Source organism: Mucilaginibacter sp. GW821-FHT07G05 (assembly GCF_059418565.1).
This window is the reverse complement of sequence record NZ_JBWKQC010000010.1, coordinates 115,344-173,014: the sequence shown is the minus strand read 5'-3', so window position 1 is coordinate 173,014 and position 57,671 is coordinate 115,344. Positions and strand designations below refer to the sequence as shown.

The window sequence follows — 57,671 nt, the reverse complement described above, 5'->3', positions numbered from 1 at the left end:
TACGCGGCTTACGCGGCGAAACCAAAACCACCGAAGAAATGCTTGGCCGTGTGGAGGCCGACGTGTGGTACCTGGAGAACTGGTCGTTCCTGCTGGATTTGAAGATCATCTTCTTAACCTTTTGGAATGCCGTTAAAGGTGAAGAAAACGCATTTTAACTATGCCCTTGTTTTACGATCAGCTTAACCGCCCCGTAAACTTGCAGGCCATACCCAAACGCATTATATCAGCAGTTCCGTCGCAAACGGAGCTGCTTTTTTATTTGGGGCTCGATGAAGCCATAGCAGGTGTAACCAAATTTTGTATTCATCCTTCCGATAAGGTAAAGCCGATAGCCAAAATAGGCGGCACCAAGCAATTAAATATCCAACTGATAAAGGAACTCTCGCCCGACCTTATCATCGCTAACAAGGAAGAAAACGACCAAATACAGATAGAAGAGCTATCCGAACACTTCCCGGTTTGGATAAGCGATGTGAATGACCTGCCCGGGGCGTTAGATATGATCAGTTCCGTTGGCACCATAACCGGCAAACAAGAACCGGCAGAAGTGCTTACCCGACAAATCAGCGATAGTTTCACTAACCTGCAAATTGCTCACACTGGCAAACGCGCCCTGTACCTTATTTGGCGTAAACCCTACATGGCGGCAGGCAAACATACTTTTATCGATAGCCTGCTCCCCTATTGCGGTTCAATGAATGCTGTTGATGAGAGCAGGTATCCTGAAATTACCACCGAAGAACTCAAAACATCAACCCTGATGTAATACTGTTATCGTCCGAACCCTATCCTTTCCGTGAAAAACACATAGCGGAGCTGCAAACCATCCTACCGCTGGCTAATATCATTTTAGTGGATGGCGAAGTATTTTCGTGGTATGGCAGCAGGTTATTATACACCCCGGCCTACTTTAAACAGCTAAACGAAGCCTTACTTAAATTTTAATTTGAAGACAATTAACCACTTAGGTGAATTTGTTAAAATAGATTTTAATATTTATTAATTAACGCTATCTTTGCCAACTCAAAATCCTAACGATGCGGAAGTGGCGTAATTGGTAGCCGCACCAGACTTAGGATCTGGCGCTTCACGGCGTGGGGGTTCGAGTCCCTTCTTCCGCACATCGATCTAAATCCGTTAACTGAAAGGTTAACGGATTTTTATTAAACTAAAATATTGTGTAGCAAATCAAATAAGCGACATCTTATTTAATCAATATGCCATATAACTCATTAGATATCGTCCAGTATTCAAGATATTTTATACACAAACGTCTAAGTAAGATTTATAATATACAAAGTAGTACACCATCTTGTATCTGCTAATTATCAGATTGATCAGGAAGCCTTTGCCGTTTTCTACGTGGAATATAAGCATGGCTAATAGGAGTTCCTTTTAAATACACCGCTTGAACTCCTCTGGTTTGGTCAATAGAGAGCGAGACAAACCCCTCAACTAAGTTATCGTCCAAGATATCTTTTTTTTCTCCTTTGAAGAATGACTCAAGTTCGAGCACTTTAAATTCATTAAGAACAGTCAAAGTGAAAATCTTATTTTTATGTTCCGGACTACGCTTCTTGGAATAAAATATTCTAACTATAACAGTAATTAATAACTTTTCGCTATCACCATCTGCCTCAACTTTAATATCGTTTTCACCTGAGATTAAATCATCCTCGGAAATAGTTATAAAGCCATCAGGAATATTTATAGAATAATTTAAAGGATTAATACTGACTATTTTATATTTCATTTGGCTCAATTACAGGCAAAATCAAATACAGAGTCTTCTACTATATCCGAATAAGACTCCTTTGTATTTAGTTTTATAGGTTTAGCTTTTACTGGGCTAATGATTAAGTCTCGTGCTGGTATGATACTAACTTGATCATTTTTATTATTCTGACCCATTTTCACAGCCTCTTGAATTATCTCGTTATATAAATCGAAATAGAATTTATTATTCTTATTATACAAATAAATAACATGGGCTTCATTAATCGTAACTTTACGAATAAGTTGCAATTTACTCGTTCTTATTTGCCTAAAAACTATATATGCAGTAGCAATAAACAATAAAAACGAGACAATTGATATATAAATAATTACATTCATCATTTTCTTATCTATTTTTATAATATATTATGGATTTCATAGTAAAAGATACAATTATTGACATTGAAGTCAAAATCACTTGAGCTACTTTATAATTAGATAAATCATAATTTGTAAAATGCATTTTAGCACTAAATGCTGCCGCATAAACTATCATAGCCATGATGCCAATAATAACGCACAAAAATAACAAAAAGTTTTTCGCGAACTTGTTTATCTGAAAGTCATTTTCAAAGCAAAACTCATAGAAAATAGATGCAACTAAAGAAATCGAAAAAAATAGAAAAAAACCATCCAAAATAAAATTGTTAAGGCCAAAATTGTTAATTACACCCATCCAAACAAAAACATAGGCTATTGCAATTTGAATGATGCCTACAAAACAACAATAAAACGTCCAGATTAATGAGGTTATTAAAGCTTTCAATATATTCGTTTAGGAATTTTAGCCTAATATAATAACTTATTTAAGTTATTATATTTTTTTTAACATTAATTCCTCCTCCCCCTATTTCGTTACAAAGTAAGTAGCCGTCATAGCCAGCCTTCCGGGTACCGAAGTAAGATCTGACGCCGGTATGTGGCCATCCAGGAAACGGTTCGGGCTGTTCATGTCTCTCGGGCTGCATATTACCCGCACATTTTTTTGCGTCACTTTTATTAAACCGCGCGAGTAGTATTTCCGCAGCAATACACTTCCATCTGTAAGTGATTCTACCATTACCGTTATATAAATATTGCCCCGAACCGGGCCCGGCGTAATATACTCGCCTACATTATTTTGTATACCGAACAGTGGATGCTGCCAAACACCGTCAAACTGAAAATTATAAGTACCGGCATCATTGGGGCCTATGGTAACTATTTCAAATTGTGAAACTTCCTCACCCGTTAACGCTATAACCTGGTGTATGGGTGTTATCACGAACTTTTCGAGTGTTGGTCTGCGTGGGTAACCGTCAAATTGCTTCGCTATCTCTGAAGTTTTAGCACCGCTGTTATAAGCTACAAAAGCACCGGTCCAAAAGGAGGCAAACTTTTTAAGCTCCGGGTTTCCGGTAGTAGTGCCTGTCATAAAACCTTCGGATGTAAACGAGGCGGCAATAATGGCTTTTAAACTCTTGGTTATAGATATCGCATTCGCTATTATGTGAGTTTCGCTGTAGCCTGGTGTCTCGGTATTAATTGGCTTACTACCGCCTAAACCATACAGCGTGTAAGCGTCGCCATCCTTCCTGATCTTTATATTATTAATCAAACTGATGTGCCCCGAGGTCCAGTTAAGATAGTTCAGGTGTACAAGCAAATGATCGGGCATGTAATCGATAGTGACGTAGTTGTAATCGTTAACAGCCCTTACAATTCCTTTTATGGTGAAATATAAAATCTTAGGCCTTTGCTGTGCATCATAAATAACATTTAATATAGTATCGCTTGCAGTGGTTTTTGTGATAGACGCGGCGGCAAGCCTTACAATTTCGCCCTCGTTGTTCCTTTTACCATAAAAATAAAACTCAAGTCCACTTTTATCATGTTTATATATCGATAGCAGGGTATCTACATCGCTTACATTGGTTTTAACGGTAATAAGCGAATCTTTTACCTCCACAGGCTCTTCGCCGGGCGGCGGATCTTCATTGGGTGGGTTATTATCTTTTTTGCAGGACGACACTATTACCGACGATACAGCCAGCAGCAGTATGATAAAGGATTTCAGGTACGGATTCATTTGGTAAATGATTGACATACAAATATTATTAAATAATATCGGATATATCAATAGCCTGAATAACCATTGTTATTCAATTACAATAACCTGATTTTTCTTATTTTAGCTGCAAATATACTTACCCTTTGATTTTTCGTTTTTTTAATAACATAACTCTTATTGATGAAGAAGATCTTTTAACCATATCTTCCTCACAAAGTTTCAAGGGTTTTCGAGCCACAATGCAGCTTCTTCCTAAACAGATAGTTTATAACCGTGGGAAAAAATCAACAACAATCACCATTGATAACAACAGTGTGATTTTAATTTCAGTAGGTATTCATGGTAGCCGTAATGGGAACAACAGCTCGGAACTATATATTAAAAATGGTGATGAATTATCGCTTGTTGATTTTTTCACAGTTAGCGAGCCTGTTACTGATCTGAGAAAAACAAAAGCTTATGCTTTAATTGAATATATTGCAAATCGTCTAAAAGAAAAATACGGCATTACCTGGGAATATAAATTATCTATAGACACGAAAGAAACAAGAAACAATACTACCAAAGCGTTGCTAATTATGATCCTGATATGGATTATCATATTTTCATACATAATATTTACTTACAAATCTTAACTGAGCTTTCTTAAAAAGATTTTTTTAAAATGTAGTATACGGTTTATATCCTATCAATGGGAAATTCTTTATTTTGTATACTACATCCCGGCCTCTCGTATCTCCCAAAAAACCAATTCCACTTATCCATATCTCAACAGTTTAGCGATATGTCGATTATTTATAATCGACATAGACACAGTCAAATAACTGACTACCAATACAATAACCAATTGGCCTTGGTTTTGAATATAGGCAAGCAACGCTTATATCACAAACCATGAACACAACCAAACAACACTCAACTACAAAAACAGGTTTAATACTGCTGCTGGCATTGGTGGCCAACGGCACTGCCAGCGCGCAGGTTGATTACGCTACCGATCCGCATTTATCACCTGCCGTGAAAGAATTTTTAAAGCCGCTTAATGGCGGTGGCCCGGGCCTGGAAACCTTGCCCGTAAAAGATGCCCGCCAGGTACTGGTTAACGCGCAAAATGCCGCCAAGGTTAACCTTTCGGGGATTGAAGAAACCGAAAAAACCATTACTGCCGACGGTTATAAGATCACCTTAAACATTGTGCGCCCGGCAGGGGCCAAAGGCAAGCTGCCGGTATTTATGTTTACCCATGGCGGCGGCTGGGTACTGGGCGACTACCCCACCCACAAACGCATGGTGCGCGACCTAAGCGTACTTACCGGTTATGCCGGGGTGTTTGTAAACTACAGCCTTTCGCCCGAGGCTAAATATCCGCAGGCTGTGAACGAGGTATATGCCGTAGCCAAATGGCTCACTGCTCATGGCGCCGAAATTAATGTAGACGGCAACAACATGGCCATTGTGGGCAACAGCGCCGGCGGTAACCTGGCCACAGCTACCGCACTGATGGCGAAAGAAAAAGGCGGCGCTAAGTTCAAACTCGAAGTGCTTTTTTGGCCGGTAACCGATGCCGATTTCAACAACGAATCGTACAAACAATTCGGCGCGCAGCGTTTTCTTACTTCGCCGCTAATGCAATGGATGTGGGACCAGTATATCCCGGTTGAAAAGCGGAAGGAAATTTATGCTTCGCCACTGCAAGCCACCGTTGAGCAATTAAAGGGCATGCCGCCAACACTGATACAGGTTGCCGAGAACGATATTTTACGTGATGAAGGTGAAGCGTACGGCCGCAAACTGAGCGATGCAGGTGTGGATGTAACTACGGTGCGCTATAATGATGTGATACACGATTTCGGCTTGTTAAACGGCCTGGCTAACATACCGCAAACAAAAGCCTTGTTTTTGCAAGCAGCAGCCGAACTGAAAAAGCATCTTAAATAAAACCAGGCAAATTCAACCTCACAATATCACAATTCCAAATTAAGACCGATCGCTCCTGATACAATGCGCGACCGGTCTTATTTAAACCACATCATCATCATGAAAACCCCTAACACCAAAACCATTCTTTTTGTTACCGGCGCGTTTGTAAGCAGTAATTGCTGGAACGATTGGCGAACCTACTTTGAAAGCAAAGGCTACACCACGCACGCGCCTGCATGGCCACACAAGGACGCGCCCACGGCGGCCGACCTGCGGGAAAGGCAGCCCAATGATATTGAACTGGCCAGGCTTACGCTAACTCAACTGATAGACCATTACGCCAACTTTGCCAAGGCACTGCCCGAAAAGCCCATTATTATAGGGCATTCGCTGGGTGGTATGATCACGCAGATACTGACCAACCGCGATCTGGCAACCGCTGCCGTGGCCATACATTCGGTGCCGCCACAGGGGGTGCTGCCTTATGAGTTTTCGTTTTTAAAATCGGCATGGAAATCATTAGGCCTGTTTACCTCGCTCGATAAAACTTATATGATGTCGTTCAAAGATTTTCAGTACGCCTTTGTAAATGGCTTACCACTTTACGAGCAGCGCCTGGCCTATGAAACCCTTGCCGCGCCCGAATCAAAACGTGTAGCCCGCGGCGGACTTACCAGCGCGGCCGCTGTTGATTATAACAAACCGCATGTGCCATTGCTGCTTACTTCGGGCGATGAAGACCATATTACCCCGGCACACCTTAACGTGCGCAACTTTAAAAAGTATAAGCGCAACGGTTCGGTAATAGAATACAAGGAATTTAAAGGCCGTAACCACAACGTGCTTGGCCTTAAAACCTGGAAAAAGGATGCCGACTATATTTTAAACTGGATAAGCAAGTACTAAGCAAAAGCCAATCACTCCGAAACAGTTAAAACCAACAACCATGAAAACCATAATACTTACAGGCAGCAACAGCGGGTTCGGTTTGCTTACCGTGCAAACACTGGCCAAACAAGGGCATAAGGTATACGCCACCATGCGTAATGTAACCACTAAAAACGCGGAAGCCGCCAAAGATTTAAACCAATGGGCTGCCGATAACAACGTGCAGATAAAGATTATTGAACTTGACGTAAACGACGATGCAGCGGTAGAAAAGGCGATGGCCGAAATAGCGGCCGACGCGGGCGGTAAGATAGATGTGCTGATCAATAACGCGGGTACGGGCTTCATCGGCCTTAATGAAAGCCTTAGTCCGGCGCAAACCAACCAGATCTTCCAGATCAATGTACTGGCGGCAGACCGCATGATAAAGGGAGCCTTACCCTACATGCATCAACAAAAAACTGGACTGATACTCACCATATCAAGCGTTGGTGCAAGGCAGCCCATGCCGGTAATGGGTGTATATGCAGCCACCAAAGCCGCCATTGATACCTTATCGGCCAGTTATTATTATGAGTTGCGTTCAGCGGGAATTGATGTGGCCATTGTACAGCCCGGCATATACCCCGCTACCGATATTGTGGCTAAACAGCTGATACCGGCCACGCCCGATGTTGAACAATATTATGGCGAGGATATACTCAATTTTCAGAAAGGGGTATTCAAAGCTTTTATACCGAACGAGAATAGTCCGTCACCACAAGAAGTGGCCGATTTGATAGCGGGTATCATCAATACGCCAAAAGGCAGCCGGAAGCTGTGGAATATAGTAGGCGGCGGTCCGCTGGCTGCTCATATTGATAATATTAACCAGGCAACAGGCCAATTGGTCGAAACTATCCTGGGTGCCACAGCCGCACACGCGCATTAGACATTGGTAGCCCCTATCAACTAAACTAATCCTTTTATGCAGATCAGGATCACCCATATCGATACTGCCTGTATTCTTCTCGAAATAGGAGAATACAGGATACTTACCGACCCTACTTTAGATAAAGCGGGCAAGCTTTATTACCATGGTTATGGCTCGGTATCGCGTAAAACTGATGATCCGGCGCTGGATGCGAACGAGTTGCTGCATATCGACCTCGTGCTATTGAGCCACCATCAGCATAAAGATAATTTCGACGATAAGGGCAAAGCCTTTACCCGCACCGTGGCCAATGTGATTTCCACCAAAGCAGCGGCACGGGCCATGTCCGGAATTATAGATCTGGATGACTGGCAAACCTACCGGGTGCCAACCGAAAAAGTACGCAACTTAAGGGTAACCGCCGCCCCCGCGCAGCACCATCCCTGGTGGATCCCCGAATTTGTGTCGGGCAAGGTAATAGGCTTTGTCATTGAGTACGATGATCAGCAGGATGGCGTGATCTACATTTCGGGCGATACGGTTTATTTTAAAGGGATAGATGAAGTGGCTAAACGATACAAGATCGATACCGGGATATTCCATGTGGGTTCGGTGCAGTTCCGGTACCTTACCGGCTTAGGTAAATACACCATGGATAGCACAGACCTGTTACGTTCCGTAGCGGTATTAAAACCCAACAAAATCATCCCGATACACTATCGCGGATGGACGCATTTTAAAGAGAAGGAAGATATTTTAAGACAGCAACTGGCAACTAACGCGCTCACCAAAAACCGCACAATCATACTACAACCCGGTGTGCCTACTGTAATTTAAAAAGTTGAGCTAATTTTAACGGCATAACAGCTATGAGCACCTGCTTTATAAATTATTAATAATTATTTTTATGCTGAATACTTACTATCCGCAAATGCCGATAGCGATACATAACAAACTATAGCGCCGGTTTTAACATGGCAAAACATCTTAAACTTATCATTATATTATTGCTGTTCAGTATCCCTGTTTCGGCGCAGTATTTTTCGGGCTTCCCGGATATTACACCCGAAGAGCTGCCAAGTGTTTTAACCTCTCTTAAAAACAGCAAAGCCGATGTTAAGCGCATACAAACACTATTAAGAACGGGCACCTACTACCTCACTAAACCCGGCGAAGAAAGCCACGACTTAGATACCGCCATGCTGCTGGCCCAGCAGGCAAAAACATTAAGCGCTGCGCTTCATAAAAAGAATGGTGTAAATGAGTCGCTCTTTTTAATAGCCCGTATTTACCAGGAAAAACGTGAGTGGCTTAAAGCCAAAGATCTTATTAACAAAGTAAGCGATACCACGCGCATCAAACTGCTTTTAAACCTAACGCTCAATTATTATTACCGTTACAAGCTTTACGAAACCAACGATGCCATATTAGATACCGCTATTACGTTTTCGCAGCAGGCATTTAAGCAAAGCATGGCCGGTAAAAACAAGTATCAATTAGATTATACGGTTGGTTATATGCTAATGATACCCACCCTGCTGATGCAATACGGCAAGTTTGTTATTGCCGAAAAAAAAGCCAAACAGATACTCGCCATCTGCAAAAAGAGTGGGTACCCCAAGCTGCACTACATATATGCCAGGATAGGCGATATTAACACTTACCTCGGCCTTTACGACCAGGCCCTGCTCAACTTTTATGAAGCCGAAAAGTGGATGCAAAAAACAAACGACACCGCTTTTTATGGACATATCTATCTCGGGTTGGGAGATATTTATAAAAACATAGGGCAGTTTCAAAAAACTATTGATTGCTATAAAAAGGTAATATCCCATTTAGATGTATCAAACGTTACGAATCGGTTCGCGTTGCTTGAGGGGATAAACCGGGTGATGCGCAAGCTGCACCGTAATCAGGAAGCGCTCAACTTTGTTTTAAGCGAAATGAAAGGTTATCCCCTTAAAACAGATGAAGACAAGCTTTACGCTTACAGCGCCCTCGCAGAAGCATACAAAGGAACACAACAAATAAAAAAGGCTGAAAAGTACTTTTTAGCCTATTACGATCTATGCAAAAAACTCAATAAAGACCTTAATGTAGCTTATCGTAATGTAGGGCAATTTTATGTAGAATCTGGTCAGTTCGCAAAGGCAGAGCCTTATCTCTATGCCGTTGAAAAAACTTCGGTGAGCGAAACAATGGCATTCAAAGCGCACCTGCAATTTTTGCTGTTCAAATCAGACTCCGCCGCGGGCAAATACCTGTCGGCCATGAGGCATTTAATGATCAATAAACGGCTTGATGATTCAGTTGTACAGCTTGGCCGCGCTAAACAAATAGAGGAGCTACAGGTAAAATATGATATTACCAACACAGAGAATAAATTGATAGTGAAGAATAAGGATATCCGCATTCTCAATCAAAGAAATAAATTACAGGAAGCAAATTTAAAGCAAGCCAACTTAATACGTAATGTCACTATAGTAATGTCGGCATTGTTAATAATTATATTGAGTTTGGTTTACAGGCAGTACAAGCAAAAACAGGCATCAAATAACATTATTACACAAAAGAACACCATGTTGCAGCAACTGTTATCTGAAAAGGAATGGCTGTTAAGAGAAGTACATCACCGGGTAAAAAACAACTTGCAAACAGTGGTAAGTCTGCTGGAATCGCAAGCCGCCTACTTGCGCGACGATGCCCTTAAAGCCATGGAAAGCACGCAGCATCGTATATACGCCATGTCGCTTATTCATCAAAAGCTTTACCAAACCGATGATGTGCGGATAATTAACATGGCATTATATATCCCGGAATTCATGAACTACCTGATGGATAGCTTCGACACCGGGCAGCAGATCTGTTTTGAACAAGACATTGAGCCGCTGGAAATGGGGGTATCGCAGGCTGTGCCCTTGGCATTAATTATTAACGAGGCGGTAACCAATGCCATTAAATATGCCTTCCCCAACGGTAATAAGGGCGTTATCAGCATTACCCTGAACAGCAACAACCAACGTATTCATCTCGTTATAGCCGATAATGGCATAGGCTTACCGGCAGACTACCAAACAGCAAATACCAAAACACTTGGACTAAAATTAATGCGCGGTTTAAGTGAAGATATCAACGCGGATATCCGTTTTGAGAACGATAATGGCACTAAGATTACCATTACTTTTAAGAATGAACACATTAGTTAGAATCAAGAGTTAAGATTCAAGAGACAGGACAGGACACGCAGAAAAGCTCTTACATCTTAACTCTTGTCTCTTGAATCTTAACTCTTGATTCTCAACTCTTGTCTCCTGACTCTCAATTCTTGACTCTCTCCCTCAGTCCCTATGCGATAACTCTATCACGGTTCTTGGGTCGAAGAGTACTTTCAGCGCGCTGATCTTGCCGTTTTTGAGGGTATACCATCCGCAGCCGAATATGATGAGTCCGGAAATTTTCAGGTCATACAACAAGCAAATATCGTCGCCGTCTTCAAAGGCTTTCTTTACATCGTATTCCAGTTGCATACGTTCCATATCGGCAAAATAAGCTTCGGCTCCATCGCGCGATCCTAAAACGCCGATAAACTGCATATCATCATTAGCAAAGGTACGGGCCAGTTCAAAATCTTTATTATTAATGGCATCTATACAGGCCAGCACTACATCTTTAGCGGTATTATTGGTGGGGTTATCTGAATGGCTCATTATATATTGGTTTTAGTAATTGTTACCGGATAAGCATTAAATACTGTGCCATTGTTATCCCTCTGGTTAATTATTTTACCCTTTGATAAATGCCATAACCATTTACTTTAAACTAAATTGAGCTTTTCAACAAAGCAAAATGAGCGTTTTAACAAAGCTGCCGCTGCCATTTCTATCGACCTTTGAATAAATTAAATAATACAAATAAAAATGGCAACTCAACAAAAAGTATGGTTTATAACAGGCAGCTCACGTGGCCTTGGTCGTAATTTAACTGAAGCAGTATTGGCAAACGGCGATAATGTAGCTGCTGCTGCCCGTAATCCCGAACAATTAAAAGACCTTCTGGATAAATTCCCCGGTCAGCTGTTCCCGGTTAGGCTGGATGTAAACAATCATGATGAAGTATACCAATCAGTAGCTGATACCATTGCGCATTTCGGCCGCATTGATGTATTGGTGAACAATGCCGGGTTCGGCATTACAGGTGCGGCCGAGGCATTTACCGACGAACAGGTACGCAGTCAGCTGGAAACCAACCTGTATGCGCCTATCGAAATTACCCGTGCCATATTACCCTACATGCGCGAACAGCGTTCGGGTCATATCCTGCAAATTAGTTCTACAGGCGGCCGGGTAGGTAATGCGGGGTTAACCATGTACAGCGCCGCCAAATTCGGATTAGTTGGTTTCAGCGAAGCTTTATCAAAAGAAGTGACCTCGTTAGGCATAAAAGTAACTGTAGTTGAACCTGGTGGTTTCCGTACCGATTGGGGAGGCGCGTCTATGACCTATGCCCGCCGTGTGGAAGGCTATGAAACAACGGTGGATTGGATGCAGGATTTCTTCCGCAAAAACTACGTACCCATGGGCGACCCTGATAAAGCTGCCAAAGTAATGATAGATGTAGTGAACAACCCTGAGCCGCCCCTGCACCTTATATTAGGCAGCGAAGCGGTAGGCATAGTAAAAATGGCCAACAGCCTGCGCGACGAAGAATTTGAAAAGTGGATCCCCGTAAGCACCTCCACCGACCAAGACGATGCCGTGAACTTTTTAGAAACCGAGATGGGAAAAGCTTTCCTGAAGTTGAAAAGCAATAAATAACAACGATTGATCTTTACGTACAGCATTGCTTATTATTTGTATGGCAATGCTGTTTAGTTTTATAAATTTGAAGTATATGCTTAAGCAAGAACACGAAAAAGTAGCCAACCCAATTGTATACTCCTGCTATTATACCCGGAGCCGCGAGGGTGAGCAATTTGTGCAGGAGCATGTTTTTAGTTATCAAATTTCGGGCACACTGATATTGAATGATGGCAGCAGGGAATATGCGATAAATCCCGGCGATTTCAGGTTTTGCAGGCGCAACAGATTGCTGAAGTTTAATAAGCTGCCGCCTGCGGGTGGTGAGTTTAATTCGATCTCCATCTATCTCGATCAAAAAACACTGCGCGATTTTTGCGCGGAATACGGTTATAGCGCAGCCAATCACCATGCCGGTAACGCGGTACTCCAGCTAAAACCCAGCGCTATGTTCAAGGGTTTTGTTGATTCGCTGATGCCCTACGAGCAGCAGATAAAGCAGTATGGCAGCAACGCGGGTTTGCTATCGCTCAAAATAAAGGAAGCGATAATGATATTACTGCAAAGCGATCCGGGATTAAAGGATGTACTGTTCGATTTTTCGGAACCGGGGAAGATAGACCTGGAAGCTTTTATGAATAAGAACTTCCATTTTAATGTACAGCTAAAGCGTTTCGCCTATTTAACCGGCAGAAGCCTGGCCACTTTTAAGCGCGATTTCGAGAAGATATTTAATAACACACCCAGCCGGTGGTTGTTACAACGCCGTTTGCAGGAGGCCTGGTATCAAATAAAAGAAAAAGGCAAGGCGCCGTCAGACGTTTACCTTGATCTGGGCTTTGAAGACCTTTCACATTTTTCGTTCGCATTTAAAAAAACGTTCGGTGTAGCACCCTCAAAAATTTAACGTCAAACACAATGGCAAAAAAAGCACCCGAAACAGTAGATGAGCTTATTCAAAAACTTGATCATCCGCTTAATGATGTGGTGAACATTTTACGGCAAATTATATTAGTTGCCAATGCCGAAATAGCCGAACAGGTAAAATGGAACTCGCCAAGCTTTTATTACACCTGCGACATGCCGTCCTTCGACCCAAAGGAATACAAACGGGATCTCCTCGTTCTAAACCTGCATAAAAAAGAATATGTGCTGTTGGTGTTCCCCACAGGTGCTAAGGTCAATGATACCACCGGACTGCTGGAAGGCAAGTTCCCCGACGGACGCAAGGTGGCGAAAATTAGCAGTATTGAAGATGCCGAAGCAAAAAGGGAAGCTTTGCAGCAGGTGATTAACCGGTGGATTGAACTGGTTGATAAATAGCCACCCATATATACTACATAAACACAAAGAAGCCTGCCCCTCTTTACGAAAGGCAGGCTTTTATAATTGTCCCGGTGTAATGTATTAAAATGTAAAACCTATGCGGGCAAAAAAGCGGCGACCGTTACCGCCCATTTGCACCGCGTCGAACGGGCCCGACGGTTCGTTGTTAAACGCGTAACCTTTGGCACCTTTTACGTAAGCCAGGTCGGGGTGAACGTTAAATACGTTATCAAGCCCTAATGAAAAACGGATGGACTTGCTCGCCTTGTACGAAGCATAAATATCGCTCACATATTTGCCGCTGTATATGTATTGATCAGGCATTGTAGTCGTACCATCGTCAGTAGGTACAACCGGGGTAATGTTTGATCCGTCGCCGTAACCTAACAGGTCAATTTTACCAAAGTAAGTTACACGTGCGCCAAGGGTAAGGTCTTTATGGCCAAACTCAGGGTTTAAAGCGAATTTTGCAGGCGGAGCCGATGCCAGGATAAATTTACGTTCGCGCGAGCTCAGGAAAGTTTCTCTCAAAGCTTCGGTACTGCCTAATATCGGCGGGTAGTTCACTTTATCAATCTTCATGTTTTGAAAGTTGCCGGTAAACAACAAACGATAGCGGTTTTGGCCAACCGTACGGCTGTAATCAATTACGATATCCAAACCTTTATTGGTAGTGTTAACCGCGTTGGCGAAGAACTGTGCCGAACCTACATTCAATGCTTTTAAGGCATCAGTAAATGAAGGATCGAGCGTATCGTCATCGGCACTAAACTGGCCCGATAATACCACGCGATCAGTCACCTTGATTAAATAACCATCGGCAGTAATGCTTAACTCAGGGATTGGTTTAAAGGTAAAACCTAAACCGGCATTCTTTGATTTTTCCTGCGTTAAGTTCTGTATGCCGGCAGCGCGCGTAATAGGGCTGTAGTTCGGCGCTATCTTTACTTCAGATATTACCGTGCCCTGTACATTGGTAAAGGTCGAGCTGTAATTGATTTGCTGCAGCGATGGTGCACGGAAGCCCGTACCCAGCGAACCACGGATGTTGAAGTTGTCGGTAATTTTGTAGCGGGTAGCGAATTTGCTGTTAAAGTTGTAGCCAAAATCGCTGTAATGCTCTAAACGGTTGGCAAAATCAACCAGCCATTTTTTGGTTACATCCAGCTCGAAATCAACAAAACCGCCAAATACCGAACGGTTGGCGTTCACCTCGTCTGCCGGTTGAAAACCAGGGAAGCCCTGCGAACCTGCCGCTTGCGTACCTGTTGGGTCGTAGTTTTTGTACGAGGCTTCTTCACCCGCGAAGATCTTATATTTCTCATACCTGTATTCGGCACCAAAACCAAGGTTAAAGCCTGCCAAGGCGTCAAAGTGTTTGCTTACGTTCAGGTTAGCCGTGTTTTGCAAAAATGAAGAGCCGCCATCATCAAAATGGGTTTTATCTGCACCTAAAGAAGCATTAAAGGTTTTTTCGCCAAAGAAATGGAATTTGTTGCGACCAAGGTTATCACTCAAATCCCAATCCCAGTCTTTACCGAAAGTGCCTTTTAAGCCCAATGCCAAAGCGATATCGCTGTTGTGGGTTTGAATAAGCGGGTTGTAGTATGATTCACCATCGGGCGTATTGAAAATAATGCCCTCTACCGGTATCAGGTTGCCATTGTTGGTAGGGAAACGCTCCGGCCTGCCCGAAAAGTTACGGGTAAAGGCATAGGCATCAGATGCCTTGTAGCTATAACCTCCAAAACTGTAAAAGGTAGTGACAGTATTCAGCGGGATTTCGTTATTGAAAAATATGGTCCCGGTTTCTGCCGATCCTTCGCCGTTAGCCCTTCTGTATGGGTTTAAAGGCAGGGCTTTCGGGTTAGCAAAAGCGGTATCATGTGTTTGGCGGAAGGTTTTTCCGTTTTTAGAGTAATCGCCCGTAAAGTTGATAAAACCATCCTTGCCGATAGGTAAACCGTAGTTGGCATCAATGGTAATACCGTTACCGTCAATAGTGCCGCCATGCGGATATTGGTTGGCCGCTACGCTTTTGCCGCTGTTAAAGGCAGGGTCGTAATAACCGGAATAGCCTACATTGGCTGTAAAGGTGCTCACGGTTTTCTTTAGCACGAGGTTGATAACCCCGGCAATCGCGTCCGAACCATATTGCGCCGATGCACCGTCGCGCAATATCTCCACCCTGTCGATCGCAGCTGTGGGGATAGAGCTCAGATCGACACCAGAGTTACCACGACCACGTGTACCGAATACCGATACAAAGGCTGTGGAGTGGCGGCGTTTTCCGTTTACCAGCACCAGCGTTTGGTCGGGACCTAAACCTCTCAGGGTACCCAGTTCAACATGGTCGGCACCGTCAGATCCTGATTGCTTATTATAATTGAATGATGGAGCCGCATAGTTCAATATATCGGTAAGATCCATACGGCCGGTTGTGGTGGCCGCTTTGCTTACGTTAACTACATCCACTGGCACAGCCGTTTCCAGTTTTACCCGGCCGGCAGATCGTGTACCTATCAGTACCACTTCGTTAAGCTGCGCGATGCTGCTCTCCAAAGCGATATTGAATTTGGTAGCAGTACCTACCTTAACAGAGTAAGGTTTGTAACCTGTGTACGTAAACTCCAGTTCATCAGAGGGGGCGGCTTGTATGGTAAATTGCCCGCTTGCGTTGGTGCTGGTGCCCTGTGTAGTACCTTTAATAAGCACGGTTACGCCTGCTAATGTTTCTTTAGTGGCAGGGTCGGTAACGGTACCTGTTACAGCTTTCTTTTGTGCCAGTAATGTTTGTGTGCTAAATAGTAGTAATGTTAAGAATAAGAGTAAATTTTTCTTCATAAATGTGGTGGTTAAGTGAAAAAATGTGAGAAATATCATAAATATAATTCAATAATTTATACTATTTCAGTATTTATGATCGTGTATATGTAAATATTGAAAATTATTCTATCATTTTTAAATTATTGACAAAATATAATTTCATAAATAAGCCTTTCTATATTCATGAAAACACATTATTGGTAATTTGTATAGAATATTTACTCCAAAGTGGCTTAACATTTATACAAACAAGTATTTTTGATAGAATTTTATTCAAAAACCAACGATTTACTAAATCTTATTTATAGAATTTAACTTTAGCACATGCGATAAAAGCACCCGGCTGATTATGATAATAAGGAAGGTAACAAGGGCTCTTTTTCTGTGATGAAAATATTACAAAATAATTATCGGGCTCAATTAAACCTTTTAGCATTTATGCAGTCGTATTGGTATATTGAGCCCGAATTAATATAAACCGTAAACCAATTTTAGTTCTAATAAACCTTACTGCATACCTATGCTAAAAAACAAACTCTCCACCACATTTTTTTGTGCCGTGCTGTTTATAAGTGCGCTAACCGCATTTGTGAAAAGCAACGACGATCCGCTTGATAAGATCTCCGCATCTTTAAGCACCTGGACAAGCAACCTGCCCCAGGAAAAAGTATACCTGCATACCGATAAACCTTACTATGCCCTTGGCGATACTATATGGTTTAAGGCTTACGTAACTGTAGGCAGCAGGCACCAGTTATCGGCATTAAGCGGCGCCGTGTATGCCGACCTGATCAACGAGCGGGATTCGGTAGAAAAAACACTGAAACTACCCATCAGCGCCGGTGTGGCCAAAGGTAATTTCATTTTGGCCGATACCATTGCCGAAGGTAATTACCGCATACGTGCCTATACCCAATGGATGCGCAACGCGGGCGAGGATTACTTTTTTGATAAAACCTTTATTGTAGGCAATGCCATTGATAAGATAACAGCCAAGGCCGATTTTAAGTACAAAACCGAAGGTGGTAAATCAATAGTAAGTACTATTATTACCTACACCGATAGCGACGGCAAACCCGTTGTTGGGCAGGATGTAGAATGCCGGGTAGAGAATAGCGTAAAAGTACTGGAACGAAAGAAGGGTAAAACCGACCAAAACGGATCGGTGATACTGGACATGGAGAACAACGGCAAAAACAACTTGCAGGGCACTCACGTAACATCGGTTATTACTACAACAAGCGACGGTGAAAAGAAAAGCAGTTCTACTACCTTTACTATAAAAGCCAGCCTCGCGCAAACTGATGTGCAGTTCTTCCCCGAAAGCGGTGATTTGGTAGCAGGCATCAACTCTCGTGTAGCTTTTAAGGCAATAGCTATTGATGGTAGCAGCGTAGCGGTTAAAGGCTCAATTGTTGACGAAGGCGGAACCGAAGTAACCACTTTTGAAGCACTGCACGCGGGCATGGGTAATTTTACCATGAGGCCCGAAGCAGGTAAAACCTATTCGGCCAAAATTACTTATCCGGATGGCTCGCAAACAAAAGTGAACCTCCCCAAAGTAAAAGACAGCGGCTATGTGCTGGCCGTATATAATAACCCTAATACCGATACCATACTGGTACGTATAAATGCGTCTGCAAATTTATTGCAGGCGCCGCAAGGTGTAAATATTGTGGCGCAATCGGGTGGTGAAATGCTGTACGCTTCGCAGGTGAAGATAGCGAGGGCAGTTACATCGGTATGGATCCCTAAAAAGAATTTCCCTACCGGGATAAGCCAGTTTACGCTATTTAACGCTGCCGGCGAACCCACCAACGAAAGACTGGCCTTTATCAAAACTGCCGACCAAATGCAGCTGAAATTAAACAGCAGCAAACCAAGCTATAAAAATCGCGAAAAGGTAGAGTTAACCCTTGATGCAAAAGATAAAACTGGCGCTCCTGCGATAGGCAGTTTTTCTATCTCGGTGATTGACGAAACCAAGGTGCCTGTTGATGAAAGTACAGAGACAACGATACTATCAAGCCTGTTGCTTTCATCAGACCTGAAAGGGTATATAGAAAAACCAAACTATTATTTTACCCAGCAAGAAGATGCCGACAAAGCGCTGGATAACCTTATGCTTACCCAAGGCTATCGCAGGTTTGTATGGAAAGATCTTTTAGGTGGTACTTCGCCGAAACCTTTATACAAAGCCGAGAAATTAGCTGTTGATATATCGGGTAGATTGATGTCACTTAGTAAAAAGCCGTCGCCGGGTGGTAAAATAACCTTATTCTCTGCAAAAACTAATATCCTGAAGGATACGCTTACTGATGCTAATGGCTATTTCAGCTTTGATAATGTGATTATTCCGGATAGCGTAAAATTTACGGTGCAAGGTCGTAATGCCAGAAATGGTTCGCTGGTACAGGTGCTTATGAACAAGACACCCATACAGCCCTTCTCCCTGAACCCCAATTTGGCCGATATAAATAATGATATTGCAGGTAGCAACAAAGCGTACCTGGCAAGTAACAGGAAACAAATTGAAGAGCTTGAAAAAACAGGAAAGCTTAGCAGGATACAGCAACTGAATGAAATAAAGATCCGTGGAAAAAAAGGCCCGAGGTTAACCCCGGGAATGATGGGTATACCTGAAAGCGCCGCCGACCAGGTTTTAACGTTTAATGGCACACAGGCATGCGTTAACCTTACCATGTGTTTGCAAAGCCGCATTCAGGGTGTGAGTTTTGTTCCGCGCGACCAGGTAACTAATTACCCTACAACCCGTGGCCGCCCAATGCAGGTAATTGTTGACGGCTATAAGCTTAGCTTGCCCGAAGAAATTAGCGAGGTATTTGATAACAATTCTATTGATCCGGCTGATGTAGCAAAAATTGTTGTGGTACGTACAAGTACCGTACAAATATCAATGTTGGGCGGCGAAAGCTTAATTATTATTACTAAACGTGGTAACCACAGCCGTGGCCGTTATAACCCGGACATCGCTAATATTGCACCTCGTGGCTTTAATGAGGCTAAGGAGTTTTATTCACCTAAATACGATCATCCAAAAACAGCTTCTGAACTGCCCGATCTGCGTTCTACTGTATACTGGAACCCTAATTTGAAAACATCTGCCGATGGCAAAATTAAATTCGATTTCTTTACAGCCGATGATAAAGGCAAATACAAAGTAATTGTAGAAGGCATTAATGGCCTTGGCGACATAGGCCGCCAGGTATACCACTTTAATGTGGAATAAACAGGCTATGTAACCTTAACAAGATATAAACCTAAACCAGATTATACGATGGGGAGTATTGTTTAAAAGCAATGCTCCCTCTTTTATTTTTATACTTTTGTAATGTTTATTTACCGGATGTGTATTAAGATTTAGCTAAAAGGAATAAAGTAATCTAAAAAGTAGTTTAATCCATCAATTGATACTAAAAGCTTCATTTCTATTGCATATATCCTCTTTTTAAATTACATTCGTTAGTTAAATATCACAATTTGGGTGGGTTTATTTAAATGTTGAAACATTTTTTATAAGCACATCCTCTACCTGTAAAAGCAACAGCCAACCTCCTCGTCATGAAGAAAAAAATTCTGATTGTTGAAGACGAATTTATTGAAGCCAATAACCTTCAAATGATATTGGAGCGTGCGGGCTACGATGTTTGCAAACTGGCACGATCAGTACCTGTTGCCCTCGAAATTGTAGATAGCGAGAAACCAGACCTTGTACTGCTGGATATTTGCCTGAAAGGCAACCAAACAGGCATCGACCTCGCTAAAATTCTCCGCGAAAAAAATATAGCCTTTGTTTACCTCTCTGCAAATTCAGATAAGGAGATACTGGCGCAGGCCAAAGCCACGCAGCCCTATGGTTTCCTGGTAAAACCCTTCCGCGAAAAGGATGTGCTGGTAACGCTTGATATTGCCGATTACCTGCACGAACAAAAGCTAAAACTACAACAGGTAAAGGAAAAGGATGCCGCACCAAAACCATTGGTAGACCTCAAAGGCATCATTGGCAGAAACAAAGGTTTGCAAGCCGTGTTGGACCATGTTAAAATTGTAGCGCCTACAGATACATCGGTACTCATCACCGGCGAAAGCGGAACCGGTAAAGAGCGGATAGTAGATAGCATACACGCGAGTTCGCACCGCAAAAACAAGTCACTAATAAAAGTTAACTGCGCCGTATTGCCGGCCACGCTTATAGAAAGCGAGCTATTCGGGCACGAGCGTGGCTCTTTCACGGGCGCATTTGAAAAACGGATAGGTAAGTTTGAACAGGCGCAGGGTGGCACCATATTTTTAGATGAAATAGGCGAAATGCCGCTTGACCTACAGGTGAAACTGCTGCGTGTTTTGCAGGAAAAGGAGATTGAGCGCATAGGCGGAAAGGGCTCTATTAAGGTTGATGTACGCTTTATTGCCGCCACTAATCGCAACCTCGAAAAAGAAGTTGCCGAAGGGCGTTTCCGCATCGATCTTTTTTACCGTTTAAATGTGTTCCCGATACATGTCCCCCCTCTGCGGAACCGAAAGGATGATATACCATTATTGGCCGCACACTTTGTTGATCGTTATGCGGCCATTAACAGGAAAAAAATTACCGGCATTTCTGAAAATGCGATAGATGCCCTTATGGCTCACGACTGGCCCGGCAATATCCGCGAATTGGAGCATTTGATTGAACGCAGCGTGTTGCTTACCCAAGGCGATATCTTACAATCTGTACCACTATCGCGCGATAATTATCAATTTGCTGTGGAGCTACCCGTGGCACGGCGTGTGAAAACCATGGAAGAAAGCGAAATTGACCACATTGTTGAGGTATTGCGCTTATGCAAAGGCAAAATATCCGGTCCCGGCGGTGCGGCAGAACTGCTCGATCTGCCCTACTCAACCCTTTCATCCCGAATTAAGAAACTCGGGATAAAAAAGGAATCGCTTTTTAAGTAAACGGGCAAAATATTTGACGTGTCATGTCTCTTGAATCTTAACTCTTGCATCTGCATTAAACAGTTACAATCACCTTCCCTACCGTTCTGCCAGTTTCAACATGTTCGTGGGCTTTTGCCATATCTTCAAACGGATAAGTAGCTGATACATGGGCTTTAATAATGCCTTTCTCCAGCAGATCAGCGACCTGTTTCATATCATCTCCGTTTGAGGCCACCAGGAAAAAGAACCCGTTTACTCCTCTTGCCTTTGCTTTTTCGGTGATGCCATCGTGTAAACCTGATGGAATACTGATCAGGGTGCCGCCATTTTTAACTACTTCGATGGAACGGTCGATGTTATCGCCGCCTATGGCATCAAATACCAGGTCGACATCTTTTACTACAGTTTCAAATGGCACCGAGCGATAATCAATATGCTCATCGGCACCAAGGTTAAGCACAAAATCTTTATTGGCGGCAGATGATGTACCTATTACATAAGCACCCAAATGCTTAGCTATTTGCACTACAAAGTGACCAACACCACCTGCCGCCGCATGTACCAATACACGCTGCCCTGCCTGTAAATTGGCCTTGTGCACTAAACCCTGGTATGCGGTAAGGGCGGCAAGTGTAGCAGCGGCCGCTTCTTCATAACTAATATTGGCAGGTTTTAAAGCGAGCTGATCTGCCGGTGATATTACATATTCGGCATAAGCCTTACCATGGCCGGGAAAGTTCACCATACCGAATACTTCATCACCCACTTTAAAATCCTTAACATCACTGCTCGCCTGTGTAACTACACCCGATATATCCCAGCCTAAAATAAGCGGGTGAATATCTTTCAACCTGCCGGCCATGCCTTTGCCCGCACGTGTTTTTACATCAACAGGGTTTATGCTGATGGCTTTTACTTGTATCAACACTTCGCCTGCTTCTATTTCCCTGAGCGGGATGTTTGTTATTTCTAAATTTGATGCCGGTCCAAATTCTTTTAATACTATAGCTTTCATTTTTGTTATCTATTATTTATCAATACAAATTTGTACAACTAAACACAATATCACTTGTACAAAGCGGAGCAAAACCTGTAATTTTGCGTACATGGATAGGGAGAACTTACACCAGGAATTTGAAGTAGTATACAAAGAGCTTGATGAAGCACCGGTAAAAGCCCATAAGCACAGCTTTTTTGAACTGGTTTATATTGTAAGCGGCACAGGCGTACAATGCATCAACAATAACCAGTTTGATTACCATTCTGGCCACCTGTTCCTCATCACTCCGCAGGATTGCCACTCTTTTGACGTACATACCACCACTGGCTTCTTCTTTATCCGCTTCAATAACATCTACGTACAAACGCAGCACGATAACCGCAAAACCAAAAACGAATGGCTGCAACGTATGGAATATATTTTGCAACATGCCACTCACGAGCCGGGCTGCCTGCTTTGCAACAAGGGCGACAAACCGCTGGTGAAGTTATTGGTTGAGGCCATGATACGCGAACAGGTGAACCGCGAGGTAAACCATGCCGACGTGCTGTGGCAACTGGTGAACACCGTAATATCAATAGTGGCCCGCAATATTGCCATGAACATGCCCGAAAGAATTGTGGAAACCACCGGCGAACCCGCTTTGGATATTATCCGCTACATTCAGCAGCATATTTATGAACCGGAGAGGTTACGGATAGAAATTATCAGTCAGAACTTTGGCATTTCGCACGGGTACTTAAGCCGTTACTTTAAAAAACATACCGGCGAAAGTTTGCAGCAATACATATCAAACTACAAATTAAAACTGGTAGAAACCCGCTTACAACACAGCGATATGCGCATAAGCGAGATAGTGAACGAATTAGGCTTTACCGATGAAAGTCACCTTAACCGCTTGTTTAAAAAGCATAAGGGCATCAATCCATCCGCTTTCAGAAAACTCGCTGCCATAACACCATCTTTAAACTAAATACGCAGCAAAGGGTTATATTATTTATGAAGATCTATCAGCAAAACATACAGCTTACTGCCCGTAAAAGAGGCTTCCATTTAATTACCGATGAGGTTTTGTATGCACTGCCGCAAATACGTGATATGAAAGCGGGCATTTGCCAGGTATTTATTCAGCATACATCGGCATCGTTAACTATTAATGAAAATGCCGACCCAACGGTACGTGCCGACTTTGAAACCTTCTTCAATAAAGCCGTACCCGAGAATGACCCGGATTATTTGCACGATTATGAAGGTTCGGACGATATGCCCGCGCACTTAAAATCATCGCTATTGGGCAGTTCGGTAATGATCCCCATACGTAACGGTCGCCCGGCATTGGGCACGTGGCAAGGCATCTACCTTTGCGAACATCGCGACCATGGTGGCCCGCGCCGGTTGGTAATTACCGCCTGGGGCGAGTAAGCTATTTGCCTTTACCGCTTTCGCGTATTTTAAGTTCGGTGGCTACGCTTTTTTTGTCGGCGTTTTTGTTCAACTTTTCTTCGGCCTGCTTTACTTCATCCTTTTCGCTGATGGGTGCTTCGGTATGGAGGTCTTTATCACCGGCTTTTTTTCCTTCATTTTTCATAACGGTATGTTTTAGATGAGCGACTTTTAAGGAAACAACCGTTCGGCGGATATGGTTTTACACGCTTTCATTCCATCATTTTGATAAAACGTTTAATCAAATAGCTATGTGGCTGATTATCAAAATTTAATTTTATATAACAATTGAATTACAAATTCATGAAAATGTATTTATAATACATAATTTAACCGCATGAAAAAATTAGTTTTACTTGCAACAATATTTTGTGCTTTTGCCTACCAAAAAAACACCGCGGCAGGCATTGATACCTTAAAAAAGAATGGCTATACCCTCATTGTATCGGGCAATGATGATAAGTTCGACCCGGCTTTGAAACAAAAACTGATCACTACCTTTTTTGAGGTTTACCCAAAACTGGCTAAAGCCTATAACCCTAAAACCGATAAACAAGTAGTATTTTTTATTGATACCGCTTACCACGGTGTTGCCGCTACCGGCGATGGCAAAGTAGTTTTCAGTGCCGAATACATGACCAAACATCCCGGTGATATTGATGTGGTTACCCACGAGGTGATGCACATTGTACAAGGATACGGTGAAGCAACCGGCCCATGGTGGGTTACCGAAGGTATTGCAGATTATGCCCGTTACAAATTTGGCGTAGATAACGCCGGCGCACACTGGAGCCTGCCTGAATTTAAATCGACCCAAAACTATGATAACAGCTACCGTGTAACCGCTCGTTTTTTTGAGTGGATTGAGAAAAAAGTAAAAGCCGGTACAGTTAAAAAGTTTGACGGCATGATGCGCGATCATACTTTTAATGATAACACCTGGAAAGAAGTAACAGGCAAAACTGTTGATGAGCTTTGGAAAGCTTACGCGGCAAACCCTGCTATATAATATAGCATATACCTGTGCAAACAAAAAACCTCTCTACCAGCCCGGTAGAGAAGTTTTTCATCATAAAGAGATCTGTTATTTTGTGGTGAAGGAATCCATAATATCCATCAGCGTTACCGCTTCCTCAATGGCGCAGGGGTTGTCCTGTTGGTTATTTAGATAAGCTACCACCTTAGTGATCATCGGCTGTTCAATGTGCTGCGGGTGTACAAAGGTTTCAGTTCTGTCTTCCTGCTGATTTTTCCAACTTACATAATTACCAAAGAAAGCGAAAGTGATGCTGCCCTCTGTTCCGATAATTTCGCAGGTATCAGTTTGCAGGTCTTCGGCTACGTTAAAGCACCAAGACCCGTTCACCACAATATTGTTCTTGAATACGATATGCCCGCTAACATGATCATCGGCCGCTGTAGTACCCGCTTGGTTAAGCGAATAACCACGGTAACGGTCGGGTTCGCCAAAATAAAACAGCATCAGATCGAGCTGGTGCGGGGCGAGGTCATGAAAATAACCGCCGCCTGATATTTCGGGATTTACACGCCAGTTAGTTTCGGTTTTGGCTATCCGTTTGGGTTTGCGGCTTTGCCACAGCCTGATCTGCACGGTGCGGATCTCCCCTACTGTTTTATTATCTATTAGTTCTTTTATCTTCAAAAACAAGGGTAAACCACGGCGGTAATGCGCTACGGTAAGTTTGGCGTTACTTTGTTTAACGGCATCGGCCATTTGGCGGGCTTCATCTGCATTGAGGGTAACCGGCTTTTCTACATAAACATGCAGGCCCTTTTTTAATGCGGATATAGCATAAGGCAAATGCGAATCGGGTGGTGTAGCTATATAAACGGCATTAATACCGGCTGTTTCCATCATCCCTTCGGCATCGTTGTACCATTTGCTAACGTTGTGCCTTTGGGCGTAATCAGCAGCTTTGGCGGCATCGCGGCGCATTACAGCCACCAAATTACTGCCCTCTACCTTATTAAATGCCGGACCACTCTTTACTTCGGTTACATCGCCGCAACCTATTATGCCCCAGTTTATATCGCTCATACTTGTTTTATGGTGTTTTGTTGAGGTTGCTTATTTCATCGCCGGTACAAAGCATACCATTCTCCAGGTTTTGCCACATGTTTTCGCACAGGCAAATAAACTCTTTGAGCTTGGCGGGCTTAATGCCTACCTCGGCACTATCGTACATTTGTTGCAGTATGGGCTGAATATCGCGCTCTAACCCTTTGCCTTTTTTGGTAAGAAAAATAAGTTTATTCCTGCGGTCGCTCATATCGGGCATGCGGTATACCAGGCTCCGTTTCTCGAGGTTATCCAGCAAATACACCATGCTGGCCTTATCCTTCACGGTAATGTTGGCTATTTCTTGCTGATTAATACCGTCTTTTTGCCACAAACAAATCATTACCTGCAACATTTCAAACGTAAGGTCAATTTCATACTGCCTTAGCCGGGCCTGTATAAACTGCCTGAAAGCCATGTTCAATTTTGAAACGGCCTTTGAAAACTGCTCGGTTAACTGATCTGTTGAAACACTCATGTTTCTCAAAAATAGATATTATTTCAATAACAGCACAGGCAAGGTTGTATTTACAGCTAAACCCTCGGTAATGCTGACTTCGGTAAGCGAACGCAAAAAGCTGTACTTACGCGGCAAAGCGATAATCATTTGCGCCTGGTTCTGTTTAGTAAACTTTAATATGCCATTAATTATGTCGCTATCGGTATCGTAATAAATATCATAGGGCAAGCCCTCCATCATATTGGCCAGGCATTTACCGGCTTCGGTAAACTTATCATCGGGGTTAAGGTGTTTCTCCGACGGATCAATATTAAGCACCAAAACGTTTTGGGGCAATTGTGGAAATATATTATTAACGACCGGAACTACGGAATGATCGGGCAGGTGAGCCAGGTCGGCAGCTATTACCGCAGATTTTACCACCCTGAATACCGCACGCGGAGGCACCACTATTACCGGCACCGAACTGGCACGGCTTATTCTGATGGCGTTTAAACCCACAAAGCTTTCTTCGGTTTTATCAATACTATCGCTATTGATTACCAGCAAATCGGCGTTGAAACGGCTTATACCTGTAATTATCGATCTTAATAAAGGCTCATCACTCACAAAAAAATCCACCTCGGTATCCGGCGATATAAACGGTTTTACATCCTTTACCAGTTGCAACAGTTCGGCGTCGATCAACCGGCGTTTTGATGCTATTTCATCTTCATTCAATTGCACAAAATCAGGCGAAAAAAGCACCTCCTCAAAAATTGAAATGTAGTTAGCATACACCAGCGTAATATGTTTTGCCTTGTATTGCCTGCTTAGGGCGGCAGCATAATGTACTGCATTTCGCGAATCTTCAGAAAGATCTACCGGTATTAATATATTTTCCATAGCCTTTATTTGTTTAGTAAACCCAAAGTTAAAGGCTATATGGTTTGTACATCAACTAATTTGTGTCATAATTGGCTCATAGTATTGTCTTTATTTTTTGGCTTTACCTAACCATAACAAAGCGTTTATCATCAGTTGATCCTCCACCCTATCGCCAAAGGTTAAGGATAACTCTTTGTTACTATTATGCTCGTAATCAATATCATTATGGCCCATATTAAAGTAGATCATACGGTATTTAGTATTAGTCCACACCACCGGGTAATAGCCGCTGTGCCATATTTCGCTTTCTTTTGGCCCGGTGCCCAGCGGAAAGCTACAGCTATCAATAGAGGCCAATATTTTGATATCCGGATTTTTGCGGAGATCGTTTTCCCAGCGGTACCATTCGTTGGGCGAGGTTTTAAAATTTACGGGTAAGTTGTAAGTGGCGGGGTGGGTGCGGTCTTCTACCTTCAATACGGCCGATGTTGGTCGCCAGGTATTGCTGCCGTACTGGCCGGTGCCTAAAAACACGTTGTGGTACCAATCCCAATTCTGCGGAAAATCGGAAGGGGTTAACGCGAATGCAGCGAAGTGGAAACCCATCCAGCCGCCGCCTTTTTCCATGTATTTCTTAAACGCTTCGCGCTGCGCGGGTTCATCGGGCCGGGTATCTAAAAATATTACTACCCGGTAGCCCGATAAAAACTTCTCATTAAGGTTTTTCCAGTTTCGGGTGGAGTCATAAACAAAATTATATTGCTTAGCGGCCTTGCTAAACCACTTATTTGCCTCATGAACGAAGCTTATGTGCGCCTGGTCATTTTTTGCTGTGTAAAAAGCTATTACTTTAAACGCAGGTTTTTGGGCGTAAACGGAGGCACACGTAAGCAGCAAAAACAGCACGATGCCCATATTGGTAAGCTTAATTTTCATGAGCGTAAAATTTATTAACAAAATAATTATTTAACAATATAATAAAAAACTAATTACCCATGTAACCTATTTGAGACAACCATACTAATACCTTTTTGTTACTTTAGCAGAAATTTATGACCCCCTATCATATTTTGAAACTACTATTACCACGATTACTTTTTACCGGCTTATTATCAATTACTTTCTCCTTTGTTTCGGCACAAACAAGCGGCGATAAACTTCTATTTGATAAATATAAAAAGATCAAAGATCTTGACTCGTCGGAGGTTTATGCCGGGCAGCTTTTGGCATCGGCAAAAAAAAACAACGACAAGCTTTTTGAAGCCCGCGTGCTTTATGCCCGCTCCCTTAAACACTACACTAAAGGTAACGAATTAGAAGCACTTGATTATGCTACCCAGGCTCATAACCTGACAGGCGAAAGCGATTCGGTTACCTACGCCAAAACCGCTACCATGATGGCTTACATGATGAGCAGGCAGGGCAATAATGTAAACGCGTTAAAAATAGCTTTCCAAATGCTGCGCGTTACTGATGCTAAAGGCTGGAAAAAGCTGGGTGCCGACAGCCGTTTATGTATTGCCGATATTTACCGCACCATGAACCAGGCCAAAGAGGCCATCCCCTATGCAGAGCAGGCCGCCAATGATCTGCTTGCGGCGCGCGATACGGGCATGTACATTTTCGCCCTGAGCACCTTATCAAACATTTACTCACAAAGGGAAATTCAAACCCCTGCCAATATAAAAACGGCTACCCGTTACATGGAGATCATATTGAACGAACCGTACGTGGGCAAGGTATCGCCGTTTTCAAAAGCGAGATACCTGAGCAACCTCGGACGTTTATACCGCATGCAAAATCAGAACGGCAAGGCCGAACAGGTGTTGCTGCAATCGTTAGACATATCGCGGAAAGAGAAATTCGTGGCTATTGAAAAACATGCTTTAAATGAACTGGCTACGGTTAAAATTGATCAGAAGAAATACGCCGAAGCTGTAAAATATGGGCAACAGGCGTTAAACACGCTTGCTAACGAGCAAAGTCCGCTGAAATACCAGATAGATATTTATAACCGGCTTACCGATGCTTACGAGGGGCTGGAAGATTATAAACAGGCCTACCTCCATTTAAAACATAACCGCCAGCTCGAAGACAGCCTAAGCAATACCGAAAAAAACGAAGCCGCAACCAAACTAAGCGAACAATTTAAGCTGGATAAACGCTTGCTTGAAGCATCGAACAAAGCAAAACTGTTAAAACAGCAGCGTAACTTTATTATTGTAATGGTAATCATTAGCACGGCCGCGCTTTTCGCGTTGTACCGTTGGGTTATTTATAAACGTAAAAAAGAAGCCGATATACTGGCCGAAGAGCACCGGCAACTGGCCAAGCTGGATGCTATGAAAACACGGTTTTTCGCCAACATAAGTCATGAGCTGCGCACGCCGCTTACGCTTATTATGGGGCCGCTGGAGCAATTGGTAAATCAGCCCTATATAAACGACGAGCAAAAAACCAATCATATCAACAGTGTATGGCGCAATAGCAAAAAACTATTGAACATGCTGAACGAATTGCTTGATCTGGGTAAGATAGAAGCCGGTAGCCTGCCTGTTCATTTGCAGCCGGTAAATCTGGCGACCTTTATGCGTGTGCTGTATCAAAATTTTGCTTCGGCGGCGGAGTTCAGGCATATCCGCTATTCGCTCATCAGTGATATTAATGAAGATATTGTGGCCGATATAGATCGTGATAAGTTTGAAAAAATAGCGAACAACCTCATCAGCAACGCCATAAAATACACCCCTTCAAACGGCAACATATTTATTAACGCGGGTATAAAAGATAACCAGATAGCATTTAGCGTTGCCGATAACGGTAGCGGCATACACCCGGATGACATGCCTCATATTTTCGATCGTTATTTCCAGGGGAACCGTGAGGGTGCCCCGGCCGAAGGCGGTACCGGTATAGGCCTTGCCATTGCGCGCGAATTTACCGAGCTGCTTAAAGGTAAAATAACGGTTGAAAACAATTATGGTAAAGGCTCGCTCTTCAAGGTTTTCCTTCCGCTCAACATATCTGAAAGTACTGATACTACCCAACCGGCCGATCCTGATGAGGCACTGGCCGAAACATTAACAGCGGCAAGCAACGCGACTCAACTCATTATGGTGGTAGAAGATCACCGCGAGATGGCAGGTTACATTTCGGCAATACTTAGTCCGCAATATAAAGTGGTTACTGCTTATAATGGTATTGAGGCATTAACCCTTTTGCAAACCTACGGCGAACTGCCCAGCCTCATTATATCCGATGTGATGATGCCCGACATGGATGGCTTCACGCTTTTAAACAATTTGAAGCAGCATAATATATATTGCAGCATACCGGTAATTATGCTTACCGCGCTTGCCGATGATCATACCAAATTAAACGCTTTAACCATTGGGGTTGATGATTACCTTACTAAGCCTTTTATAAGCAGCGAACTTTTGGCGCGTGCAGGCAATTTGATCACCAATGCGGCTGCCCGCAGTCATCATCATTCGGATAGCGCGGCCGAACACGAGCCAACCATCGCCATACCTGAAGTATCCCCTGCTGATTTTGCATGGCTTGCCCAAATAGAAGAGCTGGTACGTAAATACACCGGCAAAACCGAACTGAACATTACCATGCTTAGTTACGATATGGCCATCAGCGAAAGGCAGCTGAACCGCCGTATAAAACAGATCACCGGGCTCACCCCTAATAAGTATATACGTGCCATACGTTTGCAAATAGCACGCGAGGCTATAGAGAGCGGCAAGTACCGTACCGTGGCCGAAATTTCGCACGCGGCAGGCTTTGATACACCGGCTTATTTCAGCAAAATATTTAAAGAACATTATGGCCGCGATGTAAACGAGCTGCTATAACAATTTTATATTGCTTTATAAGAAAAAATCCGAAAAAGTTCATTTGTCCACCCCCGAAAGCGTTTTTGTCCACCCTGTGGCAGCTTTATCAAGCTAAATGTCCGTTTTGTTCGGGTAATAAAACAGACATTTGTTTAACAATAAAGAAAGAATCGATCTTTTAATTAATAAATCCCCTAAAACTATGGTTGTTACCCCTGCACCCAAAACACTATTGAAATGCCCGCGATGTGGCGGCGCCGATTGCGATCGGATACCGCGCAGCAGTCTTGTAAAAATGCTTTTGCCTAATTCGGTTAAACATTACAAGTGTGCTAAATGCCAAAAAAGATTTTATAAAACGGCCTAAACCCGATAAAAAAATCAGCCCGAACTAATCATTATAAACCGTGATTTTTTATTCGATTTTAATTGTAAATGCCCCGATATGGGGCATTTTTGTTATTGGCAGTTAGGCCTATCACAATTGTTGCTTCGGGCTGTTAAATAAAAATTATAAATTACGGTCATGAAACTGACCTTTTACTCTCCGGGCTTTGCTGTAAAGCATACTGCAAAGCTATTATTCACAGGCGCTATGCTGTACAGCAGCATCGGCTACGCCCAAATCAAAGACCCTATTGTTGACAATATAGTTAAAGAAGGCACCCAAAATTCGCAGTTAGAAAAACTTGGGCACGAGCTTTTTGACGGTATTGGTCCGCGTTTGGTAGGTACACCGCAAATGCTACAGGCCAATAACTGGGCTGTTGCCAAATACAAAAGCTGGGGTATTGATGCCCGTAACGAAAAATGGGGCGAATGGCGTGGCTGGGAACGTGGCATATCGCACATTGATATGGTATCGCCGCGTGTAAAATCGTTAGAGGGCACACAGCTGGCCTGGAGCCCCGGCATGAAAAAGGCTGTTATCGCCGAACTGGTGATACTGCCCGATCTGGCAGATTCTGTAGCTTTTAAACAATGGTTGCCCGCCGTTAAAGGCAAGTTTGTAATGATATCTATGAGCCAGCCCACCGGCAGGCCTGATTATAACTGGACGGAGTTCGGTACCAAAGAATCTTTCGAGAAAATGAAAGCTGCCCGCACTGCTCAAACTGATGCATGGCGCAGCCGTATCGCTAAAACCGGCCTTAATAACCGTACCCTGCCTGTAGCGCTTGAAAAAGCAGGCGCAGCCGGTATAATTACCAATAACTGGTCGGCAGGTTTTGGGGTAGATAAAATATTCAGCGCTTATACCAAAAAAATCCCTACTGTTGATATCGCGCTGGAAGACTATGGAGCGCTGTACCGCTTAACCGAATCGGGCGATAAACCGAAGATCAGTGTGTTTACACAATCGAAAGAAAACGGCGTAGTGCCCACATTTAATACCATCGCCGAAATTAAAGGCAGCGAAAAACCGGACGAATATGTAATACTATCCGCACATTTCGACTCATGGGACGGCGGCACCGGCGCTACCGATAACGGTACAGGCACCCTCACCATGATGGAAGCCCTGCGTATCCTTAAAAAAGTATATCCTAACCCTAAACGCACCATATTAGTAGGCCATTGGGGCAGCGAAGAGCAAGGACTGAACGGTTCACGTGCCTTTGTTGAAGATCACCCGGAAATAGTAAAGAACATACAGGTAGTATTTAACCAGGATAACGGTACCGGCCGCGTGGTAAACCTTGCGGGCCAGGGCTTTTTAAACGCTTATGATTATTTAGGCAGATGGTTAACCAAAGTACCCGATAGCATCCGTACGCAAATACAAACCAGCTTTCCGGGTTCACCGGGTGGTGGCGGATCAGATTTCGCGTCATTTGTGGCTGCCGGGGCACCTGCATTTTCATTAAGCTCGTTAAATTGGAGTTATGGCACCTATACCTGGCACACCAACCGCGATACTTATGATAAAGTGGTATTTGACGATGTGCGCAGCAACGCCATACTTACCGCTATACTGGCCTACATGGCCAGCGAAGACCCAGCGAAAACTTCGCGCGATAAGAGCGTATTGCCAACCAACCCTAAAACCGGCGAACAAGCCAAATGGCCAGAGCCTGTTAAACCTACCCGCCGCGGCGGACTTGACTAATCATAAAAAAGAGCCTTGCAACTATTGTAAGGCTCTTTTACTATCAGGCATTCATCACGCCTATCTTCTCCCCTTTCCAGCCTGGGAAGAGTTTTTTATCATTCATTATTTTGAGGTGCTTATCGGCCACCTCGCTAAACACGCTTCTAAAATCGGTAGTAACAGCCAAATCGCGGCCGTCCTCTAAATTTTCTACCGCTAAAGGTTGTACCTTGCCATGCACTTTGCCGCCATCAACATCATTACCTAAAATAAAATTGCACGATGCCCGGCCGTGGTCAGTGCCGCCTGTGCCGTTTTGGTGCACAGTACGCCCGAACTCCGTCATGCTCATTACCATTACATCGTCCTGGTAAGCTTCCAAATCATTCCAAAAGGCTACAATGCTACTGCTCAAATCGTTCACATTACGACTGAATATCCCGTTAAATGTTCCCTGGTTAAAGTGCGTATCCCAACCGTTTGATTCGGCAAAGGCTACCTCTAAACCAACATCCATTTTTATCAATTGAGCAATTTGCTTAAGCGAATTACCAAGTGCAGAATTTGGATATACCACGTTATTAGCCGGACGATAATTCTTTACATCTGATTTTTGGAGCATCTTCACCGCCTCAAAACTTTCACGGCCGGTTTGTTTCAATATTCCGTTAGATGTTTGATCGTACAGATCTTCAAAACTTTTTGCCGCCGCGTTTGCTCCCGCCTGGTTACCCCGCATCTGGATGGCAAAATCCTGCAAGTTACTGATAGCGATGGATGGGTTATCGCCATAAAAAGAACGCGGCATAGCCGATGTCATGCTCACAGCTGCAAAGGGCGTAAGAGCATCGTGCCCTAATAAACCAACAGCGCGGTTAAGCCATCCGCTTGCAGTACCCTTATCAAACGGCGTACCCGATTCCATGTAATCCTGCGCGTCGAAATGCGAACGGGTAGTATTTGGCGAACCGATGCCATGCACTATAGCCAGCCTGTTCTCGCGAAATAAACGTTCAAAACCCTGCATGGAAGGATGCAAACCGTACATGCCATCCAGATCGATCAACGACGGTTGCCCGGCCTTTTTAGCCGCCGACATAAACAGCGATGGCCTTGCCTGCTGCAAATATTTATCGGTAAACGGCGTAACCGCCATCAGCCCGTCCATTGCGCCGCGCTGAAATATGCACACCATTATCTTCTTCCGTTTGTACGGGCCGACAATCTTATTTTCGGCTGCGGCTTCAGCAATAAATGCAGGTATGCCGCCCATTAAGCCAACACCAAAAAGTGTTAAGCCGCCTGCTTTTAAAAACCCTCTTCTTGATAACATATCTTAGTATATTAACGTCGTTGATATTCCGGCGAGCCAACAATTACGCCCACGACCTGTGCAAGCATGGTATCGCCTGTATTATTTTGTATTTTGTTTTTCCTCACCGGCATTTTCAATGTGGTATCAGCCGTCATGTCGGCCTGTTGCTGCATCGGGTTAGTCTTTTTAACGCTCGCGTCGGCAGCCGAAACCTTGCTCACCAGTGCAGGATCATTCAGTAATGGGGTAAGCCTTTTTATGGTTTGGGTAAGATCACGCTCGGGCATAATCAGTTTGCCGTATATCTTGAGCGCTTCCACCGAGCTTTCCGGTTCGTGGTGATTATTCAGCGCGATCAGGTCTATCTTAACACCCGGGATCCGGCCGGTAGCCAATGCCAGTCCGAAATTCATGCGACTTAGTAATGAACCTGTATTGATCCAGTATTGCCCCCTATCGGGAAAGCCTGTTGGTGCCTGGTAATAGTATTTCTTTTCGCCCATTTTGTTTATCCAGTTGTATAACTGGTAGGGCTGGGTAATTTTAGCATTCAGTACACGTACTGCGCCAATAGCCAGTTCAAAGGGCGATTTTGTTTTTTCGCGAAGCGATGCCTTGCTCCAAAACTCTTTTGAGGACACCATGGTGATCAGCACCTTTTTGATATCGCCATCGCTGGCCAAAAACGTTTTCGCCATTGCATTCACCAATAATGGCGATGGATTATCACTCACAAAACGTACTGCCAGCTTACGCGATATAAATTTGGCGGTAGACTGATGATGGGCCAGCATATTTAACAGCTCCACTCCTTCTTCGTACCCGCCCCCGGCAGCAAACTTTTTGCCCAATACTACCTTCTCGCCATTATCATGCTTGTTGGGGTTAAACAGAAAATCGCCATCGTGCACAAAGCCCCTGTTTTTAAGGGCTTCATCGTCAAGATTATTGAATATCCCTTTCTTACGGTTCAGTAAACCATAGTTACCAATGGGGTATACCGTCCACCCGGTAAGTACACGCGCAGCCTGGGTAACATCCTGCTGGGTATAACCACCATCAACCCCAAGGGTATGCAGCTCCATTACCTCGCGGGCGTAGTTCTCGTTTAGTCCGCCTTTTTTTGCTTTTTTAGCCGGCATAGGCATCATGGCCGATGTATCGCTCATCCTGGCCATATTCATTTGTTGTTTGCGTGCACCGGCTTTATTCTTTTCGGCATTATCCCCCGAACTACTGAAGTTATCCAAATAATATAGCATTGCCGGGGATTTTGCCGTAGCCATCAGCAGATCGCTAAACTTACCCAAGGCGTTTGGCCTGATCACATCACGCTCATAAGCAGGTATAAACTCGGCGCAATCGCCTTTGGTGATAGATACGTTGAAATGGTTGAACCAAAAATCGGTCATCACTTCTTGCAACTGATTATTGGTATAAGCCGCACGCAAAACCTTTTGATTAATAAACTGGCGATACAACTCATTCACCGGTTTTAAACCATGCTTGTTCATATAGCTCAACAGGGTATCGCGGTATTCTTTCCTATTTGATCTTACCGAATCTTTATTTATAGCCCCATCGCGCACAGCCATACGAATCAGCTGTCCATTTTTAGGATAAATATCCAGCACCTCCTCATTAGTTAATTGCAGTGCATCAAATGAGGTAAGCATATTATTAAGGGAGTCATCGGCCTGAACAGCGTTTAATTGACTATTAAACCAATTTTCCAGCCCTTCTTTCAGCACGGCATCTATTTGCCCCGGGGTTACGCCATAACTAAACCTGCTTATCAAATGCGCGGCGGCCTGCCGTTCGGTGATGCCCGAAACACTGTAGGGGAATTTGGTAACGCCATTTGTACTATCAGCCTTTAAAAAAGAACTGAATACCAGTCCGATAAACGGCAGCAATAGTATGGCAAGTAGAACATTTAAGCCTTTTTTCATGGTAGGTGGTTTTGTGCTTTAAAGTTTCACTATAAAAACTGTTCGACTATTAAAATTTCGTTTGGTTTAAAATATTAAAATATAAGCTATCGCCAATAAAATTAAACGAAACAAAAATCGTTATATTTGTGTACCAATTTTAATCTGCCATGGAAGCTTTCATCATCAAATCGGATATTAGCCATATTCATGTTGGCTTTATCGTAACTCCACAAAACAACGAACTCACTTCATTAAAATTAGAACTCTCCACCGGTTGTCAGCACCCCATTTTTATACACAAAGGCGGCGCAAAATGGATGGTTGACGTTCCGGGCAATTTGCCTATCAACAATGATGAATTTGAGCACCTGTGCACCGAAATAGAAAAGTCGCTTTCACGATACCATCGTGTTAACTAAAACTTACTTTTTAGCGGTTGCTACTATAACTATGCCGCCTACAAGTAATACGCCGCCTAAATATGGTGGCCAGCTAACGGTTTTTTCTTTATCTGCCGATACTTGTATTGGCCCGGCATCTATTACCTTTTCTTTTTTGGTGTAGGTAAAACCTGTCCAAATAAGCATGGCTGCACCTATTACTATTAAAACTATACCTGTTACCCTGTTCATAATTGATTATTTACAATAATAAAGCAAGCGATGCTTATTTTGTTTTACAATAAACTCTGTATCAAACAAATTACCATATTTAAACGTATCATAATTATAAAACCAAACAACTATGCTTAACGGAACAATAGTTACTATAACCGGCGCCGATGGCAACAACAGACCATTATATGTTGAACCCATGAAAGAGATTACTGACGACAATACCGAACAAAATACCGGTGTTTACAAAGTATATGTTGGCGATGGGCTACCCGACAAAGCCGAACAGGAAAAAGGTATGGAAGATGGTGAGAGGTTTTTAGGTGATATTATCTTCACGCCTGAAATGGATCAGTGGGATTTTTTGGGTGCGTACGTAACGCGTGAAGAATTGGATCAATTAGCGGCTTATATATTGTCGCATAAGCCGCTTACGGAAGTATAATAACGCGGTAAAAAACGCGCCATTGCGAGGCACGAAGCAATCTCTACTTAGGTTGTTGTACTTGTGCTGTAATTAACATTAGTCTGCTCTTGGGCGCAGGGCCCCATTACTTTTGAGGGCAAAAGTAACAAAACCCTTTGTCCAGCAAAAAGGCTTCTTTGCCGCACATGGCCTCTGCGCTGCAAATCGTGCAGAACTTTGGGCTGGAACTTTTGCCCCTCCGCTCATTTCCTCCCCACATGCAACAAGTTCACTATGCCCGCCTTTGCGCTCTTGGCCATCATAGTTCTGCCCGCTTTCGTCCGAAGCTCTTTGCTGACGGGGAGCGGCGAGACTTACGAAGTTTTTAAAACTTCGTAAGTCTTACTCTAAAATCGTGTCATTGCGAGGCACGAAGCAATCGCGAACTATATAGAGCGACTCTGGCAATCGGGGATTGCTTCGTTCCTAAATGACGTGACTTAATATTGCAGCACCTACCACTCCTTAGTATTCACCGTTTTTACCTTATTATCTTTTGGTTGCAGCGCAGGTACGCTTACCATGTAGGCTTTTAATTTATTGCTAATGGCGCGGCTATTGAGTAATGTTTTGTTAAAGAAATCGTCGAAGTCTTTTTGGCCAAGTTTGTTTAAGCCTAATTCGAGGGGGACATCTTTGCCCGATACCGGTTCGAAACTTGCATAGCGGTTACGCTGGTAAGGTATCACTACGTAATCGGTTAGCCAAAACCGGTAACGGCCATCTTTTACTTCAATGTGTAATTTGTAAGCTATCTTGGCATCTTCGTGGGTAGATACCAATGCTTTTTTCGATACCATGAAACCGCCCTTACCGGTTACACTGCCTTTTGCCTTATCTTCTTTATCAAGCTTAAGCTTATCTTTATCGTAAGCGGTTTTTAAAAATTGAACGGCTCTTTTATATAAAGTATCGGCCTTTAAATTAGGCAGAACTACTACCTGGTAATATATGTATTTGTTGTTTTCATCAAACGATAATGAATCGGTTTGGGCCGATGCCTTCATTACCAATAACAGTGCAGCAACCGCGAAAATCAATTTCTTCATAACGTAAATATAAAAAAAGCCACTCTTTCGAGTGGCTTTCTTGAAAAATATACCTAAAAATTACTGTTTCGTGTGATTTAGAAAGCGTATACGGCAGCTAACAATACTTGTGAAGCGTTTTTAGACGGAGCACCGCTCTTTTTAGTAAATGCTTCGGCAGAACCGTTGTCCAATCTGAACTCAGGGATCAAAGTTAACGGACCGGCTTTGATATTGGCAGTAGCAGTTATAGCAGTAACTGATTCGCCCGGTGCAGGACCGAAAGTTTCGTAAACACCTGATTTAGTTTTGAAATACTCACCTCTTAAACCTAAAGTTACGCCGCTTGATACCGCGTATTGTGGGTATAAAGCCACACCTGTGAAACCACCTGCTTTATCCGGTGCAGAGTAAGTAGCGCTGTTTAAGCCTAATTTAAAGGCATCGGTAACCTGGTAAGCAGTAGTTAAATCAAACTCAGTACCTGAAGTTTTACCGGTAATTACGTTTAAGTAAGCAGTCCAGCCGGTAACAGGGCTAACGGTTAACTGCGCGCCAAAGTTGTTCACTTTGCTAATTGAGTTGTAGCTGTTCCAGGCATCGTTGAAAACACCGGCCATTAACGATACTTTATCAGTAAAGGTATAAGCGAATTTAACACCCGCGTTTTGGAACGGACCGTTAGTGAACATGTACGAAGTAGAGTAGTTGAAGTTACCTACCGGGCTAATTACCTCGTAACCAATAAATGTACCCATGAAACCACCGGTTACAACAAATTTGTCGGTAATGTCATAAGACACATATAAGTTTTGGATGTGGTAAGAATCGCCTGATGCGCCGGGTAATATTGACTGCTCTTGTCCGCGCGGACCGAAAGAGATCTCACCAACGAAAGCGGCTTTGTTTACTTTTTTCTTCAGGGCGATATCGATCATACCGATAGATATTGAGTTGTGATCAGATGCAAAGCTGGTAGGCAGGTTTGAATGATCAGAAAAATCATACTTATAATAAGTATCCACCGAGCCGGTGATGGTTAGAGGCGGATCCGTTTTAGTAGTATCCTGTGCTTTTACTGCGAATGCAGCGGCAGATAGTAATGATAATAGTAGAAGTTTTTTTTTCATGATAACGATTGGATTTTAATTAAGTGTTTAAATTGTTGGAATTTGGTATATAAATTAAAGTTGATTTGCTATTTTAATGATAGCGACGATAAAACCGGCCAGTATTTTATCATCAATTATCAAAATAACGTTTTTATATTATTAAAAAACATAGTAAAACGTTGTTTTGTTAAAATTTTCATAAAAATATATAGCAAAAACAATAAAAACAAATTTTCAATCAAAAAAATTGAAGTTTTTATAAACATTATCTATAAAATTTAACAATTTAAATTTAAATTATTAAAAATATTATAGCTTTTTGAAGTTAAAACATGCATTTAAATCACACAAAGCAATTATAAATACATTTTTAAATAAAAAACACGTCCAAAAAATACAAAAACACACTTATTCCTCCATTAATTATTAAAACAGAGCCACTTTTTAATAATTTTCACAAGTCAATGGTAATTACAAGCTATATTTCGATCATCCGGATGGATAGATTTCATAATTAATGCGCTCCTATTTTTAATTGTGTATTATTAAAATGATAATTCTATTTTTGATGTGAACTATAATAAAACTTAGTAATGTCTAATAATAGATTTCAGGCACTTCAGTCTGTTCTTAATAGAACAATACCTGAAGTAAAAATGCCATCAGCAAAAATTTCAGATTTTTTTGGTGCCAACGTCTTCGATAAAAAGAAGATGAAGGAATTTCTTTCTACCGAAGCATACCAGGGTATAGCTAACTCTATTGAAAAAGGCGAACCTATCCCCCGCGATCTTGCCGAACAAATAGCATCAGCCATGCGCTCGTGGGCCATTGGTAAGGGTGCTACTCATTATACACACTGGTTTCAGCCATTAACAGGCACTACTGCCGAAAAGCACGATTCATTTTTTGAGCCTACTGCCGACGGCGGTGCTATAGAACGCTTTTCGGGCGATGCGCTGGCACAACAGGAGCCGGATGCATCAAGCTTCCCGAGCGGCGGGATCCGTAATACCTTTGAGGCCCGTGGCTATACCGCCTGGGATCCATCATCGCCAGCCTTCCTGATGGGGCGTACTTTGTGTATCCCTACTGTATTCGTATCATACACCGGCGAAGCCCTTGATTATAAAGTGCCGCTATTAAAAGCCCTTAACGCGCTTGATAAGGCAGCTGTTGAGGTTTGCCATTATTTTGATAAAAGCGTTGAAAAGGTAAACGCCTCTTTAGGTATTGAGCAGGAATACTTTCTGGTAGATATCGCGCTGTTTAACGCACGCCCCGATCTGTACCTGACCGGTCGTGCTTTGTTTGGCCATATATCAGCCAAAAACCAGCAACTGGAAGATCATTACTTTGGTTCGATACCGGAGAGAGCGCTGGCTTTTATGCAGGATATGGAAATTGAAGCCTTATTATTAGGCATTCCATTAAAAACACGCCACAATGAGGTTGCGCCATCGCAGTTTGAGTGCGCGCCTATATATGAGGAGATCAACTTAGCTATCGACCATAACCAATTATTGATGGACCTGATGGACCGCGTTGCAAAACGCCATAATCTGAAGGTGTTACTGCACGAGAAACCGTACGCAGGCATCAATGGTTCGGGCAAGCACAATAACTGGTCGATGATCACCAATGGTGGTAAAAACCTGTTATCGCCGGGCAAAACGCCTAAAAACAACCTGATGTTCCTAACCTTCTTTGTGAACACCATTAAGGCTGTTTATGAAAATGCAGATCTGCTAAGGGCATCTATCGCATCGGTAAATAACGATCACCGTTTGGGCGCTAACGAAGCTCCTCCGGCTATTATATCCATATTTTTGGGCAGCCAATTGAGTGATGTGCTTGATGAGATTGAAACCTCACGTATCAGCAAAAAGATCAAGGAAGAAAACACCTTATGGCAGGGCATCCCGAAAATACCGCAAATATTACCAGACAATACCGACCGTAACCGCACCTCTCCTTTCGCCTTTACAGGTAATAAATTCGAGCTGCGCGCCGTAGGTTCATCTGCCAATTCGGCCAGCCCGATGACGATATTAAACCTTATCGTTGCCGATCAGCTGAAGAAGTTTAAAACCGATGTAGATAAGCTGATCAAAAAAGGCGAGAAAAAGGATGTGGCCCTTTTAATGGTGATCAAAAAATACATTAAAGAGTCGAAAAACATTCGTTTTGAGGGCAATGGTTATAGCGATGAGTGGGAAAAAGAAGCCGAAGCACGCGGTTTAGCCAATATCAAAACTACGCCAAAGGCGCTTGACGTACTCGTTACCGAAAAAACTGAAGAGCTGTTTACATCAACAGGTGTATTTACCAAACGTGAGGCCCATGCGCGCCATGAGATCTTGCTGGAAAGCTATTACAAAAAACTACAGATAGAAGCCCGTGTAATTGGCGAACTGGCCAACAACGTGATTATCCCGGCAGCCATCAACTACCAAACTAAATTGGTGGAGAACGTTAAAGGCTTAAAAGATCTTGGTTTAGATAAAGACACCTACCAAGCACAGTTAGATATCATCATCAAACTATCAGAGCACATTAACTTCATAAAAACCAATGTGGAAGCCATGGTATTAAGCCGCAAGGAGATCAATAAGGTAGATGATATAAGGCAAAAAGCTATTGATTACGATGAAAAGGTAAAATCATACTTTCAGCCTATCCGTTACCATGTTGATAAACTGGAGCAATTGGTTGATGATTCACTGTGGCCGCTGCCTAAGTTCAGAGAGTTGTTATTCTTTAAATAGATCGACACTAACTACACAAATTTAAGCGACACGAATTTTACGAATTTAACCCATTCGTGAAATTCGTGTTTTTTTATTCTACGTATCTGCGCAATAGAATCGTAATAATTAATGTGCTTACTTCGTGAAATCAGTGTCTATTTTTTACCTGTATCTGCGGAATAGCATTCGTAATAATTAGTGTACTCACTTCGTGTAATTCGTGTCTATTTTTTTACCTGGTAGCGAAAATATCGTTCTCTTTGTGCTGTTTAATAAAGGCGTCGCGGTATTTGGCCAACAGGGCCGATTTTGATACGAACCCCACGAACTGCCCGTCTTTAACTACCGGCAGTTGCCATACATCTAACTGGTCAAACAACTTCATCACACTGCTTACCGATTGATCGTGAGTTATAATTACCGGAGGTGTTACCATAAATTCCGCAATGGTATGCGTTTTCATTTCTTCATCAAAAAGCTGCCGGCGGATATCGTCTATCAATACTACGCCTTCCAAAGCTTTATCAGCATCAAGCACCGCAAATATGTTGGTTTGTGTTTGCGACAGCAGCTTGTAAAAATCTTTTAACGACGCATCTTTACTGATAGCGGTGAACTGGCGGTTAATTACCGAATCGAGCGATATGGCGTTCATCATGGCATCGTCGTGCCCTGGGTGGATATTTTTTTCGTGTACCAACTCGTGCCAGTACATATTATGCGGATTGAAGTAGCGGGATATAATATACGATATAGCTGAAACGATCATCAGCGGAATAAACAATACATAACCGCCTGTGATTTCGGCTATCAAAAATATCGCCGTAAGCGGCGCGTGTAATACACCGCTTAAAGCACCGGCCATACCCACAGCGATAAAATTACTGGTATTCAGGTGGATCAATCCGGTTTGGTTAACGCTGTAGGCCACAAACAAGCCCAGGAAACCACCGGTAAACATAGTGGGCGCGAACGTTCCGCCGTTACCGCCCGAACCAATCGTTATGCCCGTGGCTACTATCTTCATAAATACCAGTAAGGCGATAAAGCCCAACAATGCCAAAGGATGGTTAAGGTACTGACTGAAGATGGAATCGGCTGTAATGGTTTCTATATTGCCGTTCAACACTTCTTGCAGATCGTGATAACCCTCTCCAAATAATGGCGGAAAAACAAGTATAATGAGCCCGAGAATTAACCCGCCTACTAATGCCCTTACATAACGGTTTTGTTTTTTGAGAATGCCTTTCTCCAGCTTACCGGCCACATTGGCAATATAAACCGAAACACATCCGCTTAAAATGGCCAGCAGCACGTAAAACGGCAAGGCCTGCATTACCCAGCCTTCGGTAACTAAATGGAACAGTTGTTTGGAGTACAAGGCTTTGGATACAACCACGCCCGTTGCCGACGCAATCAGTAGCGGAATAAACGTTGGGATGGTGATCTCCCCTATCAATAATTCTAACGAAAACAACACACCCGCAATGGGGCTGTTAAATACTGCCGCTATACCTGCCGAAGCCGCTGCTGCCAACAGTACAGTCTTTTCGTAAGCAGTAAGGTTAAACAAACGACCTGTGTTTGAACCGATAGCTGCCCCCGTACATACAATAGGCGCCTCCAAGCCCGATGAACCACCGAAACCTACCGTTAACGAGCTGCTGATCAAGTGCGAGTAAACATTGTTAATGCGGATATTGGAGCGGTTGCGTTTTATATTGAACAGTATACCGCCGATGCCCTTTTGTATGGTATCGCGGTTGATGAGGTGCAGGTAAACCACCGTGAAAAATATACCCAGCGCGGGTAAAAACACATAAATAAAATGGTACGGAAAGTACGAAGCTATATTCCGGCTCAAATCTTCCATCAGGTGTACGAGGTATTTGAGCGCTACGGCGGCCAGTCCGCCAAAAAGGCCCACAATTACACTGCAATACATCAGGAAGTTACGCTGGCTATTAAGTTTAAGCCGCCATTTATTGATTTTGTAGTAGATAGATTTTAACATTCTTATGAAGTATATTTCAGAGAATGTAATATTTAGTGTGAAATATTTTTCAGTCCCCAAAAAGTATAAGTACTATATTTGCCCATGAATTCTTCGCAAAGATATGATCAAAGAGGTGTTTCGGCCTCAAAAGATGATGTACATAATGCAATAAAAAATATCGACAAGGGAATCTTCCCCCAGGCCTTTTGTAAAATAGTGCCCGATATATTAACCAACGACGAAGCTTACTGCAATATTATGCATGCCGATGGCGCAGGCACAAAATCGTCTTTAGCGTATACTTACTGGAAAGAAACCGGCGATATTTCGGTATGGCGCGGTATTGCCCAGGATGCTATTATTATGAATATCGACGACCTGCTTTGCGTGGGTGCTACCGATAATATTCTGCTGTCATCAACCATCGGTCGTAACAAAAATTTGATACCTGGCGACGTTATCGCCGCTATAATTAATGGTACCGAAGAGGTGCTGGCCGAACTGCGTGCAGCAGGCATAGGCATTTACTCTACCGGTGGTGAAACTGCTGATGTGGGCGATTTAGTACGTACCATTATTGTTGACAGTACCGTAACCTGCCGCATGAAACGCGAAGATGTGATATCAAACCACCGGATAAAAGCCGGCGATGTAATTGTAGGCCTGTCTTCATCCGGACAAGCGACTTACGAGCAGGAATATAACGGCGGTATGGGCTCAAACGGACTAACCTCTGCCCGTCATGATGTGTTTAATAAAACCATCGCCGAAAAATACCCTGAAAGCTACGACGCGGCCATCCCTTACGAACTGATATTTTCGGGCAGTAAAAACCTTACCGACGAAATTGAAATAGGCGATGGTAAAAGCATAACCGCAGGCAAACTGGTATTATCAGCTACCCGCACCTACGCCCCTATCATTAAGGCTATATTAGACAAACACCGCCCCAACATCCACGGCATGGTACATTGCAGCGGCGGCGCGCAAACAAAGGTGCTGCACTTTATAGAGAACCTGCATATCGTAAAAAACAACCTGTTCCCGGTGCCACCGCTGTTTAAACTCATCCACGAAGAATCAAAAACAAGCTGGCAGGAAATGTACAAGGTATTCAATATGGGTCACCGTATGGAGCTATACGTACCACAGGAGATTGCCGAAGACCTTATCAGCATATCAAAAAGCTTCGGCGTAGATGCACAGATCATCGGCCACGTTGAAGCTGCCGATAAAAAGCAGGTAACTGTACAATCGGAGTTCGGAGAGTTTGTGTATAATTAAGAAACTATGTAATGCTTGAATTTCTATCAGCGCAATCATCTTTTAATTTATGGATGATCTTTTTGATAGAGAATTTAAGCATTACTGCGTTAGCACTATTTTTTGGATGGCTGGTTCTTAAACTTAATAACAAAATAATTAAACCGGCATCGCCGAATGAGTGGCTTATTTGTATCCTGACTAATGTTATTAATACCATTATCACTTACACCGGATTTTGGTTATGGAAAAATGGATATCTAATAATTAAGTTTCATACTGACTGGAGTATAATAATCGATTTTATAATCCTCTTTCTGCTGATGGATTTGGCTATGTACATTTTCCATTATGGCATTCACAAAAATAGGCTTATATACAATACTATACATAAATTCCATCATCAATACGATGACCCTATTCCTATTGATCTTTTTGTTTTGCACCCGTTAGAAACTGTAAGCTTTGGCAGCTTGTGGTTAATAATGATCACCGCTTTTCATTTCAATTTCTACGCTATCATTGTTTATCTCATTGCAAATGTAGTTTTTGGTATTGCAGGCCATTTGGGTATGGAGCCGGTTCCTACTTTCATTCGCGAAAACAAGTTATTCAAATACATTGGCACTTCTACCTTTCATCACCGCCATCACTTAGATGTGCATCATAATTTTGGCTTTTACACCAGTATTTGGGATAGGTTATTTAAAACCTATAAAGCATAAAAAACCCGACCAAATGGCCGGGTTTTTTATTAGATATGGTTTGGGTTTGGTATTAGTTAAATATATACCTAACGCCAAACTGTACTTGCCAGCGTGAAAACTGACCTGCATCTATTTGGTAAGTATTAGTGTACGGGATTTGATTCTTAGCATCCAGGTATGGAACAGAGAACGTTGGCTTGCCATTGTTCGGATCATTTGCATCAGCCGCATTTTTGTAAATACCTTTGTAAGATAATGGTTGATTAGCACCAGAGGCTAAAATACGGTACAAGCCCCAGTTTTTATTAAGGAAGTTACCTACGTTGATCATATTAGCACTCAACTGGATAGTATTGCGTTTACCATTTACATTCACATAGAAATCTTGAGTAAAGTTCAAGTTAACTTGTTTGTAGTATGGTAATAAACCACCATTACGTTCTGCAACTTTACCACGGTGTGATGATAAATAACTATCCTGATTGATAAAGTTATTTAATTGTGACCACATCTGATCTTTAGTACGTGTATCGGTAGCTGCATCAGGCACTAACACAACATCATTTTGATCTTTAGGGATATACATTAAATCGTTACCACTTAAACCATCATTGTTCATATCGTTACGATAAGTATATGAGTAAGCAGCGCCGAAAGTTGCAGTGTTGTTATTTGGAGCAACCTCAAATGTCATACCTACTGAAGTAGCGTAGTTTTTAGCATATTCTTTACGGTAAGCAACAGCTAAAATCACACGGTTAGGCTGATAAAAATTGGTAAAGCCTAATTCATCAGAGTTTGGATCTCCTGAAACAGGACGATCTCTCCAGATTGATTGGGCGATAGAACCACCATCATTTACTGATTTAGCCCTGCTATAAGTATAGGCTGCACTTGCAAAGAAACCATTAGTAAATGTTTTTTGTAATTGACCGGTGATAAAGTATGAATACCCTTTGCTGGTATTTCTCATCAAGATAGCGTCGCTGATGTTAGGCTCGGCAAGTGAAGTACCTTTGCTGTTGATACGTGAAGCATTGTATCTGATTCTATTATCAGAACCGGCGAAAGCAACACCTTCAGACGGCAAGTTGATATTTTGATGATAAACAGCATTGATATCTTTTGAATACAATGCTTCTAATGTACCAATTACACCGAAAGGTAATTTTTGGTCAACCGCACCGTTAACACGGAATATTTGCGGGTACTTAAAGTTTTTATCAGTAACGGCAACGTTATATGCTGTATTAGCTGCTGCACTTGCAGGGCGGTTAGCATTAACATTAGGATTGAACACTAAACGAGGATCGTTAGCAGCGTTAGTCTGGTTTAAATCGATAGAACCGAACTGCACACCGTTATTTGATGCCTGGTTAGAGATATACACGAAAGGAACCTGACCTGTGAAGATACCTGCACCACCACGTAATTGAGTAGTATGATCGCCATAAACGTCATAATTAAAACCTACCCTTGGTGAAAGCAATATTTTGGTGCTTGGTAATTGAGAAATGTCAATATGCTGACCATCACGGAAAGAAAGGTTAGCTAAATCCTGATTTTTATCAAGTTTAGTTGGGAAGTAAGGCATATCCGCTCTTAAACCGTAAGTTAAGCGGAAACGATCGTTAACCTGGAATTTATCCTGAGCATATAATGAAAATGTAAAAGCTTTGATTATTGCAAAAGGGAAAGAACCGTCAGGCAAAGCAGAATAACGTAACTGGTAACGGGTTGCGTTTGCTAAACCACCTGGCAAACCGTTATTAGCAGATGCATAAAAATCATCTAAACTGTTAAAGTTATAGTTACCATAGTATGTTGGTGCAAAACCATTCAGGAATTTGTTGTATTGGTTGCTGGTACCAATAGTAATTTCGTGTTTACCTGAATAAATTGTGAAATCATCAGCAAACTGCCATGTATCGGTGTTTAATTTGTTAAACGCCGTAAATGGTTCATATCCAAATGTAGTTAATGTACCACCTGTGCCGTTTCCAATATCAACTAACGGGAACAGATCACCAGCTAATGAAGCTCGGAAATCGCGTAATGCTGAATAACCCAAAGTAGCTTTATTAGCATATTTGCTACCTATACGGGTATTTAGCTCGATAATACCGATATTGAAGTTGTTATTAATAGTATAACCGGAACCGCTGAAAGGCAAAGCTCCACCTGATGTTGGCTGACGGATTGAGTTATTGATAGAGCCAGAATTACTTCCTGCAAGATCTCTAAACGATTTCAGGTAAAAATATTTAGCACTTAGAGTATTATTTTCGTCAATATTCCAGTCTAATTTGGCAGTAACTTTATCACTATTGGTTTTATAGTTGTAACCTTGGTATTCGCCCGGGTTGTAGCTATATTTATCCATCAGGAATTTTTTCAGACCATCCAATTGCGCCTGAGTTGCTGTTGCTGTATTGCCGCTACCTGCGCCCGGGCTACCGGCTGCGACAATTGAAGTTGCTGCCTGCTCAAAGCGCTCTTGCTCACCACTAACAAATAAGAATAATTTGTTTTTCACTATCGGACCGCCAACTGCGATACCGCGGTTATTGAAAGTAAATGAAGGCTTTGCAACTTCAGTATTACCTGCTTTTAAGCCGTATACTTTTGGTGTACGGAAATAGTAGTAAGCCGAACCTTTAACTTCGTTAGTACCTGATTTGGTTACTGTGTTAACACCTGCGCCGGTGAAGAAACCCTGACGAACGTCAAAAGGCGCAATATCAACCTGAACCTGCTCAACCGCATCTAAAGAGATTGGCTGTGAGTTTGTTTGACCACCCAAAGTACCTGATAAACCAAAAGAGTTGTTTAACAAAGCACCGTCAACAGTTACGTTGTTGTAGCTTGAGCTACGACCACCAAATGAGTTACCGTTTGCAGACGGGGTTAACTTGGTGAAATCTTGTAACGACCTGTTGATAGTTGGCAACCTGTCAATTTGCGCACGAGTAATAGTTTCGCGGGCACCGGTACGGTTGTTATTGATGATTTTGTTTTGGGTACCTGTTACCTGTACCTCTTTTAACGCTACGGTGTTGTCGCTTAAAGTGGCGTTAAGCTTGTAATCTTCACCTAATGTAAGGCTGATGTCGCCCTGGGTAAATTCGGCATAACCGATAAAGGTAACTTTAACTGTGTAAGGCCCGCCTACACGTAAGTTGGGTAAGTTATACCTACCATCAGCACGGGTGGCTGTGCTGTATTTTGTACCTGTAGGTACGTGTGTGGCAACGATGGTTGCTCCGGGAACAGTTTGCTGCTTAGAATCCACGATAGTACCACTCATTGATGAGGTGGTAATACCTTGCGAGAAAGATGTGGTGGATCCAAAAACAATAAATGCTATTACCGACAAGATTTGTAGTAAATGTTTTTTCATTTTTTTTGTTTTTGTCAATTAATTTTCTGCAAAAATATATAAAACTATTTGGCACTATATTAAGTTAATGTTAATTATTCCTGTGAATTTTTCAACATTTTACATTAAACGATATAATTATTGTCATAATATGATTAAAACCATATTAAACTGATAGTTTGAACCAATTTTACTTTTGGTATAATAATTTTCCTGTAATAATTATAGTAGCATAGGCTTCTGATTTTACCATTTCAGCCCTTTTACTTAGCTTTGGCACACAAATTCAAAAAACTCATTAATAAAATATGAACTACGATGTAATTGTTATAGGGTCGGGCCCGGGTGGTTATGTTGCCGCTATACGTGCTTCCCAATTAGGTTTAAAAACTGCAGTAGTTGAAAAAGAATCGCTGGGTGGTATTTGCCTTAACTGGGGTTGTATACCTACCAAAGCCTTATTAAAAAGCGCGCAGGTGTTTGAATATATAAACCATGCTGCCGATTACGGCATTAAGGTTAACGGTACCGGTGAGGTTGATTTTGAAAGCGTTGTTAAAAGGAGCCGCGGCGTTGCCGATGGTATGAGCAAGGGTGTTCAGTTCCTGATGAAGAAGAACAAAATTGATGTACTTGTTGGTTTTGGTAAATTAAAAGGTAAAGGCACCGTTGAGGTTAAAGCCGCAGACGGTACCACTGCCGACCATACCGCCAAACATATTATATTAGCTACAGGCGGCCGCTCGCGCGAATTGCCTAACCTTAAACAGGATGGCAAAAAAGTTATCGGCTACCGCCAGGCCATGGTATTGCCTAAACAGCCAAAATCATTAGTGGTTGTAGGTAGCGGCGCTATCGGTATAGAGTTCGCTTACTTCTACAAATCATTAGGCACACAGGTTACCGTTGTTGAGTTTTTACCTAACATCGTTCCGCTGGAAGATGAAGAAGTATCAAAAGGCTTGGAGCGGATCCTTAAAAAACAAGGTATCAATATCATGACCAACGCCAACGTTGAATCAGTTGATACTACAGGCGATATTTGCAAAGTAAACGTTAAAACCGCTAAAGGTGTTGAAGTACTTGAAGCGGAGATCGTACTTTCTGCCGTAGGTATCACTACCAACCTTGAAGGCATTGGCCTGGAAGAAGCAGGTGTAAAAACCGATAAAGGCAAAGTACTGGTTGACGATTTTTACCGTACCAACGTTGAAGGCGTTTACGCTATCGGCGATATCGTTAAAGGTCAGGCGCTGGCTCACGTAGCCTCTGCCGAAGGTATCATCTGCGTTGAAAAAATTGCAGGCGAACACCCTGAACCTTTAGATTATAATAACATACCGGGCTGTACTTACTGCTCACCTGAAATCGCTTCGGTAGGTTATACCGAAAAAGCGGCTAAAGAAGCAGGTTACGAAGTTAAAGTAGGTAAATTCCCATTCTCGGCATCAGGTAAGGCGAGTGCCGCGGGCGCTAAAGATGGCTTTGTAAAACTGATCTTCGATGCCAAATACGGCGAGTTTTTGGGCGCGCACATGTTGGGCTTTAACGTTACAGAAATGATTGCCGAAGTAGTAACCGCCCGCAAGCTGGAAGCTACCGGTCATGAGATCATCAAATCGGTACACCCTCACCCTACCATGAGCGAGGCTGTAATGGAAGCTGCCGCTGCCGCTTACGACGAAGTGATCCACTTATAATAAAACTTCAGAGGTAAAAATTCAAAAGTTAAAAACGTAACGAAATTCTTTCACGGAATATTCGGTTTTTGACTTTTGAATTTTTACTTTTGATTTATACCGCTACACCTATTATGAACCTTTACACTATTGATACAGGGCTTTTTAAACTGGATGGCGGTGCTATGTTCGGGGTGGTGCCCAAAACAATATGGAGCAAAACCAATCCTGCCGACGATAAAAACCTGTGTACATGGGCTATGCGTTGCCTGCTTATTGAAGATGGCAACCGCCTGATACTGGTTGATACCGGCATAGGCAACAAGCAGGACGAAAAATTCTACAGCCATTATTACCTGCATGGCGACGATACCCTCGACAAATCATTAGCTGCAAAAGGCTTTCACCGCGACGATATTACCGACGTTTTTTTAACCCACCTGCATTTCGACCATGTTGGCGGCGCTGTAGAGCGTGTTAACGGCGATCTTTTGCCTGCTTTTAAGAACGCCACCTATTGGAGCAACAAGCAGCATTGGGACTGGGCTGAAAACCCTAACGACCGCGAGAAAGCCTCCTTCCTGAAAGAGAACATACTCCCTTTGCAGGAAAGCGGGCAACTAAAATTTATACCCGCCGAAGATGGCGTACAATTTAGCGAAGGATTTAACATACGTTTCGCTTATGGGCATACCGATGCCATGATGCTGCCATTATTAGATTACAAAGGCCGAAAAGTACTTTACATGGCCGATATGCTGCCCTCTGTAGGGCATTTGCCTATGGCGTATCTAATGGCTTATGATATGTTCCCGCTGAAAACACTTACTGAGAAAAAAGCGATTTTGACCGAAGCGCTCGATAATAATTATATTTTATATTTTGAGCACGATGCAATAAACGAATGTTGTACCTTGCAGCTAACCGAAAAAGGTATCAGGGCAGGCGATATTTTTAAAATAAACGAATTGTAGCAAAATTGATATACAATTTTGATGTAAATATGTATAAATTACTGCATATTACAGAACAAAATTGTACCTTTGCACGTTCAATTCTAAAACATAGAATCGAGGTTAATAAAATAGATGAGACAACTCAAGATAACACAATCCATTACCAATCGTGAATCGCAATCACTGGATAAATATCTTCACGAAATTGGTAAAGTTGACCTAATAACTGCCGAAGAAGAAGTAATACTTGCACAAAAAATACGGGAAGGTGACCAGGCCGCGCTTGAACGCCTAACCAAAACCAACTTACGTTTCGTTGTATCTGTTGCCAAGCAATACCAAAATCAGGGTTTAACACTGGGCGACCTTATTAACGAGGGTAACCTCGGCCTGATCAAAGCTGCCAAGCGTTTTGATGAAACAAAGGGTTTCAAATTCATATCTTACGCTGTTTGGTGGATCCGCCAGTCGATATTACAAGCTATCGCCGAGCAATCGCGTATAGTACGTTTACCTTTAAACCAGGTAGGCTCATTAAGCAAAATAAGCAAAGCCTTCTCAAAATTAGAGCAGGAATACGAACGTGAGCCATCTCCGGAAGAGCTTGCAGATATACTGGAAACTACAGTAGATAAAATATCTGACACTTTAAGCAACTCGGGCCGACACGTATCAATGGACGCGCCGTTTGTACAAGGTGAAGAAAATACATTATTGGATGTATTGGAAAACCACGAACCAAATACCGACTCGATACTGATCAACGAATCATTATCAGAGGAGATCAAACGTTCATTATCAACCTTAACAGAGCGCGAACGCGAGATCATCGTATTGTTCTTTGGCTTAGGTACCAACCACCCGCTATCGTTAGAAGAAATTGGCGAAAAATTCAACCTTACCCGCGAGCGTGTAAGACAAATTAAAGATAAGGCGTTGCAGAGATTGCGTCATACGTCGAGGAGCAAGATCCTCAAATCATATTTAGGTTAACAACCGAAAGCCTTTCCAACATTGGAGAGGCTTTTTTGTTTAATACCTATGCATCCCTCCCAATACGAACACCTCACTCCTGCCCAGGCCGTAGCCTATCAGCACCAATTACGCGGTCAAATACAAATCAACGCGCTTGATAAACCCATAACTACCATCGGTGGAGCCGACATCTCGTTCAATAAATATTCCGAAGTAGTATACGCCGGCATCGTATTGTTCAGCTATCCCGATCTGAAGATTATCGGCAATACTACCGCCATCAGCCGTACCTCATTTCCGTACATATCGGGCCTGCTGGCCTTTCGTGAAGTACCGGTCTTGCTGGACGCCTGGGATAAACTGGAAGTTAAACCCGACGTACTGGTACTCGACGGACAAGGTATAGCGCACGAACGCCGCCTGGGTATCGCTACACATTTTGGTTTGGTTACCGGCGCTACAACCATAGGCAGCGCCAAAAGCAGGCTGTACGGCAAATACGAAGAACCTGCCAATGTGTCTTTCGCCCAAAGCGCTATGTATGATAAAGATGAGCTGATCGGTATAGCCATTCGTACCAAACGAAACTGCAATCCCATTTATATTTCGCCGGGGCACAATATCAATGTGCAACAAAGCGTTGAGGTGATTAAAAATTGCATACGCGGTTACCGCATTCCCGAACCTACCCGGCAGGCCCATTTGCTGGTTAATAAGGTGCGCATAGCCGATGGCGACAACCCAAACACACAATATGATCTTTTTACCTGATAATCATTTTATTAAATGAACAGATTACTCACCCTTATCTGTCATTTTTATAAACCTGTTGCCTTTATCAACATTCTTTTTACAGGCCTAAGTATTTATACCTTTATTAAAAATGGTGTTGAACATTTGAGTATCCCTTTAATACTCAAATTATTCAGCTATACAGTGGTTGTAGGTTATCAGTATTTCTTTTCGGCTAAAAGCTATTTCTACTTTCGTAACGCCGGTTATAGTGTACGCTCGTTGTATGTCAGGGTTTTCGCACTCGACTTCGCAGCTTTCTTAGTTTTGATCATTGGCACCTATTTCATACTATGGAAGCACTAAACCTGAAGGTTGACAGCGTACACCTCGAATTTGATGGCCGCAAAATATTGCAGGACATTTACTTAAATTGCAGTAAAGGCGAAGTGCTGGGCATATTGGGGCGCAACGGTTGCGGAAAATCATCGCTATTGAAGATCATCTTTGGCACCCTGGCCTGCACGCATAAGTACATTAGTATAAATGATGATTATATAGTTAAAGGATATCATAACAACCGGATAGCTTACCTACCGCAACATAATTACCTGCCGGGTACCATCCGTATAGATAAGTTGGCTAAAATGCTGGTTGATGAGGTGTATTGGGCCAATTTCAGCAGTCACCCAATTTATCAGCAACATCAGTTAAAAATGGCACCGCAGCTTTCGGGAGGCGAACTAAGACAGCTGGAAACACTGATGATCATTTACAGCAAGGCCGATTTTATTTTACTCGACGAGCCCTTCACCCATATTTCGCCCATACAGGCCGAAGAGTTTAAGCACATCATCAGGAACTGCGCTAAAACCAAGGGCATCATTATTACAGATCACCAGTATTACAACGTACTTGATGTGAGCGACAGGATCATCCTCATTAGCAATGGCAGTACAAAGCCCATCCACCACCCTGCCGACCTCATCGCTTACGGCTACGTGAACCACATAAATTAATTTAGCAATAATTGTAACATACACGTTTCACAAGCCGTCTATTAGGTAAGCACAACCTTACCATGCGCAACTTGTATATATATGTTATTATTTTACTGCTATCAGCGGGCATTCGGCAGAGTGCTTTCGCGATGGACGGTAAAATTGGCGGCATATATTTCCCACAGGCGTATGATGATCCCGACCCTGATCCGCAAGGCGATTTTAAAACCCTCGTAATCCCCATAAAACGTGCAGGCAACCTTATTATAGTGGAGGCAAAGGTTGATAGTGTGGCGGGCAACTTTGTGTTGGATACCGGCGCGCCTCATTTGGTACTTAACGCTACCTACTTCAGGGATATGCCTCCTATTATGAACCAGGAATCGGGCGGTATTAATGGCGAGGTATCTAACACCTTTACTACCGAGGTCACCAATTTTTCTATCTTCGATTTGTATTACAAACGGCTAAAAGCTGATGTTACCGATCTGTCGGCAATAGAGAATGGCCGTAACATTAAAATACTGGGACTGCTGGGCACACGCCTGTTCTCCAAATTCGCTATAACAGTGGATGTGATACAGAATGTGATGTACATCCATAAACTGGATGAAGACGGCCTTATACCTGCTTCAGAACTCATCTATCACAACCCTTTCCTCAAAACAACGTTCAAACTAATGAACGATGTAATATTTTTAAAGGGCAGCGTAAACAAAAACACTACCTGGTTCGCGTTTGATACCGGTGCCGAAACAAACCTTTTGGATTATCGGCGGTCTAAAAAAATATTGCCTGTAATGGAGGTACAAAGCACATCAACACTTACCGGCGTTGGCGGCAGTACTTTCCAGGTGCTTACAGCTAAGTTTGATAACTTGATAATTGGTGATCAGGCTTTTATGAAGAACCGGGTAATGGTTACCAACCTCGATAATATTGGCAAGGCCTACGGGCATTCGGTTGATGGGATACTGGGATACGACTTTTTTATCCGCGGAATATTTACCATCAATTTTGTGAAAAAGGAATTTGAAATGTATACTTACAAATAATGAGGGTATGGCGGCTGATATTATTGGTATTCGCGTTGCTTTTAAGCGATGTAATTGCGTACGCCCAAAACCGTAATAACCTGATAGCTGCCAAAGACGAGTTTATTTTACTGATAGATCTCCGGTCGTCAAAAGCCGAAATGGACACCATACTTAAAAGGGCGGGCATGCCGGGTTTAAGTGCCTCAAAAATACAAAAAGGCGATTTTTACCATATATACAAAGAAGGCTGGAAAATGATACAGAACAATGGCAAAGTTGTTCAGTTCAAGAAACCCATCACCATTAACCACGACAGCGCCCCTTCAAAACCATTTTTGATCACTACTGATCTTATTAAAACAGAAGGCATTCCCGGCTATCCCGGTGAGGTGAGTTATGGCGTAAACAAATTTAGCCGTGTTACGGTTGATGAGCTACCTTCGGGCCTTACCCGTTTCTTTTTACCCGGCAATACTGATGCACGCAAGGTGATGCTTTCCGGAAGTTTTAACGCATGGAGCCTCACCAAAACCAGCATGCTCAAAACCGACAGCGGCTGGATCAGCGACGTTAAACTGCAACCGGGCATATACGCCTACAAATTTATAGTAAACGGCCGCTGGATGAGCGATAAGTACAACCTGCTGCACGAGGAAGATGGCTATAACGGAACAAACTCCATTTACTACAGGTATAACTACACTTTTCAGCTGGCAGGCTATAACAACGTTAAAAAGGTGAGTGTAGCAGGCAGTTTTAATAAATGGAATGCCAGCGAAATTCCGCTTGTTAAAAACGGCAAAAGCTGGCGGGCGGAGATCTACCTTAACGATGGCATGTTCACCTACCGTTTTATGGTTGACGGCAACTGGGTAACCGACCCCGCCAATGCTAAAAAAGTAACAGACGAAAAGGGTGTAGCCACATCAGTGATCAATCTCGGAGAAACCATTAACTTCAGTTTAAAAGGTTATGCAGATGCCAAAAAGGTATGCGTTGCAGGCAGCTTTAACGGCTGGAAACCCAACCAATTATTTTTAAAGCGTGTTAATAACGAATGGGTATTGCCCGTAACCATGGCTGCCGGTAACTATCAGTACAAATTTATAGCAGATAATAAGTGGATAACCGACCCCGCCAACAATTGCTACGCGGTTAGCGATGGCATTACCAATTCATTTATATCGGTAGGTGCTAACCATACTTTCAGGTTAAAAGGATACAATAACGCGCAAACGGTCAGGATTGCGGGCGATTTCAACAATTGGGACCCCGAACAATATACCATGGGCCGCAAAGGCGACGAATGGGTGATCAGCATGCGGTTTAAGCCGGGCAAGCATCACTACAAATACATTGTTGACGGCAACTGGATAATTGACCCCGGCAACAAGCTTTGGGAACCCAATCAGCAAGGCACCAACAATTCCATTATATGGGTTGATAAGTAACCCCCCGGCCCCCTGAAGGGGGAGCAAATATAATAGTTACGCTCCCC

At 42.8% G+C, this 57,671-nt stretch carries 49 protein-coding genes and 1 tRNA gene (1 of these 50 only partly in view); 32 read left to right on the top strand and 18 right to left on the bottom strand.

The window, feature by feature from the left end:
* From AC07NA_RS22175 to AC07NA_RS22165, 3 genes are all read left to right on the top strand, one after another.
* A protein-coding gene (locus AC07NA_RS22175; RefSeq protein ID WP_345209842.1) for an undecaprenyl-phosphate glucose phosphotransferase crosses the window boundary here: on the top strand, window positions 1-158 show its 3' portion. The gene continues 1,246 nt to the left of window position 1, outside the view; only the last 158 of its 1,404 coding nucleotides appear in the window; the start codon falls outside the window, past its left edge; the stop codon is at window positions 156-158.
* Window positions 159-160: 2 nt separating this feature from the next.
* Window positions 161-769, top strand: coding sequence for a helical backbone metal receptor (locus AC07NA_RS22170; protein ID WP_494899852.1), 609 nt, complete (start codon window positions 161-163; stop codon window positions 767-769).
* A gap of 273 nt (window positions 770-1,042) precedes the next feature.
* Window positions 1,043-1,124, top strand: a tRNA-Leu gene (locus AC07NA_RS22165).
* A 200-nt stretch (window positions 1,125-1,324) separates the two neighbouring features.
* Here the strand turns inward: AC07NA_RS22165 and AC07NA_RS22160 are convergent.
* The 3 genes from AC07NA_RS22160 to AC07NA_RS22150 form a co-directional block, all read right to left on the bottom strand.
* A complete protein-coding gene (locus AC07NA_RS22160) occupies window positions 1,325-1,756 on the bottom strand; it encodes a hypothetical protein (protein ID WP_494899851.1) in 432 nt (143 codons plus the stop codon).
* Window positions 1,757-1,761: 5 nt separating this feature from the next.
* Window positions 1,762-2,121, bottom strand: coding sequence for a hypothetical protein (locus tag AC07NA_RS22155; RefSeq protein ID WP_494899849.1), 360 nt, complete (start codon window positions 2,119-2,121; stop codon window positions 1,762-1,764).
* 505 nt (window positions 2,122-2,626) lie between these two features.
* Window positions 2,627-3,865 carry a hypothetical protein gene (locus AC07NA_RS22150; RefSeq protein WP_494899847.1) on the bottom strand — a complete coding sequence of 413 codons (1,239 nt, stop codon included), beginning with the start codon at window positions 3,863-3,865 and terminating at the stop codon, window positions 2,627-2,629.
* Window positions 3,866-4,068: 203 nt separating this feature from the next.
* Here AC07NA_RS22150 and AC07NA_RS22145 point away from each other — a divergent pair, with 203 nt between their 5' ends.
* The 6 genes from AC07NA_RS22145 (at window position 4,069) to AC07NA_RS22120 (ending at window position 10,756) form a co-directional block, all read left to right on the top strand.
* Window positions 4,069-4,464, top strand: coding sequence for a hypothetical protein (locus tag AC07NA_RS22145; RefSeq protein WP_494899846.1), 396 nt, complete (start codon window positions 4,069-4,071; stop codon window positions 4,462-4,464).
* 259 nt (window positions 4,465-4,723) lie between these two features.
* A complete protein-coding gene (locus tag AC07NA_RS22140) occupies window positions 4,724-5,767 on the top strand; it encodes an alpha/beta hydrolase (RefSeq protein WP_494899844.1) in 1,044 nt (347 codons plus the stop codon).
* Between the two features lie 99 nt (window positions 5,768-5,866).
* The gene (locus AC07NA_RS22135; protein WP_494899842.1) at window positions 5,867-6,655 is read left to right on the top strand and encodes an alpha/beta hydrolase; all 789 of its coding nucleotides are present in this window, start codon (window positions 5,867-5,869) and stop codon (window positions 6,653-6,655) included.
* A 40-nt stretch (window positions 6,656-6,695) separates the two neighbouring features.
* Window positions 6,696-7,568: an SDR family NAD(P)-dependent oxidoreductase gene (locus tag AC07NA_RS22130; RefSeq protein ID WP_494899841.1), complete on the top strand. Its 873-nt coding sequence runs from the start codon at window positions 6,696-6,698 to the stop codon at window positions 7,566-7,568.
* Window positions 7,569-7,604: 36 nt separating this feature from the next.
* Window positions 7,605-8,387, top strand: coding sequence for an MBL fold metallo-hydrolase (locus AC07NA_RS22125; RefSeq protein ID WP_494899839.1), 783 nt, complete (start codon window positions 7,605-7,607; stop codon window positions 8,385-8,387).
* A gap of 137 nt (window positions 8,388-8,524) precedes the next feature.
* Window positions 8,525-10,756, top strand: coding sequence for a histidine kinase dimerization/phosphoacceptor domain -containing protein (locus tag AC07NA_RS22120; protein WP_494899837.1), 2,232 nt, complete (start codon window positions 8,525-8,527; stop codon window positions 10,754-10,756).
* Window positions 10,757-10,888: 132 nt separating this feature from the next.
* Here the strand turns inward: AC07NA_RS22120 and AC07NA_RS22115 are convergent, their stop codons facing one another.
* Window positions 10,889-11,257, bottom strand: a complete 369-nt coding sequence (locus AC07NA_RS22115; protein ID WP_494899835.1) for a nuclear transport factor 2 family protein — start codon at window positions 11,255-11,257, stop codon at window positions 10,889-10,891.
* 210 nt (window positions 11,258-11,467) lie between these two features.
* On the opposite strand from AC07NA_RS22115, the gene AC07NA_RS22110 reads away from it, so the two are divergent.
* From AC07NA_RS22110 to AC07NA_RS22100, 3 genes are all read left to right on the top strand, one after another.
* A complete protein-coding gene (locus AC07NA_RS22110; protein ID WP_494899834.1) occupies window positions 11,468-12,364 on the top strand; it encodes an oxidoreductase in 897 nt (298 codons plus the stop codon).
* Between the two features lie 76 nt (window positions 12,365-12,440).
* A complete protein-coding gene (locus tag AC07NA_RS22105; RefSeq protein ID WP_494899833.1) occupies window positions 12,441-13,253 on the top strand; it encodes a helix-turn-helix domain-containing protein in 813 nt (270 codons plus the stop codon).
* 11 nt (window positions 13,254-13,264) lie between these two features.
* Window positions 13,265-13,669 (top strand): DUF1801 domain-containing protein, encoded by a 405-nt coding sequence (locus tag AC07NA_RS22100; RefSeq protein ID WP_494899832.1) that lies wholly within the window; start codon window positions 13,265-13,267, stop codon window positions 13,667-13,669.
* 84 nt (window positions 13,670-13,753) lie between these two features.
* Here the strand turns inward: AC07NA_RS22100 and AC07NA_RS22095 are convergent, their stop codons facing one another.
* Entirely contained in the window at window positions 13,754-16,516 is a 2,763-nt protein-coding gene (locus tag AC07NA_RS22095; RefSeq protein ID WP_494899831.1) for a TonB-dependent receptor, read from the bottom strand.
* 502 nt (window positions 16,517-17,018) lie between these two features.
* Here AC07NA_RS22095 and AC07NA_RS22090 point away from each other — a divergent pair.
* Both AC07NA_RS22090 and AC07NA_RS22085 read left to right on the top strand, forming a co-directional pair.
* Window positions 17,019-19,748: a carboxypeptidase-like regulatory domain-containing protein gene (locus tag AC07NA_RS22090; RefSeq protein WP_494899829.1), complete on the top strand. Its 2,730-nt coding sequence runs from the start codon at window positions 17,019-17,021 to the stop codon at window positions 19,746-19,748.
* A gap of 332 nt (window positions 19,749-20,080) precedes the next feature.
* Window positions 20,081-21,460: a sigma-54-dependent transcriptional regulator gene (locus tag AC07NA_RS22085; protein ID WP_494899828.1), complete on the top strand. Its 1,380-nt coding sequence runs from the start codon at window positions 20,081-20,083 to the stop codon at window positions 21,458-21,460.
* 55 nt (window positions 21,461-21,515) lie between these two features.
* Here the strand turns inward: AC07NA_RS22085 and AC07NA_RS22080 are convergent, their stop codons facing one another.
* Entirely contained in the window at window positions 21,516-22,457 is a 942-nt protein-coding gene (locus AC07NA_RS22080) for an NADP-dependent oxidoreductase (RefSeq protein ID WP_494899827.1), read from the bottom strand.
* Window positions 22,458-22,548: 91 nt separating this feature from the next.
* Between AC07NA_RS22080 and AC07NA_RS22075 the strand changes: the two genes are divergently transcribed.
* Both AC07NA_RS22075 and AC07NA_RS22070 read left to right on the top strand, forming a co-directional pair.
* A complete protein-coding gene (locus tag AC07NA_RS22075; RefSeq protein ID WP_494899826.1) occupies window positions 22,549-23,415 on the top strand; it encodes an AraC family transcriptional regulator in 867 nt (288 codons plus the stop codon).
* Between the two features lie 26 nt (window positions 23,416-23,441).
* Window positions 23,442-23,864 carry a secondary thiamine-phosphate synthase enzyme YjbQ gene (locus AC07NA_RS22070; protein WP_494899824.1) on the top strand — a complete coding sequence of 141 codons (423 nt, stop codon included), beginning with the start codon at window positions 23,442-23,444 and terminating at the stop codon, window positions 23,862-23,864.
* Window position 23,865: 1 nt separating this feature from the next.
* Here the strand turns inward: AC07NA_RS22070 and AC07NA_RS22065 are convergent, their stop codons facing one another.
* The gene (locus AC07NA_RS22065; protein WP_494899822.1) at window positions 23,866-24,030 is read right to left on the bottom strand and encodes a hypothetical protein; all 165 of its coding nucleotides are present in this window, start codon (window positions 24,028-24,030) and stop codon (window positions 23,866-23,868) included.
* 192 nt (window positions 24,031-24,222) lie between these two features.
* Here AC07NA_RS22065 and AC07NA_RS22060 point away from each other — a divergent pair, with 192 nt between their 5' ends.
* Window positions 24,223-24,894: a basic secretory protein-like protein gene (locus AC07NA_RS22060; RefSeq protein ID WP_494899820.1), complete on the top strand. Its 672-nt coding sequence runs from the start codon at window positions 24,223-24,225 to the stop codon at window positions 24,892-24,894.
* Window positions 24,895-24,969: 75 nt separating this feature from the next.
* On the opposite strand, the gene AC07NA_RS22055 is transcribed toward AC07NA_RS22060, so the two are convergent.
* From AC07NA_RS22055 to AC07NA_RS22040, 4 genes are all read right to left on the bottom strand, one after another.
* Complete coding sequence (locus tag AC07NA_RS22055; RefSeq protein ID WP_494899818.1) at window positions 24,970-25,944, bottom strand: Gfo/Idh/MocA family protein; 975 nt, start codon at window positions 25,942-25,944, stop codon at window positions 24,970-24,972.
* A 7-nt stretch (window positions 25,945-25,951) separates the two neighbouring features.
* Window positions 25,952-26,443 (bottom strand): MarR family winged helix-turn-helix transcriptional regulator, encoded by a 492-nt coding sequence (locus tag AC07NA_RS22050; protein ID WP_345209863.1) that lies wholly within the window; start codon window positions 26,441-26,443, stop codon window positions 25,952-25,954.
* A gap of 18 nt (window positions 26,444-26,461) precedes the next feature.
* Window positions 26,462-27,310 carry a universal stress protein gene (locus AC07NA_RS22045; protein WP_494899816.1) on the bottom strand — a complete coding sequence of 283 codons (849 nt, stop codon included), beginning with the start codon at window positions 27,308-27,310 and terminating at the stop codon, window positions 26,462-26,464.
* 90 nt (window positions 27,311-27,400) lie between these two features.
* Window positions 27,401-28,228 (bottom strand): ThuA domain-containing protein, encoded by an 828-nt coding sequence (locus tag AC07NA_RS22040; RefSeq protein WP_494899814.1) that lies wholly within the window; start codon window positions 28,226-28,228, stop codon window positions 27,401-27,403.
* A 134-nt stretch (window positions 28,229-28,362) separates the two neighbouring features.
* On the opposite strand from AC07NA_RS22040, the gene AC07NA_RS22035 reads away from it, so the two are divergent.
* Together AC07NA_RS22035 and AC07NA_RS22030 are read left to right on the top strand one after the other, a co-directional pair.
* Window positions 28,363-31,155 carry an ATP-binding protein gene (locus AC07NA_RS22035; protein WP_494899812.1) on the top strand — a complete coding sequence of 931 codons (2,793 nt, stop codon included), beginning with the start codon at window positions 28,363-28,365 and terminating at the stop codon, window positions 31,153-31,155.
* A 508-nt stretch (window positions 31,156-31,663) separates the two neighbouring features.
* On the top strand, window positions 31,664-33,247 hold the full coding sequence (locus AC07NA_RS22030; RefSeq protein ID WP_494899810.1) for a M20/M25/M40 family metallo-hydrolase: 1,584 nt from the start codon (window positions 31,664-31,666) through the stop codon (window positions 33,245-33,247).
* A gap of 43 nt (window positions 33,248-33,290) precedes the next feature.
* On the opposite strand, the gene AC07NA_RS22025 is transcribed toward AC07NA_RS22030, so the two are convergent.
* Together AC07NA_RS22025 and AC07NA_RS22020 are read right to left on the bottom strand one after the other, a co-directional pair.
* The gene (locus AC07NA_RS22025) at window positions 33,291-34,562 is read right to left on the bottom strand and encodes a DUF1501 domain-containing protein (protein ID WP_494899808.1); all 1,272 of its coding nucleotides are present in this window, start codon (window positions 34,560-34,562) and stop codon (window positions 33,291-33,293) included.
* An 11-nt stretch (window positions 34,563-34,573) separates the two neighbouring features.
* On the bottom strand, window positions 34,574-36,496 hold the full coding sequence (locus AC07NA_RS22020) for a DUF1800 domain-containing protein (RefSeq protein ID WP_494899806.1): 1,923 nt from the start codon (window positions 36,494-36,496) through the stop codon (window positions 34,574-34,576).
* Window positions 36,497-36,645: 149 nt separating this feature from the next.
* On the opposite strand from AC07NA_RS22020, the gene AC07NA_RS22015 reads away from it, so the two are divergent.
* On the top strand, window positions 36,646-36,897 hold the full coding sequence (locus tag AC07NA_RS22015) for a hypothetical protein (protein WP_494899804.1): 252 nt from the start codon (window positions 36,646-36,648) through the stop codon (window positions 36,895-36,897).
* 3 nt (window positions 36,898-36,900) lie between these two features.
* Here AC07NA_RS22015 and AC07NA_RS22010 read toward each other — a convergent pair whose 3' ends face one another.
* Window positions 36,901-37,110 carry a hypothetical protein gene (locus AC07NA_RS22010; RefSeq protein ID WP_345209871.1) on the bottom strand — a complete coding sequence of 70 codons (210 nt, stop codon included), beginning with the start codon at window positions 37,108-37,110 and terminating at the stop codon, window positions 36,901-36,903.
* 112 nt (window positions 37,111-37,222) lie between these two features.
* On the opposite strand from AC07NA_RS22010, the gene AC07NA_RS22005 reads away from it, so the two are divergent.
* Window positions 37,223-37,537, top strand: a complete 315-nt coding sequence (locus AC07NA_RS22005) for a hypothetical protein (RefSeq protein ID WP_345209872.1) — start codon at window positions 37,223-37,225, stop codon at window positions 37,535-37,537.
* Between the two features lie 476 nt (window positions 37,538-38,013).
* Here AC07NA_RS22005 and AC07NA_RS22000 read toward each other — a convergent pair whose 3' ends face one another.
* Both AC07NA_RS22000 and AC07NA_RS21995 read right to left on the bottom strand, forming a co-directional pair.
* The gene (locus AC07NA_RS22000; RefSeq protein ID WP_494899801.1) at window positions 38,014-38,607 is read right to left on the bottom strand and encodes a DUF4468 domain-containing protein; all 594 of its coding nucleotides are present in this window, start codon (window positions 38,605-38,607) and stop codon (window positions 38,014-38,016) included.
* 77 nt (window positions 38,608-38,684) lie between these two features.
* Window positions 38,685-39,716 (bottom strand): outer membrane beta-barrel protein, encoded by a 1,032-nt coding sequence (locus tag AC07NA_RS21995; RefSeq protein WP_345209874.1) that lies wholly within the window; start codon window positions 39,714-39,716, stop codon window positions 38,685-38,687.
* Between the two features lie 575 nt (window positions 39,717-40,291).
* On the opposite strand from AC07NA_RS21995, the gene AC07NA_RS21990 reads away from it, so the two are divergent.
* Window positions 40,292-42,466: a glutamine synthetase III family protein gene (locus AC07NA_RS21990; RefSeq protein WP_345209875.1), complete on the top strand. Its 2,175-nt coding sequence runs from the start codon at window positions 40,292-40,294 to the stop codon at window positions 42,464-42,466.
* A 214-nt stretch (window positions 42,467-42,680) separates the two neighbouring features.
* Here AC07NA_RS21990 and AC07NA_RS21985 read toward each other — a convergent pair whose 3' ends face one another.
* Window positions 42,681-44,462, bottom strand: coding sequence for a chloride channel protein (locus AC07NA_RS21985; RefSeq protein WP_494899799.1), 1,782 nt, complete (start codon window positions 44,460-44,462; stop codon window positions 42,681-42,683).
* An 84-nt stretch (window positions 44,463-44,546) separates the two neighbouring features.
* On the opposite strand from AC07NA_RS21985, the gene AC07NA_RS21980 reads away from it, so the two are divergent.
* Both AC07NA_RS21980 and AC07NA_RS21975 read left to right on the top strand, forming a co-directional pair.
* Entirely contained in the window at window positions 44,547-45,728 is a 1,182-nt protein-coding gene (locus AC07NA_RS21980) for an AIR synthase related protein (RefSeq protein ID WP_494899797.1), read from the top strand.
* 11 nt (window positions 45,729-45,739) lie between these two features.
* On the top strand, window positions 45,740-46,432 hold the full coding sequence (locus AC07NA_RS21975; protein ID WP_494899796.1) for a sterol desaturase family protein: 693 nt from the start codon (window positions 45,740-45,742) through the stop codon (window positions 46,430-46,432).
* Window positions 46,433-46,484: 52 nt separating this feature from the next.
* On the opposite strand, the gene AC07NA_RS21970 is transcribed toward AC07NA_RS21975, so the two are convergent.
* On the bottom strand, window positions 46,485-49,814 hold the full coding sequence (locus AC07NA_RS21970) for a TonB-dependent receptor (protein WP_494899794.1): 3,330 nt from the start codon (window positions 49,812-49,814) through the stop codon (window positions 46,485-46,487).
* A gap of 287 nt (window positions 49,815-50,101) precedes the next feature.
* On the opposite strand from AC07NA_RS21970, the gene lpdA reads away from it, so the two are divergent.
* The 8 genes from lpdA (at window position 50,102) to AC07NA_RS21930 (ending at window position 57,624) form a co-directional block, all read left to right on the top strand.
* A complete protein-coding gene (gene lpdA, locus AC07NA_RS21965) occupies window positions 50,102-51,493 on the top strand; it encodes a dihydrolipoyl dehydrogenase (protein ID WP_345209880.1) in 1,392 nt (463 codons plus the stop codon).
* Window positions 51,494-51,606: 113 nt separating this feature from the next.
* Window positions 51,607-52,446: an MBL fold metallo-hydrolase gene (locus AC07NA_RS21960; RefSeq protein WP_494899792.1), complete on the top strand. Its 840-nt coding sequence runs from the start codon at window positions 51,607-51,609 to the stop codon at window positions 52,444-52,446.
* Window positions 52,447-52,560: 114 nt separating this feature from the next.
* On the top strand, window positions 52,561-53,421 hold the full coding sequence (locus AC07NA_RS21955) for a sigma-70 family RNA polymerase sigma factor (protein ID WP_114004714.1): 861 nt from the start codon (window positions 52,561-52,563) through the stop codon (window positions 53,419-53,421).
* Window positions 53,422-53,469: 48 nt separating this feature from the next.
* Window positions 53,470-54,174 (top strand): deoxyribonuclease V, encoded by a 705-nt coding sequence (gene nfi, locus AC07NA_RS21950; RefSeq protein ID WP_494899790.1) that lies wholly within the window; start codon window positions 53,470-53,472, stop codon window positions 54,172-54,174.
* 15 nt (window positions 54,175-54,189) lie between these two features.
* Window positions 54,190-54,501 carry a hypothetical protein gene (locus tag AC07NA_RS21945; protein ID WP_494899788.1) on the top strand — a complete coding sequence of 104 codons (312 nt, stop codon included), beginning with the start codon at window positions 54,190-54,192 and terminating at the stop codon, window positions 54,499-54,501.
* Complete coding sequence (locus tag AC07NA_RS21940; RefSeq protein WP_494899786.1) at window positions 54,489-55,154, top strand: ATP-binding cassette domain-containing protein; 666 nt, start codon at window positions 54,489-54,491, stop codon at window positions 55,152-55,154. Before AC07NA_RS21945 ends, AC07NA_RS21940 begins: the two co-directional genes overlap by 13 nt.
* Before the next feature lie 62 nt (window positions 55,155-55,216).
* The gene (locus tag AC07NA_RS21935) at window positions 55,217-56,191 is read left to right on the top strand and encodes an aspartyl protease family protein (RefSeq protein ID WP_494899784.1); all 975 of its coding nucleotides are present in this window, start codon (window positions 55,217-55,219) and stop codon (window positions 56,189-56,191) included.
* Entirely contained in the window at window positions 56,191-57,624 is a 1,434-nt protein-coding gene (locus AC07NA_RS21930; RefSeq protein WP_494899782.1) for a hypothetical protein, read from the top strand. The genes AC07NA_RS21935 and AC07NA_RS21930 overlap by 1 nt, the downstream gene beginning before the upstream one ends.
* Window positions 57,625-57,671 lie beyond the last annotated feature (47 nt).

What these genes read in the sequence shown, in the direction of transcription:
- AC07NA_RS22170 (WP_494899852.1), top strand. Translation starts at nt 161, where the DNA reads ATGCCCTTGTTTTACGATCAGCTTAACCGCCCCGTAAACTTGCAGGCC.
- AC07NA_RS22160 (WP_494899851.1), bottom strand. Translation starts at nt 1,756, where the DNA reads ATGAAATATAAAATAGTCAGTATTAATCCTTTAAATTATTCTATAAAT.
- AC07NA_RS22155 (WP_494899849.1), bottom strand. Translation starts at nt 2,121, where the DNA reads ATGATGAATGTAATTATTTATATATCAATTGTCTCGTTTTTATTGTTT.
- AC07NA_RS22150 (WP_494899847.1), bottom strand. Translation starts at nt 3,865, where the DNA reads ATGTCAATCATTTACCAAATGAATCCGTACCTGAAATCCTTTATCATA.
- AC07NA_RS22145 (WP_494899846.1), top strand. Translation starts at nt 4,069, where the DNA reads ATGCAGCTTCTTCCTAAACAGATAGTTTATAACCGTGGGAAAAAATCA.
- AC07NA_RS22140 (WP_494899844.1), top strand. Translation starts at nt 4,724, where the DNA reads ATGAACACAACCAAACAACACTCAACTACAAAAACAGGTTTAATACTG.
- AC07NA_RS22135 (WP_494899842.1), top strand. Translation starts at nt 5,867, where the DNA reads ATGAAAACCCCTAACACCAAAACCATTCTTTTTGTTACCGGCGCGTTT.
- AC07NA_RS22130 (WP_494899841.1), top strand. Translation starts at nt 6,696, where the DNA reads ATGAAAACCATAATACTTACAGGCAGCAACAGCGGGTTCGGTTTGCTT.
- AC07NA_RS22125 (WP_494899839.1), top strand. Translation starts at nt 7,605, where the DNA reads ATGCAGATCAGGATCACCCATATCGATACTGCCTGTATTCTTCTCGAA.
- AC07NA_RS22120 (WP_494899837.1), top strand. Translation starts at nt 8,525, where the DNA reads ATGGCAAAACATCTTAAACTTATCATTATATTATTGCTGTTCAGTATC.
- AC07NA_RS22115 (WP_494899835.1), bottom strand. Translation starts at nt 11,257, where the DNA reads ATGAGCCATTCAGATAACCCCACCAATAATACCGCTAAAGATGTAGTG.
- AC07NA_RS22110 (WP_494899834.1), top strand. Translation starts at nt 11,468, where the DNA reads ATGGCAACTCAACAAAAAGTATGGTTTATAACAGGCAGCTCACGTGGC.
- AC07NA_RS22105 (WP_494899833.1), top strand. Translation starts at nt 12,441, where the DNA reads ATGCTTAAGCAAGAACACGAAAAAGTAGCCAACCCAATTGTATACTCC.
- AC07NA_RS22100 (WP_494899832.1), top strand. Translation starts at nt 13,265, where the DNA reads ATGGCAAAAAAAGCACCCGAAACAGTAGATGAGCTTATTCAAAAACTT.
- AC07NA_RS22095 (WP_494899831.1), bottom strand. Translation starts at nt 16,516, where the DNA reads ATGAAGAAAAATTTACTCTTATTCTTAACATTACTACTATTTAGCACA.
- AC07NA_RS22090 (WP_494899829.1), top strand. Translation starts at nt 17,019, where the DNA reads ATGCTAAAAAACAAACTCTCCACCACATTTTTTTGTGCCGTGCTGTTT.
- AC07NA_RS22085 (WP_494899828.1), top strand. Translation starts at nt 20,081, where the DNA reads ATGAAGAAAAAAATTCTGATTGTTGAAGACGAATTTATTGAAGCCAAT.
- AC07NA_RS22080 (WP_494899827.1), bottom strand. Translation starts at nt 22,457, where the DNA reads ATGAAAGCTATAGTATTAAAAGAATTTGGACCGGCATCAAATTTAGAA.
- AC07NA_RS22075 (WP_494899826.1), top strand. Translation starts at nt 22,549, where the DNA reads ATGGATAGGGAGAACTTACACCAGGAATTTGAAGTAGTATACAAAGAG.
- AC07NA_RS22070 (WP_494899824.1), top strand. Translation starts at nt 23,442, where the DNA reads ATGAAGATCTATCAGCAAAACATACAGCTTACTGCCCGTAAAAGAGGC.
- AC07NA_RS22065 (WP_494899822.1), bottom strand. Translation starts at nt 24,030, where the DNA reads ATGAAAAATGAAGGAAAAAAAGCCGGTGATAAAGACCTCCATACCGAA.
- AC07NA_RS22060 (WP_494899820.1), top strand. Translation starts at nt 24,223, where the DNA reads ATGAAAAAATTAGTTTTACTTGCAACAATATTTTGTGCTTTTGCCTAC.
- AC07NA_RS22055 (WP_494899818.1), bottom strand. Translation starts at nt 25,944, where the DNA reads ATGAGCGATATAAACTGGGGCATAATAGGTTGCGGCGATGTAACCGAA.
- AC07NA_RS22050 (WP_345209863.1), bottom strand. Translation starts at nt 26,443, where the DNA reads ATGAGTGTTTCAACAGATCAGTTAACCGAGCAGTTTTCAAAGGCCGTT.
- AC07NA_RS22045 (WP_494899816.1), bottom strand. Translation starts at nt 27,310, where the DNA reads ATGGAAAATATATTAATACCGGTAGATCTTTCTGAAGATTCGCGAAAT.
- AC07NA_RS22040 (WP_494899814.1), bottom strand. Translation starts at nt 28,228, where the DNA reads ATGAAAATTAAGCTTACCAATATGGGCATCGTGCTGTTTTTGCTGCTT.
- AC07NA_RS22030 (WP_494899810.1), top strand. Translation starts at nt 31,664, where the DNA reads ATGAAACTGACCTTTTACTCTCCGGGCTTTGCTGTAAAGCATACTGCA.
- AC07NA_RS22025 (WP_494899808.1), bottom strand. Translation starts at nt 34,562, where the DNA reads ATGTTATCAAGAAGAGGGTTTTTAAAAGCAGGCGGCTTAACACTTTTT.
- AC07NA_RS22020 (WP_494899806.1), bottom strand. Translation starts at nt 36,496, where the DNA reads ATGAAAAAAGGCTTAAATGTTCTACTTGCCATACTATTGCTGCCGTTT.
- AC07NA_RS22015 (WP_494899804.1), top strand. Translation starts at nt 36,646, where the DNA reads ATGGAAGCTTTCATCATCAAATCGGATATTAGCCATATTCATGTTGGC.
- AC07NA_RS22010 (WP_345209871.1), bottom strand. Translation starts at nt 37,110, where the DNA reads ATGAACAGGGTAACAGGTATAGTTTTAATAGTAATAGGTGCAGCCATG.
- AC07NA_RS22005 (WP_345209872.1), top strand. Translation starts at nt 37,223, where the DNA reads ATGCTTAACGGAACAATAGTTACTATAACCGGCGCCGATGGCAACAAC.
- AC07NA_RS22000 (WP_494899801.1), bottom strand. Translation starts at nt 38,607, where the DNA reads ATGAAGAAATTGATTTTCGCGGTTGCTGCACTGTTATTGGTAATGAAG.
- AC07NA_RS21995 (WP_345209874.1), bottom strand. Translation starts at nt 39,716, where the DNA reads ATGAAAAAAAAACTTCTACTATTATCATTACTATCTGCCGCTGCATTC.
- AC07NA_RS21990 (WP_345209875.1), top strand. Translation starts at nt 40,292, where the DNA reads ATGTCTAATAATAGATTTCAGGCACTTCAGTCTGTTCTTAATAGAACA.
- AC07NA_RS21985 (WP_494899799.1), bottom strand. Translation starts at nt 44,462, where the DNA reads ATGTTAAAATCTATCTACTACAAAATCAATAAATGGCGGCTTAAACTT.
- AC07NA_RS21980 (WP_494899797.1), top strand. Translation starts at nt 44,547, where the DNA reads ATGAATTCTTCGCAAAGATATGATCAAAGAGGTGTTTCGGCCTCAAAA.
- AC07NA_RS21975 (WP_494899796.1), top strand. Translation starts at nt 45,740, where the DNA reads ATGCTTGAATTTCTATCAGCGCAATCATCTTTTAATTTATGGATGATC.
- AC07NA_RS21970 (WP_494899794.1), bottom strand. Translation starts at nt 49,814, where the DNA reads ATGAAAAAACATTTACTACAAATCTTGTCGGTAATAGCATTTATTGTT.
- lpdA (WP_345209880.1), top strand. Translation starts at nt 50,102, where the DNA reads ATGAACTACGATGTAATTGTTATAGGGTCGGGCCCGGGTGGTTATGTT.
- AC07NA_RS21960 (WP_494899792.1), top strand. Translation starts at nt 51,607, where the DNA reads ATGAACCTTTACACTATTGATACAGGGCTTTTTAAACTGGATGGCGGT.
- AC07NA_RS21955 (WP_114004714.1), top strand. Translation starts at nt 52,561, where the DNA reads ATGAGACAACTCAAGATAACACAATCCATTACCAATCGTGAATCGCAA.
- nfi (WP_494899790.1), top strand. Translation starts at nt 53,470, where the DNA reads ATGCATCCCTCCCAATACGAACACCTCACTCCTGCCCAGGCCGTAGCC.
- AC07NA_RS21945 (WP_494899788.1), top strand. Translation starts at nt 54,190, where the DNA reads ATGAACAGATTACTCACCCTTATCTGTCATTTTTATAAACCTGTTGCC.
- AC07NA_RS21940 (WP_494899786.1), top strand. Translation starts at nt 54,489, where the DNA reads ATGGAAGCACTAAACCTGAAGGTTGACAGCGTACACCTCGAATTTGAT.
- AC07NA_RS21935 (WP_494899784.1), top strand. Translation starts at nt 55,217, where the DNA reads ATGCGCAACTTGTATATATATGTTATTATTTTACTGCTATCAGCGGGC.
- AC07NA_RS21930 (WP_494899782.1), top strand. Translation starts at nt 56,191, where the DNA reads ATGAGGGTATGGCGGCTGATATTATTGGTATTCGCGTTGCTTTTAAGC.